48 protein-coding genes (2 of these 48 cut by a window edge) are annotated in these 57671 nt (G+C 57.7%); 24 read left to right on the top strand and 24 right to left on the bottom strand.

The window, feature by feature from the left end:
* Positions 1–460, bottom strand: partial view of an STAS domain-containing protein gene (locus V9K67_RS14810; protein WP_336723719.1) — the 5' portion only. 407 nt of this gene lie to the left of the window's left edge; the window shows 460 of its 867 coding nt (coding positions 1–460); its start codon is at positions 458–460; its stop codon lies beyond the left edge, outside the window.
* Positions 461–780: 320 nt separating this feature from the next.
* Here V9K67_RS14810 and sucD point away from each other — a divergent pair, with 320 nt between their 5' ends.
* A complete protein-coding gene (gene sucD / locus V9K67_RS14815) occupies positions 781–1656 on the top strand; it encodes a succinate--CoA ligase subunit alpha (protein ID WP_336723721.1) in 876 nt (291 codons plus the stop codon).
* Positions 1657–1735: 79 nt separating this feature from the next.
* Here sucD and V9K67_RS14820 read toward each other — a convergent pair whose 3' ends face one another.
* Positions 1736–2626, bottom strand: a complete 891-nt coding sequence (locus V9K67_RS14820; protein WP_336723723.1) for a proline and serine-rich protein 1 family protein — start codon at positions 2624–2626, stop codon at positions 1736–1738.
* Positions 2627–2793: 167 nt separating this feature from the next.
* Between V9K67_RS14820 and V9K67_RS14825 the strand changes: the two genes are divergently transcribed.
* The 10 genes from V9K67_RS14825 to V9K67_RS14870 all read left to right on the top strand — a co-directional run bounded on the left by V9K67_RS14825 (position 2794) and on the right by V9K67_RS14870 (position 16986).
* Positions 2794–8901 (top strand): alpha-2-macroglobulin family protein, encoded by a 6108-nt coding sequence (locus V9K67_RS14825; protein ID WP_336723725.1) that lies wholly within the window; start codon positions 2794–2796, stop codon positions 8899–8901.
* A gap of 111 nt (positions 8902–9012) precedes the next feature.
* The gene (locus V9K67_RS14830) at positions 9013–10092 is read left to right on the top strand and encodes an NAD(P)/FAD-dependent oxidoreductase (RefSeq protein ID WP_336723727.1); all 1080 of its coding nucleotides are present in this window, start codon (positions 9013–9015) and stop codon (positions 10090–10092) included.
* 24 nt (positions 10093–10116) lie between these two features.
* Complete coding sequence (locus V9K67_RS14835) at positions 10117–10527, top strand: hypothetical protein (RefSeq protein WP_336723729.1); 411 nt, start codon at positions 10117–10119, stop codon at positions 10525–10527.
* A 391-nt stretch (positions 10528–10918) separates the two neighbouring features.
* Complete coding sequence (locus tag V9K67_RS14840; protein WP_336723731.1) at positions 10919–11089, top strand: hypothetical protein; 171 nt, start codon at positions 10919–10921, stop codon at positions 11087–11089.
* A 54-nt stretch (positions 11090–11143) separates the two neighbouring features.
* Positions 11144–11758 carry a hypothetical protein gene (locus V9K67_RS14845; RefSeq protein ID WP_336723733.1) on the top strand — a complete coding sequence of 205 codons (615 nt, stop codon included), beginning with the start codon at positions 11144–11146 and terminating at the stop codon, positions 11756–11758.
* A 137-nt stretch (positions 11759–11895) separates the two neighbouring features.
* Positions 11896–12888 carry a hypothetical protein gene (locus V9K67_RS14850; RefSeq protein WP_336723735.1) on the top strand — a complete coding sequence of 331 codons (993 nt, stop codon included), beginning with the start codon at positions 11896–11898 and terminating at the stop codon, positions 12886–12888.
* Between the two features lie 126 nt (positions 12889–13014).
* On the top strand, positions 13015–14781 hold the full coding sequence (locus tag V9K67_RS14855; protein ID WP_336723737.1) for an OmpA family protein: 1767 nt from the start codon (positions 13015–13017) through the stop codon (positions 14779–14781).
* Positions 14782–14858: 77 nt separating this feature from the next.
* Positions 14859–15638, top strand: coding sequence for an ABC transporter permease (locus V9K67_RS14860; RefSeq protein ID WP_336723739.1), 780 nt, complete (start codon positions 14859–14861; stop codon positions 15636–15638).
* Positions 15635–16429 (top strand): ABC transporter ATP-binding protein, encoded by a 795-nt coding sequence (locus V9K67_RS14865; RefSeq protein ID WP_336723741.1) that lies wholly within the window; start codon positions 15635–15637, stop codon positions 16427–16429. The genes V9K67_RS14860 and V9K67_RS14865 overlap by 4 nt, the downstream gene beginning before the upstream one ends.
* 245 nt (positions 16430–16674) lie before the next feature.
* Positions 16675–16986 (top strand): hypothetical protein, encoded by a 312-nt coding sequence (locus tag V9K67_RS14870; RefSeq protein WP_336723742.1) that lies wholly within the window; start codon positions 16675–16677, stop codon positions 16984–16986.
* Positions 16987–17076: 90 nt separating this feature from the next.
* On the opposite strand, the gene V9K67_RS14875 is transcribed toward V9K67_RS14870, so the two are convergent.
* The 4 genes from V9K67_RS14875 to V9K67_RS14890 form a co-directional block, all read right to left on the bottom strand.
* A complete protein-coding gene (locus tag V9K67_RS14875; protein WP_336723744.1) occupies positions 17077–17469 on the bottom strand; it encodes a hypothetical protein in 393 nt (130 codons plus the stop codon).
* 20 nt (positions 17470–17489) lie between these two features.
* The gene (locus V9K67_RS14880) at positions 17490–18506 is read right to left on the bottom strand and encodes a cytochrome d ubiquinol oxidase subunit II (RefSeq protein ID WP_336723746.1); all 1017 of its coding nucleotides are present in this window, start codon (positions 18504–18506) and stop codon (positions 17490–17492) included.
* Between the two features lie 3 nt (positions 18507–18509).
* Complete coding sequence (locus V9K67_RS14885; protein WP_336723748.1) at positions 18510–19838, bottom strand: cytochrome ubiquinol oxidase subunit I; 1329 nt, start codon at positions 19836–19838, stop codon at positions 18510–18512.
* Between the two features lie 66 nt (positions 19839–19904).
* Entirely contained in the window at positions 19905–20321 is a 417-nt protein-coding gene (locus V9K67_RS14890) for a GNAT family N-acetyltransferase (RefSeq protein WP_336723751.1), read from the bottom strand.
* An 80-nt stretch (positions 20322–20401) separates the two neighbouring features.
* On the opposite strand from V9K67_RS14890, the gene gatC reads away from it, so the two are divergent.
* From gatC to V9K67_RS14905, 3 genes are read left to right on the top strand one after another with little or no spacing between them, the layout of a single operon-like run.
* Positions 20402–20692 (top strand): Asp-tRNA(Asn)/Glu-tRNA(Gln) amidotransferase subunit GatC, encoded by a 291-nt coding sequence (gatC, locus tag V9K67_RS14895; RefSeq protein ID WP_336723753.1) that lies wholly within the window; start codon positions 20402–20404, stop codon positions 20690–20692.
* An 18-nt stretch (positions 20693–20710) separates the two neighbouring features.
* The gene (locus V9K67_RS14900; protein ID WP_336723754.1) at positions 20711–21427 is read left to right on the top strand and encodes an ABC transporter ATP-binding protein; all 717 of its coding nucleotides are present in this window, start codon (positions 20711–20713) and stop codon (positions 21425–21427) included.
* A gap of 34 nt (positions 21428–21461) precedes the next feature.
* A complete protein-coding gene (locus V9K67_RS14905; protein ID WP_336723755.1) occupies positions 21462–22022 on the top strand; it encodes a cob(I)yrinic acid a,c-diamide adenosyltransferase in 561 nt (186 codons plus the stop codon).
* Positions 22023–22166: 144 nt separating this feature from the next.
* Here the strand turns inward: V9K67_RS14905 and V9K67_RS14910 are convergent, their stop codons facing one another.
* Complete coding sequence (locus tag V9K67_RS14910) at positions 22167–22781, bottom strand: ABC transporter ATP-binding protein (RefSeq protein ID WP_336723756.1); 615 nt, start codon at positions 22779–22781, stop codon at positions 22167–22169.
* Positions 22782–23011: 230 nt separating this feature from the next.
* Between V9K67_RS14910 and V9K67_RS14915 the strand changes: the two genes are divergently transcribed.
* On the top strand, positions 23012–23233 hold the full coding sequence (locus V9K67_RS14915; RefSeq protein ID WP_073045655.1) for a DUF2795 domain-containing protein: 222 nt from the start codon (positions 23012–23014) through the stop codon (positions 23231–23233).
* A gap of 85 nt (positions 23234–23318) precedes the next feature.
* Here the strand turns inward: V9K67_RS14915 and V9K67_RS14920 are convergent, their stop codons facing one another.
* The 7 genes from V9K67_RS14920 to V9K67_RS14950 all read right to left on the bottom strand — a co-directional run bounded on the left by V9K67_RS14920 (position 23319) and on the right by V9K67_RS14950 (position 31604).
* Positions 23319–24125 (bottom strand): SDR family oxidoreductase, encoded by an 807-nt coding sequence (locus V9K67_RS14920; RefSeq protein ID WP_336723764.1) that lies wholly within the window; start codon positions 24123–24125, stop codon positions 23319–23321.
* Between the two features lie 164 nt (positions 24126–24289).
* Positions 24290–25111 (bottom strand): enoyl-ACP reductase FabI, encoded by an 822-nt coding sequence (locus V9K67_RS14925; RefSeq protein WP_336723766.1) that lies wholly within the window; start codon positions 25109–25111, stop codon positions 24290–24292.
* Between the two features lie 100 nt (positions 25112–25211).
* On the bottom strand, positions 25212–26471 hold the full coding sequence (locus V9K67_RS14930; RefSeq protein ID WP_336723768.1) for a tetratricopeptide repeat protein: 1260 nt from the start codon (positions 26469–26471) through the stop codon (positions 25212–25214).
* A 1-nt stretch (position 26472) separates the two neighbouring features.
* Positions 26473–27786: an AAA family ATPase gene (locus V9K67_RS14935; RefSeq protein WP_336723770.1), complete on the bottom strand. Its 1314-nt coding sequence runs from the start codon at positions 27784–27786 to the stop codon at positions 26473–26475.
* Between the two features lie 71 nt (positions 27787–27857).
* Positions 27858–29510: a DNA repair protein RecN gene (gene recN / locus V9K67_RS14940; RefSeq protein ID WP_336723772.1), complete on the bottom strand. Its 1653-nt coding sequence runs from the start codon at positions 29508–29510 to the stop codon at positions 27858–27860.
* Between the two features lie 147 nt (positions 29511–29657).
* Positions 29658–30413, bottom strand: coding sequence for a zinc ribbon domain-containing protein (locus V9K67_RS14945; RefSeq protein ID WP_336723774.1), 756 nt, complete (start codon positions 30411–30413; stop codon positions 29658–29660).
* A 93-nt stretch (positions 30414–30506) separates the two neighbouring features.
* Positions 30507–31604: a Nif3-like dinuclear metal center hexameric protein gene (locus V9K67_RS14950; RefSeq protein ID WP_336723776.1), complete on the bottom strand. Its 1098-nt coding sequence runs from the start codon at positions 31602–31604 to the stop codon at positions 30507–30509.
* A gap of 43 nt (positions 31605–31647) precedes the next feature.
* Between V9K67_RS14950 and V9K67_RS14955 the strand changes: the two genes are divergently transcribed.
* The 6 genes from V9K67_RS14955 to V9K67_RS14980 all read left to right on the top strand — a co-directional run bounded on the left by V9K67_RS14955 (position 31648) and on the right by V9K67_RS14980 (position 40717).
* The gene (locus tag V9K67_RS14955) at positions 31648–32613 is read left to right on the top strand and encodes a YitT family protein (protein ID WP_336723777.1); all 966 of its coding nucleotides are present in this window, start codon (positions 31648–31650) and stop codon (positions 32611–32613) included.
* Positions 32614–32763: 150 nt separating this feature from the next.
* Positions 32764–34260, top strand: coding sequence for a carboxypeptidase M32 (locus V9K67_RS14960; protein WP_336723779.1), 1497 nt, complete (start codon positions 32764–32766; stop codon positions 34258–34260).
* Between the two features lie 61 nt (positions 34261–34321).
* Positions 34322–34729, top strand: a complete 408-nt coding sequence (locus V9K67_RS14965; RefSeq protein ID WP_336723780.1) for a hypothetical protein — start codon at positions 34322–34324, stop codon at positions 34727–34729.
* A 104-nt stretch (positions 34730–34833) separates the two neighbouring features.
* Positions 34834–39207, top strand: a complete 4374-nt coding sequence (locus tag V9K67_RS14970; protein WP_336723782.1) for a PKD domain-containing protein — start codon at positions 34834–34836, stop codon at positions 39205–39207.
* A 4-nt stretch (positions 39208–39211) separates the two neighbouring features.
* Positions 39212–40234 carry a PorP/SprF family type IX secretion system membrane protein gene (locus V9K67_RS14975; RefSeq protein ID WP_336723784.1) on the top strand — a complete coding sequence of 341 codons (1023 nt, stop codon included), beginning with the start codon at positions 39212–39214 and terminating at the stop codon, positions 40232–40234.
* Positions 40235–40390: 156 nt separating this feature from the next.
* On the top strand, positions 40391–40717 hold the full coding sequence (locus V9K67_RS14980) for a T9SS type A sorting domain-containing protein (RefSeq protein ID WP_336723843.1): 327 nt from the start codon (positions 40391–40393) through the stop codon (positions 40715–40717).
* A gap of 121 nt (positions 40718–40838) precedes the next feature.
* Here the strand turns inward: V9K67_RS14980 and V9K67_RS14985 are convergent, their stop codons facing one another.
* The gene (locus V9K67_RS14985; RefSeq protein WP_336723785.1) at positions 40839–42011 is read right to left on the bottom strand and encodes a class I SAM-dependent rRNA methyltransferase; all 1173 of its coding nucleotides are present in this window, start codon (positions 42009–42011) and stop codon (positions 40839–40841) included.
* Positions 42012–42215: 204 nt separating this feature from the next.
* Between V9K67_RS14985 and V9K67_RS14990 the strand changes: the two genes are divergently transcribed.
* Together V9K67_RS14990 and dnaJ are read left to right on the top strand one after the other, a co-directional pair.
* Complete coding sequence (locus V9K67_RS14990) at positions 42216–42722, top strand: nucleotide exchange factor GrpE (protein WP_336723787.1); 507 nt, start codon at positions 42216–42218, stop codon at positions 42720–42722.
* Positions 42723–42826: 104 nt separating this feature from the next.
* Entirely contained in the window at positions 42827–43990 is a 1164-nt protein-coding gene (dnaJ, locus tag V9K67_RS14995; RefSeq protein ID WP_336723788.1) for a molecular chaperone DnaJ, read from the top strand.
* Between the two features lie 149 nt (positions 43991–44139).
* On the opposite strand, the gene V9K67_RS15000 is transcribed toward dnaJ, so the two are convergent.
* The 5 genes from V9K67_RS15000 to V9K67_RS15020 all read right to left on the bottom strand — a co-directional run bounded on the left by V9K67_RS15000 (position 44140) and on the right by V9K67_RS15020 (position 50209).
* On the bottom strand, positions 44140–45885 hold the full coding sequence (locus V9K67_RS15000) for a vWA domain-containing protein (protein ID WP_336723789.1): 1746 nt from the start codon (positions 45883–45885) through the stop codon (positions 44140–44142).
* 216 nt (positions 45886–46101) lie between these two features.
* Positions 46102–46635 carry a hypoxanthine phosphoribosyltransferase gene (gene hpt / locus V9K67_RS15005; RefSeq protein WP_336723790.1) on the bottom strand — a complete coding sequence of 178 codons (534 nt, stop codon included), beginning with the start codon at positions 46633–46635 and terminating at the stop codon, positions 46102–46104.
* Positions 46635–47969: a glucosaminidase domain-containing protein gene (locus tag V9K67_RS15010; RefSeq protein WP_336723792.1), complete on the bottom strand. Its 1335-nt coding sequence runs from the start codon at positions 47967–47969 to the stop codon at positions 46635–46637. The genes hpt and V9K67_RS15010 overlap by 1 nt, the downstream gene beginning before the upstream one ends.
* A gap of 33 nt (positions 47970–48002) precedes the next feature.
* Positions 48003–48650 (bottom strand): O-methyltransferase, encoded by a 648-nt coding sequence (locus V9K67_RS15015; RefSeq protein ID WP_336723794.1) that lies wholly within the window; start codon positions 48648–48650, stop codon positions 48003–48005.
* 11 nt (positions 48651–48661) lie between these two features.
* On the bottom strand, positions 48662–50209 hold the full coding sequence (locus tag V9K67_RS15020) for a sodium:solute symporter (RefSeq protein WP_336723795.1): 1548 nt from the start codon (positions 50207–50209) through the stop codon (positions 48662–48664).
* A 98-nt stretch (positions 50210–50307) separates the two neighbouring features.
* On the opposite strand from V9K67_RS15020, the gene V9K67_RS15025 reads away from it, so the two are divergent.
* Entirely contained in the window at positions 50308–50853 is a 546-nt protein-coding gene (locus V9K67_RS15025) for an LOG family protein (protein WP_336723796.1), read from the top strand.
* On the opposite strand, the gene V9K67_RS15030 is transcribed toward V9K67_RS15025, so the two are convergent.
* The 4 genes from V9K67_RS15030 to recG all read right to left on the bottom strand — a co-directional run.
* On the bottom strand, positions 50850–51428 hold the full coding sequence (locus tag V9K67_RS15030) for a hypothetical protein (RefSeq protein ID WP_336723798.1): 579 nt from the start codon (positions 51426–51428) through the stop codon (positions 50850–50852). The genes V9K67_RS15025 and V9K67_RS15030 overlap by 4 nt on opposite strands.
* 75 nt (positions 51429–51503) lie before the next feature.
* A complete protein-coding gene (locus tag V9K67_RS15035; RefSeq protein WP_336723799.1) occupies positions 51504–52538 on the bottom strand; it encodes a PorP/SprF family type IX secretion system membrane protein in 1035 nt (344 codons plus the stop codon).
* Between the two features lie 20 nt (positions 52539–52558).
* Positions 52559–56140 carry a DUF7948 domain-containing protein gene (locus V9K67_RS15040; protein ID WP_336723800.1) on the bottom strand — a complete coding sequence of 1194 codons (3582 nt, stop codon included), beginning with the start codon at positions 56138–56140 and terminating at the stop codon, positions 52559–52561.
* A gap of 52 nt (positions 56141–56192) precedes the next feature.
* Positions 56193–57671, bottom strand: partial view of an ATP-dependent DNA helicase RecG gene (recG, locus tag V9K67_RS15045; protein WP_336723801.1) — the 3' portion only. The gene runs 624 nt beyond the window's last position; the window shows 1479 of its 2103 coding nt (coding positions 625–2103); the start codon falls outside the window, past its right edge — the gene reads right to left on this strand; the stop codon is at positions 56193–56195.

A 57671-nucleotide genomic window follows, 5' to 3' on the forward strand; every position in this document is an offset into this window, starting at 1 on the left:
CATCGGTCTGGCGCAGGATCACTTCCTCGCGGCCTTTAATAAAAGTTTCGAAGGTTACCGAACTGAAGCTGTCGACGAGTTTGGTGATCTGCCGGCTGATCTCGTAGAGGCGCTGGGGATCGTTTTGGATCTCGTCCTGCAGCACGTCCAGGAAGGCATCGCGCAGGCTGAAAATATAATGGCCGGTTTCGCGGGGTGAAAAACCCTGGCGTGCCCGGGAGATGGAGATGCCGGATAAAATTTCCAGGACGGGGTCGAAGTCCGAAGACTGCGCCTGGGTCAGGTTATTTTCATTAAGGCTACTTAAAAAGGTATCCAGCAATTCTTCCGACTGGGACCGCAGGTCGTCATTGCTGATCAAATCATCCCGCAGCGATTCACTGGCCAACTGGTTGTTCATCCAGGTTTCCAGCAGCTGATCTCTCTTCCTTTCAAAAAGTTGTACGGTATCTACCTTCATTTCGTTTGATTATGATTATAAGCTCTAAAAATAAAACAAACCCATGTATTCGCAGCTTTTTATTTATTTTCTTTAATATAACATAACGCTGGGCACAAAAGGGTTAAAACGGCATTTTGTATGTGCGTAAGGGAATTTACCTGCGAAAAAAACCGGCCCCGTTACAAAAATGTTATTTTTATAATACAACCATTGCCTACCGTTGTCTTCCCCATAAAGTCCTTTTGGGGCGCAGCTTTGGGGCGAAAACAAAGGATATGGGGTAAAAAACGACCAGCGAATTCCGAAATCCTTACTTTTGCGCAACTTTAAATTTTGTTATGAGTATTCTTGTCAATAAAAACTCTAAAGTCTTAGTACAGGGTTTTACCGGAACCGAAGGCACCTTCCATGCTTCGCAGATGATTGAGTACGGAACCAACGTGGTGGGCGGCGTAACGCCGGGCAAAGGCGGCAGCACCCACCTGGACCGTCGCGTGTTCAACACCGTAGCGGAATGCGTACAGGAAACCGGTGCCAATGTGTCCATCATTTTCGTTCCGCCGGCCTTTGCGGCCGACGCGGTTATGGAAGCTGCCGACGCAGGCGTGGAACTGGTGGTGTGCATTACCGAAGGCATTCCGGTTCAGGACATGGTGAAAGTGAAAAACTTCCTCCAGGGCAAAAACACAAGGCTGATCGGCCCCAACTGCCCGGGCGTCATCACTGCCGACGAATGCAAAGTGGGCATCATGCCGGGTTTTGTATTCAAGAAAGGCCGCGTAGGCATCGTATCCAAATCGGGTACCCTCACCTATGAAGCTGCCGACCAGGTGGCCAAAGCCGGCCTGGGCATCTCCACCGCCGTTGGTATCGGTGGCGACCCCATCATCGGCACCACTACCCGCGAAGCCGTGGAACTGTTCATGAATGACGAGAATACCGACGCCATCGTCATGATCGGCGAGATCGGTGGCGGCATGGAAGCAGAAGCTGCCCGCTGGATCAAGGAAACCGGCAACAAGAAACCCGTTGTGGGCTTCATCGCCGGCCAGACCGCTCCTCCCGGCCGCCGCATGGGTCATGCCGGTGCCATCGTAGGCGGTGCGGAAGATACTGCCGCCGCCAAAATGAAGATCATGGAAGAATGCGGCATCCACGTGGTTTCCAGCCCGGCCGACATTGGCAAGACCATGGCCTCCGTACTCAAAAAATAAGCTCGTACCGGAGTACACATAAATAAGGAACGGCCTCCCGCTTTGGCGGGGAGGCCGTTTTCATTTTAGTACCGGCATTCTACTTCCGGATCCCATTAATATACTGTTCCAGCTCGGTGCGCGACTGCGCCGACAGCAGGCCGTAGATCTGGCTGTAGTTGCGCTGCTCCACGCTCCGGGCATAGGCTCTTTTGGCCAGGTCCAGGCGGTCGGCGTCCGAAGAAAAGAGCTCCAGCACCTGCTGCAGCTGGCGCACGTACAGGTAATTGTTCTCTACCGCGTTGCGGGCCGTGCCTGGTCTATTGAATATCTGCTTGCGGATGCCGGCAAGCAGCTGGCTGAAGTCCGCATCGCTCAGGGCACGGCTGGTATTGTTGCTCTCATACCGGTTGTCGTTGCCATAGCGGTCGTTGTTTCCATAACGGTCATTGCGGCCGTAGCGGTCATTGCGGTCATAACGGTCGCTGTCTTTTCCATCCCGGTCACGGTCCCAATCGCGGTTGCGGTCGTAGCGGTCGTCATCATCGCGGTCACGGTTCTTCCAGTCGCGATTATCGCTGTCCTTCCAATCCCGGTTATCGCGGTCTTTCCAATCCCGGTCATTGCGGTCGTTGCGATCGTTGCGGCGATTGTTATTATTGTCCCGGTCCTCGTCGAAGCGTACGTTGCCGTTGCGGTCCACCAGGATGTTCATGTCGTACTGGGGGCGCAGCACGAAGTTGCTGGAGTACACCGGCCGGTTCTCGCGCTTGTTGTTCTTCTTCAGCCGGTACACTTCAATGGAGTGGCGGCCGGGCCGGACGTCGTTCAGGTAAATGCGGTTATTGGTACCCGGTAGCGACCTGCCGTCGATCACCACGGCGTAGTCGTTGCTGCCCGATAAAGAGATGCGCACATCGCCGGCCAGGCCGGCAGCGAATACGGATGCGTTCATCAGCACACCCGCTAAAACGGTAAAGATGCTTTTCATGATTTTTTAAATCCTCCTTTTTGTCAGAAGGGGACGGAGGAGCCTGGTTTACCGGCAAAAATGTAAACAATCGTTAAAGGCCCCGCAGGGGCCCTTTATGCAATTCCGTTCCCCGGTGCATCCATATTTCCGTACTTCGCATCTCCATCACTAAGCATAATTATAACATGAAACGGATACCACTGCTGTCGCTGACCCTGCTGTGCCTGCTGGGCGCCCTGTACCAATGCTTTGGCCAGGCCCCGAAAAATTACGAGCAGGAATGGAAAAAAGTAGACGACCTGCTGCAACGGAAAAACCTGCCGCAATCGGCCCTGGAAGAAGTGAAAAAGATCTATGCCCGGGCCAAAACGGAAAAGCAGGACGCCCAGGTCATCAAATCACTGGTGTATATGATCGGCCTGCAACAGGCCAACCGCGAAAACAACGAACGGGTTGCCCTGGGCGAGGTGGAGCAGGAGCTCCGCAGCGCAAGCGGGGGGGCAGCCGCTATCCTGCACAGCATGCTGGCCGGCCACTACTGGCAGTACTTCCAGCGACACCGCTGGCAACTCTACAACCGCACCAATACCGCCGGCTTCGACAAGGCCGACCCCGCCACCTGGACCGCCGATGATTTTCACAAAAAGATCAGCGAGCACTACCTCTTATCGCTATCCAACCCTTCGCTGCTGCAGGCCACGAAGCTGGCGCCTTTCGACGCCCTCATCGCCAAAGGAAATACCCGGTCCCTGCGCCCTACCCTGTTCGACCTGCTGGCCCACCGCGCCCTGGAGTATTTTAAAAACGACGAACGCGACCTGTCCAAACCGGCCTATGCCTTCGAGATCAGCCAGCCCGAAGCCTTTGCTCCCGCCGCCCGGTTCGTGCAGCATGCCTTTACCACAAACGACTCCCTGTCCCTGAAGCACAAGGCCCTGCGGATCTACCAGCAGCTGATCGCCTTTCACTTGAATGATCCCAAACCCGACGCCCTGATCGACGTCGACATCGACCGCCTGCTGTTTGTACGGTTCAACGCGGTGCTGGAAAACAAGGTGGAACTGTACGAGGAGGCATTGCAACACCTCTCCCGTACCTATCCCGGCAACCCTTCGGCGGCCCAGGCCGCCTACCTGCTGGCCGACCTGTACCAGACCCGGGCTGCCGGCTACCACCCGCTAAAGGATACCACCTACCGCTTCGAACGCCTGCGGGCCAAAGAAATCCTGGAAAAAGTGGTGCGGGACAGCGCCGTCAAAAGCATAGGCTGGGCCAACGCCTGGAACCTGCTGCAGGAGATCAACCGGCCCTCCTTTGCCTTTGAGGTGGAAAAAGTGAACCTTCCGGGGCAGCCGTTCCGGGCACGGGTGCGCTACCGCAATGCAGCCACCCTCCACTTCCGGCTGCTGAAGCGGGGCGACCTGGCGCCCGAAGGGTTCAACGGCTACGATGAAAAGCTGTGGGACCAGTTGCTGGCCGCCGCTCCCCTCCGCTCGTGGCAGCAAAGCCTTCCCCCCACCGGCGACCTGCAGGAGCATGCCGTGGAAATAAAAGTGGATGCCCTGCCCGCCGGCGAGTACGTGCTGCTGGCATCGATGAACGGCCGGTTCCAAAAGCAGAAAAACACCCTGGGCGCCCAGGGGTTCTTTGTCTCCACCATCAGTTATATACAGCAGGGCAACCGCTTTTTCGTGCTGCACCGCGAAAGCGGGCAGCCGCTGCAGGGCGCCTCAGTAAAGGCTTTTGTCCAGAAATACGATTACCCGGCCCGCAAGAACGTCCTGGCCGAATTCGGTTCCTACACGGCCGACAAAAAGGGCTTTTTCGAGATAGAGAGTAAGAAAGACGAGCGGGCGGCCCCGTATCACCTGGACATCCGCCACAACGGCGACCGGCTGAACCTGAAGGAAGCCTCCTACGATTATATCCCCTACTATGGCCCCCGCGCCCCGCAAAAAAAGGCGGCGCCCTCTATCTTCTTTTTTACCGACCGCTCGCTGTACCGCCCGGGCCAGACCGTGTTCTTCAAGGGCGTTGCCGTAACCCCTTCTAAGGACGGCAACAGCATCGCCGCCGGCTATGCCACCCGCGTCTTCCTGGCCAATGCCAACAACGAAGTGGTGGACTCCCTGAAGGTGACCGCCTCGGAATACGGTTCCTTTTCCGGAAAGTTCACCCTGCCGCAAAACGTATTGAACGGCGAGTTCCGCATTTATGAAACGGAAGGAAGGGAAGCCGCCTGGTTCTCGGTGGAGGAATACAAGCGCCCGAAGTTCTACGTGGACTTCGATACCATGAAGAGCAGCTACAGAGTAGCCGACAGCATCACGGTCAGGGGTACCGCCAAAGCCTATGCCGGCAACCTGGTGGAAGGCGCCAGGGTCACCTACCGCGTAGTACGCCAGCCCCGCTTTATTTACTTCTGGTCGTACCGGATCTGGCCGCCGCCTTCCGAGGAGCTGGAGATCGCCCATGGCGAAACCCTCACCGATGCCCAGGGCCGGTTTACGCTTGCCTTCAACGCCATCCCCGACCGCACGCTCGATAAAAAGCTGGATCCCGTTTTCGATTACCGCATCTATGCCGACGTGACCGACATCAACGGCGAGACCCGCAGCGGGGAACAACTGGTTTCGGCCGGCTACAAATCGCTGGTGCTGCTGGTTCGCCTGGACGAAAGGGTACCGCTGGATTCGCTGAAAGGCCTTGATATCCGCACCCAGAACATGGCCGGCACCTTCCAGCCGGCCCAGGTAACGGTTTCCTTCACGAAACTGCAGCCTGAGAACCGACTCATCCGCGAACGCCTCTGGGAGGAGCCCGACCAGTTTGTGCTGAACAAGGAAGAATTCATCCGGCATTTCCCGCACGACGAGTACCGCAACGAAAAGGATTTCCGAAACTGGCAACGTGGGGAGAAAGTTCTGGTAAAGAGCGACTCCACCCGGAGCAATGGGCAATGGGAAATAGACAACAGGAAATTAGCAGCAGGCTTTTATGCCGTGGAAATCATTACCAAAGACAAAGACGGGCAGGCGATAAAAGACCTGCGTTTCGTGGAGCTGTACGATCCGAAAGCCGGCCGGCTGCCCGCCCCGGCTTACTTCTGGAGCGGCAACGACCGCCTGCCTGTGGAACCTGGGAAAAGCGCCACCGTGCAGCTGGGCACGTCGGCCACCGACGTTTTCCTGCTGCAGCAAAAGGCGAAAAGCAGCTACGACAGCCTGGCTACCCTGGAGGTGCTGCGGCTGGACCGGGAGAAAAAAACCTTTGTGTTCCCCGTGACGGAAGCCGACCGGGGGGGCTTCGGCGTTTCGTTCTTCTTTGTAAAGGACAACCGCTTATACCAGGTGCAGCAGGTGGTGGAGGTTCCCTGGACCAACAAGGAGCTGGCCATCGAATGGAGCAGTTTTCGGGAAAAGACCCTGCCCGGCAGCGCCGAAAAATGGAGCGTGAAGATCAGCGGTCCCAAAGGCGAAAAAGCGGCCGCCGAACTGCTGGCAGGTATGTACGATGCGTCGCTGGACCAGTTCAAACCCCACGGCTGGCAACGGCCCGGCATCTGGCCCACCTTTGCCGGCCCCCGGGCCTGGAACGGCCGGCAGAATTTTATCGCCGTTGCCTCCGAACAAAAGCAAGACGAACAAACCGGCAACAAAGAGTTCCGGAAAGATTATGACATGCTGCAGCTGAACCTGGAAAGACTTGGGAGCGGCTCCTACGACCTTAGAAGGCTCAATGCCAAACCCGAAGCCGCCCTGCAGGGACGCGTGGCCGGCGTAGCGCCTGCTCCTCCTGTGGTCGCCCAGGACGCCATGGCTAATGCAGTAGCGTACGCGGAGATCAGGGATGAAGAAAAGCAATCGGCAGCCGATACCACGGCAACCGCAGCAGGCAGGAAAGAAGGCCCTTCCGCCCCGCCCGCTGTGGCGCCCCGGAAAAACTTCAACGAAACGGCCTTTTTCTTCCCCGACCTGCATACCGACAAGGACGGCAACATCAGCTTTTCCTTTACAATGCCCGAAGCCCTCACCCGCTGGAAACTACAGGCGCTGGCGCATACCAAAGACCTGGCCTTCGGCTTTGCGCAAAAGGATGTGGTTACCCAGAAGGAACTGATGGTGCAGCCCAACACGCCCCGCTTCCTTCGGGAAGGCGACCGCCTGGAACTGAGTGCCAAGATCGTGAACCTGTCCGCGAAGGAACTGACCGGCCAGGCCGCCCTGCAGCTGCTCGACGCCACCACCAACCAGCCCGTGGACGGCTGGTTCCACAACGTGTTTCCCAACCAGTACTTTACCGTGGCTGCCGGCAGCAGCGACGTGGTGACCTTCCCCCTGGAAGTACCCTTCGGCTTCAACAAAGCCCTGGTGTGGCGCATCGTGGCCAAAGCCGGCAACTTCAGCGACGGCGAAGAGGCCGCCCTGCCGGTGCTGACCAATAAAATGCTGGTGACCGAAACCCTACCCCTGCCGGTTAGGGGCAGCGGCACCAAAACCTTCTCCTTCGACAAGCTGAAGGCCTCCGGCAGCAGCGAAACCCTGCAGCACCACGCCCTGTCGGTGGAGTATACTTCCAACCCCGCCTGGTATGCCGTGCAGGCCCTCCCCTACCTGATGGAATATCCCTACGACTGTTCGGAGCAGGTATGGAACCGGTATTACGCCAACGCCCTGGCCGTTAAAATCGCCAACGCCTCGCCCCGCATCCAACAGGTCTTTGAAAAATGGAAGACCGCCGACACGGCGGCCCTGCTGTCGAACCTGCAAAAGAACGAAGAGCTGAAATCGGTGCTGCTGCAGGAAACGCCCTGGGTGCTGCAGGCAAAGACCGAGGAGCAGCAAAAGAAAAACATCGCCCTGCTCTTCGACCTTACCCGCAGCGGCAGCGAACTGGCGGCCAACCTGCAAAAGCTGAAAGCCCTGCAAAGCGAGAACGGCGGCTTTGTATGGTTCCCCGGCGGCCCCGACGACCGCTACATCACCCAGTACATCGTTACCGGCATCGGGCGGCTGAAAAAACTGGGCGGCATCTCCGGCGAACAGGAAGACGCCCTGACCACCATGGCCCAGAAAGGCCTGGCGTACCTCGACCGCCGCATCACCGAGGATTACAACCGCCTCCTGAAATCGAAAGCCGACCGGACAAAGCAACAGGTGGACTACCTGCAGGTGCAGTACCTGTACGGGCGCAGCTTTTTCCCCACCGTGGGGGTACCCCAACAGGCGCAGGTGGCCTATAACTTCTACCGCAAACAGGCGCAGCAGTTCTGGATGAAGGGCAACCCCTTCCAGCAGGGCATGACCGCCCTGGCGCTGCACCGTACCGGCGATGGGCAAACGCCGGCGGCTATCCTGAAGTCGCTGAAGGAAACCTCCGTTACCAGCGAAGAAATGGGCCGCTACTGGAAGGAAAGCGGTTTCGGACGCAGTCCCTTCTGGTGGCAGGCACCCATAGAAACGCAGGCGCTGCTGATCGAAGCCTTCAGCGAAGCGGGCCGCGATACCGCCGCCGTGGACGACCTGCGCACCTGGCTGCTCAAAAACAAGCAGACCACCAACTGGCGCACCACCAAGGCCACGGCCGACGCCTGCTACGCCCTGCTCCTCCGGGGTCAGAACTGGTTCACGGCCGAACCCCGGGTCACCATCCGGCTGGGCAACACCTCGCTCTCCAGCACGGAACAAAAAAGCGAAGCGGGCACCGGCTATTTTAAAAAGCAAATCGAAGGGGCCTTTGTAAAGCCCGAAATGGGCGCCATCTCGGTAACGGTGCAGCAGTCCGCCAATGGGCCCACCTGGGGCGCCGTGTACTGGCAGTATTTTGAAAACCTGGACAAGATCACCTTCGCCGCCACCCCGCTGCAGCTGTCCAAAAAACTGTTCGTGGAAAAGAACACCGACCGCGGTCCCGTGCTGACGCCGGTGGAAGAAGGAAGCAACCTGCAGGTGGGCGACAAGATCAAGGTCCGGATCGAGCTGCGGGCCGACCGCGACTTCGAATACGTGCACATGAAAGACATGCGGGCTTCGGCTCTGGAGCCGGTGAACGTCCTGAGCCACTACAAATGGCAGGGAGGCCTGGGCTATTACGAAACCACTAAGGACGCCAGCACGAACTTTTTCTTTTCGTACCTGCGTAAAGGCACCTATGTGTTCGAATACCCCCTGTTCGTGACCCATTCCGGCGACTTCAGCAACGGCGTTACCTCCATCCAGTGCCTGTACGCCCCGGAATTTTCGGCCCACAGCGAAGGGGTACGGATAAAGGTGGCGCCCCAAAAGAGCGAGTAAGCCCCCGTTACTACCTATATTCCCCAGCACCCAACTTCTCCGAGGTTGGGTGCTTTTTTAGGATAAATGCTCATTTGCCGGCCAGCGGTGCTAACTTGCGCCCTGTTGCCTATGCAAACAGAAATACTCATTATCGGACAGGGCATTAGCGGCACCATGCTGTCGTGGTTCCTGCACAAGGCGGGGAAAAGCTTTTTGGTCATCGACCAGGAAAACCCCGGGTCGCCGACCGGGGTGGCGGCCGGCGTGATGAACCCCGTCACCGGCCGGAAATTCGTCACCACCTGGATGATCGACACCATCCTGCCCTTTGCCGTACAGGCCTATTCCGACATGGAAACCTTCCTGGACCGCAAGTTCCTGTTCCGCAAAGACATCATCGACATCTTCCCGAACGCACAGATGCGCGACGCCTTCGCCACCCGCATCACCGAGAACGATACCTACCTGCACTCCTATCCCGACCAGAACCACTTCAACCGCTACCTGCACCAGGAATACGGCTGCGGCCAGATCAAGCCCGCCTACACCACCGACCTCCATGCCCTTACCGGCAGCTGGCGACAGTACCTCAAAGAAAAGCGCCTGCTGCTGGACGAATCCTTCAGCAACGACCTGCTGGAGGTGCACGCCAATACCATCACCTACAAGGACATCCGGGCCGAAAAGATCATCTTCTGCGACGGCAACGCCTCCATGAACTATCCCTGGTTCCAGAACCTGCCGTTCTCGCCCAGCAAGGGTGAAGCCCTGATCATCGAATCGGAAGACCTGACCAACGAGCACATTTTCAAAAAGAGCATGACCATCGTGCCGCTTTCCCGGCAACACACCTTCTGGGTGGGCTCCTCCTTCCAGTGGAAGTACACCGAGCCCGGTCCCACCCCCGCCTTCCGGGAGGCCACCAAAAATTACCTCGACGGCTGGCTGAAAGTTCCTTACCGTATTGTCGACCACAAAGCCGCGCTGCGTCCCTCCACCCTGGAGCGGCGGCCGTTCGTGGGCTTCCATCCCCGCTGGGGCAACGTGGGCATCCTGAACGGCATGGGTACCAAGGGCACGTCGCTCTCGCCCTTCTTCGCCCACCAGCTGGTGCAGCACCTGCTTTCCGGCGCCGACATCACCAAAGAAGCTTCCATCGACCGCTTTCACCGGATCCTGTCCGACCCGGCGTACATTCGAAAAAAATAAAACCAAAACACTTATATTAACTACATGCAAAACGAAGACGTTTACGCCATTCCGGCCAGCTACCGGAGAATGGAAAACCTGCACATCCTTTTCTGGCTGCTGAAAGATGTCGCCTGGTGCATGATCTGGAAACCCCTGGGGATTGTCATGATCTTCCCCACGCTGATCATCGCCATCCTTATTGCCTGGCGCACCCGCGACATTAAGTCCGAGCTGGCCCACAACCTGGCCATCACCCTGTGGATCAGCGCCAACTCGTACTGGATGCTTTCGGAATTTTTCCATTTCGACGAAGTTCCCGTCTGGCACGGCCTGGAAGGCAAGCACATGGCCCTCGTTCCCTTTGTCGCCGGCCTGCTGATCCTGGCCTGGTACTACCTGGTACAACGCCCGAAAGAACAGAAGGGAGCAGCTGCCGCCGTAGCCACCGCTTAAACGGGTAAGGGGGAGAGGTTTTCCTGCCGGGCTTCACCGTTGAACCGCCCGTTTTTGCCTTTACCCCCTTTTTTTACCGCTCATAAAGGGTCCTTTACCACTTGTGAAAGGAAAAATGCCATTGGTGCCGGATGGCTGCCAACAAAATGTTAACGCCGGCCTATCTTTATGTCTTCAAACCAAACAGGAGTCATCTCCACGTAACATGAACTCATTTCTGGAATTTCGATTTGCCCGCTACCGTCAAAGGGTAAAACCACCGGAAATCATCTCCCGTCGCTAAGTACGCCATAAAAGGCTTCGGCCCCTTTCCTGTTCACGCCCGTAGCGGGTGCTGAACCCTTATTCCCTGTTTCGTATTTTTTTACCCAAGGACCTCAACGTTCGTCACATGACCACACGATCATTGATGGCCGTGGTGACCGCTATTGCCCTCTGGGCAGTGCCGCCGCATTTTGCCCTGCGCAAAAAACCAGGCCCTCAAAAAGTGCAAAAACCCCAGCCCCGGGGACACCAAAAGAAGCAGGACTTCGAGTTGGTTCCCGGCGGCCTGTTCCTCTAATGCGGTAACCACCGGCATAGCAACCCTTTTTTTGTCATCCCTAAAATCAAAACCATGACCAGCATCGGCAAAAAGATCCTTTCGGCTTTCGTGGAAGTAACGGAGCACGACAACCCCGTGCCCCCATCCGAAGAGCCTCCCTCCGCAGGCACCCCTGCCCATTCCCCTTCCGCAGCAGACACCCGGTTCCGGGAGCACTTTGAAAAGCTGCTGCAAGAAGCCAACACGCCCGGGCCGGACTATTTCGAGTTTGCGAAAATGATCGACGCCCTGGGCGCCGTACCCGACGAAAAAGCACGGTACGCCGCCGCCTTCGCCGGCCTGAACGTGCAGGGCCTCAACCGGCAGCAACTGCTCTCCAGCGCGGATGCCTACCTGCAACTGCTCCAGGGCGATGCCGCCACCTTCCAGGCCACGCTGGATACCGCCCAGCAGGAAAAGGTTTTCCAGAAAAAGGCGGAGATCGAGGCCAAAGGCCGCCGCATTGAGCAACTGTCCCAGGAGATTACCGTGCTGCACCAGCAGCTGGCAGCGCTGAACAACGAGATCCGTGAAAGCGAGGAAAAGCTGGCCGCCAGCTCCGCCGCCTATACGGCGGAACTCCACCGCATCCAAAGCCGCATCGAACAAGACCTTCAGAAAATCCGGCAACATATAGCAGGAGAATAGGCAATAAGCAATAGGCAATAGGCAAACACGCAATAGCCGGGGGCGGTCCGCCGCCGGCTATTGACGGAACGCCTCCTGCTGCCCGCAACTTTCTGTTTTTCCCTGTTTAGCGCACCATCTAAAAAAACAAATCAATCATGAACGAGACGATTCATACAACGAAAACCACGGGCTGGTTTTCGGAACCCAAAAACATTGCTACCGCTGTCGTCGGCCTGTCCCTGGCGGCCGGCCTGGCCTATGGCTTTACCATCTATGTGCTGCCCTGGCTGGTCAGCGTTACCTGGACCCTCATCAACCTGGTGATCGGCGGTATCCTTCTCGGCGCCCTGCTGATGATCGTCACCAGCAAAAAGTTCTGGAGGGCCATTAAATACTTTTCCGAATTCCTGGCCAACTATACCATCGGACTGGCCATCGAGCTGAACCCCTTCAACATCCTGCAGGCCCGGATCGACCAGGGCTACGAGGACCGCAATACCCTGTACAAACAGGCCGGCCGCCTGAAGGGCAAGCAAAGCGAGCTGATGGATAAGCTGCAACAAAAGGAAAAAGAGCTGTCCCTGAACATCCAGAAGGTAAAGATCCTGCAGGCGGAAGGCGGCAACGCCCGTCAAAAAGACCTTTATGCCAACAACGTGCTGCGCTGCCGCGAATACATCGACAACGTAACGCCCATCGTCGGCGACCTGAACAAGCTGATCTCCTTTGCCGAAATGGCTTACGAGGAAAGCGGCCTCCTGCTGGAAGACGCCAAAATGGACCTGGAAGCCAAAAAGGACCTGTACTACTCGGTCACCACCGGCCTGTCGGCCGTGAGCAGCGCCATGAAAGCCTTCCGGGGTGATGACGACCTGAACCGCGACGCCGAAAAAGCCCTCGCCCTCCTGAAACAACAGATCGGCGAAAAGGTGGGCCACATCAAATCGGCCATCGACGTCACCTCCCGCTTCCTGGACGACCGCGTCCTGGAAGACCGCGCCCAATCGGCCCAGGCCATGGAACTGATCAACCACTACGACTTCAACCCGCACTACAACTATTCCGACCAGTCGCTGAAAAACAACCAGCACGCCGGCCGGCTGAACGATGTGCGGGTGAATGACCGGCACCGGGGACTGCTCGAGTAAAGTTTACGCGTTTACGGGTTTACGCGTTTACGCGTTCCTTCGGCTACCGCTGTTCCCCCATTCCTAATTAACCAATGAACCAATTAACCAATTCCTTATTCCATAAACAACCTAAAACCACATAAAATGGCTATTAAATTAAAACCTGCGGGTAAATTACTGATCATTGCCGCTGTAGTGACAGCGGGTATAACCGGCGTACGCTGGTACCAGAACCGTCCGAAAGAAGTGGGCGCATCGCTGGAAGTGGGGCGTGTGGCCCTGCCCGATGCACCGGAGGCCTCCCTGAGCGGCAAGGCCGTGCAGCTGGAGCTGCCCGGCTCTTCGCCTGCGGCGAATGGTGGTACGGTCATCACCTGGGAACGCATGGCCTGGAACAGCCAGTTCTCGGGCATGTATGCCAACGGCGGCCGCCGCACCACCCAGGGCTCCCTCTTCGACAAGGCCCGCCTGGACGTGACCTACCTCCGCCAGGACGACTGTAACCAGCAGATGGCCGACCTGGTGAAATTCGCTTCCGATTACAAGAAGAATGGGGCCACCCCGGGCGTGCTCATCACCTTCATGGGCGACGGCATGCCGGCCTTTATGACGGCGCTGGCAAAAGAGCTGGAACCCCTGGGCCCCGAATACCAGCCCATCATCCTGCCCCTGTCCCACGGTAAATCGTACGGCGAAGACCAGGTGATGGCGCCCCCTTCGTGGAAGGCCGACCCTCATCATGCGGTGGGCAAATGCGTGGCCGGCGTGCTGCGCGACGGCGACATCAACATTCTGCTGAAATGGGCCGGCGACAACGGGCTGAAGGTGAACCCCGATGAAACCACGTACGACGCCGAGGCCATCAACCTGGTCGCCGCCAGCGACTTCCTGGACGCCCCCAACAAGTACATTACGGGCTACACGGAAAAAAGAAGGGTGGTGCAGAACGGCCGCACCACCGGCCGCGATACCATCGTGGGCGTGGACGGTGTGGCCACCTGGACGCCCGGCGACGTGAACGTGGCCACCCGTAAGGGCGGACTGGTGACCCTGGCCAGCACCCGCCAGTATGCGGCCCAGATGCCCAACCAGACCATCGCCATCAAAAAGTGGGCGTACGACCACCGCACCGACGTGGAGAACATGATCATCGCCCTGGCCCAGGCCGGCGACCAGGTGCGCTCGTTCAACGAAGCCAAGGCCTTTGCCGCCCAGGTGAGCGCCGAGGTGTACGGCGAGCAAACACCCGAATACTGGCTGAAATACTTTAACGGCGTGGAGGAGACCGACCTCCGCGGCCTGAAAGTCACGCTGGGCGGGTCGGCCGTGTTCAACCTGGCCGACATGGCCAATACCTACGGCCTGGGCGCCGACAAGGTAGACCGCTACAAAGCCGTGTACAACACCTTCGGCAGCCTGATGGTGAAAATGTACCCGGCCCTGATGCCCTCCTTCCTGCCGTATGAAAAAGCGGTGGACAAGTCCTTCCTGTTTTCCGTGCTCTCCAACCACCCCGAGCTGATGGAAGGCAAGGCCCTGGAAGCCACCTATGCCGGGGAGATCCGCTCGAAGGTTTCCTCGAGGTCCTACAGCATCGAGTTCGAAACCGGTTCGGCCGTGATCCGGCCGGCCTCTTATCCCCTGCTGAACGAGATCTTCCAGTCGGCCGTGGTAGCCGAGGGCCTGAAGCTGGGCGTGTACGGCCATACCGACAACCAGGGCTCCGATGACGTGAACCGGCCCCTGTCCCAAAAGCGGGCCGCGGCCGTTGGGGCCTACCTGCAGCAGAAAGGCCTGAAGGAACAACGAATGGAGGTGAAAGGCCTGGGCGCTGCGCAGCCGGTAGCCTCCAATGACTCCGAGGGGGGCCGCCGTAAGAACCGCCGCGTGGAGATCGTGCTGGGTGAGTAACCGGAAGTATGAAAAAGGGAGGGGGAGCCCTTCCCCTCCTGCTTTCTTCCCGGAACCGCAAAAATCCTTTTCAAAAAATGAAGCAAACCTTTCAACCCTTTGGCCGGGTCAGCCGGCAAACTTTCTTGCTGCTGCTGGTGGTACAGGCGGTGCTGGCGCTGCTGTTCTGGCAAACCGCCTCCGATGGCCTGATCCCGCGGCCGGGCAGGGTGGCTGGCGCCTTTTTGCACCTGCTGACCACGCCCCTGCTGTTCGACCATCTGCTCATCAGCCTGGGACTCACCCTGCGGGCCATGGGCTATTCGCTGGTGATCACCCTGGCCTTTGCCTACCTGTCGGTGGTGCCCTTCTTCCGGGGACTGGCCCAGTTCCTGGTCAAATGCCGCTACCTGACCCTTACCGGCCTCATTTTCATTTTTACGCTGCTCACCAAGGACGGCGGCCAGCTGAAGCTGTCGCTGCTGGTGTTCGGCATCGTGCCCTTTTTCCTGACCTCCTTCCTGGCGGTGATCGTACAGGCCGACCGGCAGGAATACGAACTCTGTCAAACGCTGGGGTATAACCGCTGGCAAACCCTCTGCGAAGTGATCGTTGTGGGCAAGGCCGACCAGGTGCTGGAGATCCTGCGCCAGAACTTCGCCATCGCCTGGCTGATGATCACCCTGGTGGAAGGCCTGAGCATGAGCGAAGGCGGCATCGGCACCCTGCTGATCAAGTATAACCGCTACAACGACCTCACCCAGGTGCTGGCCCTCCAGCTGGTGATCTTTTCCACCGGCCTGATCCTCGACTTCCTGCTGGGGACCCTCCGTCACTGGCTGTTCCCGTACACCAAACTGCAAACCTCCAACGCATGACCCCACATACCAAAGCCGAATTGCTGCTGGAGGCCCAAGACGTCAGCCTCCGCTACGGCACCCGCCTCATCTTGCGCGACATCAACCTGCGCCTCCACAACATTACCCGCCCCGGCCTGCAGCAGGGGCAGGTCGTATCGCTCATCGGCCGCTCGGGGGTAGGCAAGACCCAGTTGTTCAAGCTGCTCTCTGGCCTGCAGGCGCCCAGCACCGGCACCATCCGCCTGCAGGACGGCCGCCCCGTAAAAGCCGGCGACATGGGCGTGATCTTTCAGAACTATTACCTCTTTCCCTGGCGCACCCTGCACCAGTCGCTGCTGCTGGCCGCCCGCATGAACCCGCAGCTGAAAGGAACGGAAAAGGAAGCGGTCGAAAAATACGCCGCCGACTTCGGGCTGGCGGCCCACCTGCAGCAGTACCCCCAACAACTGTCGGGCGGGCAGCGCCAGCGGGCCAGCATCATCCAGCAACTGTTGAAAGGGTCGGACTTCCTGCTGCTCGACGAGCCCTTTTCGGGCCTCGACGTCTGTGTGCTGGATAAGGTAACGGACCTGTTGCGGCAAGTGTCGCTCTCCGACGAATGGAAGACGCTGGTGATCGTGTCGCACGACATCGCTACGGCCACCGCCCTCTCGGACACCGTGTTCATCCTGGGGCGGGAAGAGGGCCTTCCGGGCGCTACCATTAAAAAAGAGATCGACCTGGTGGAACGGGGCCTTGCCTGGCAGCGCGACATTAAGACCCAAACAGCGTTCACGAACACCCTGGAAGAAATTAAAAAATATTTGTAAGTACCGGCAGCGTAGATAAATGAAGAAAAGTTGTAATTGGGGACATATTGTTGAGCATATGGTGCTCTTTTTTCCCCTAATTGCCGGAAAGAAATGGGGAATAAGCTGATGAATTTGCCGGCAACTGTCCTCCCCCATCCTGAAATTCAATATTTATTTACCCTCCGCCCAAATACAATTATCCCCCTAAAGGCTTGCTGGCACAGTTGTTTACATACAAAGTATTAATGCTAAATAACCATCTTATGCTGTTTGGAAACTGGACAATAACGGAAGAAGGGATCGCCTGGAAAGGCAAAGGGTTCAGCCGTTTCGAAATTCCCCGCGAGGGCCTGAACAAGATCCGGCAGGATGAAAACGGCGCCAATTGGTACGAATGGATCTTGCTGGCGACCGAGGAGGACTGGCTGACCCAGAACGACCTGTACGACCTGAATTATGCCTTTGTGTATGCCATTGGAAAGTATGGTCTTGACTTCGACTACGATACTTTCGACGACACCCTGGAACTGCAGTTTGAGCAGTTCGAGACGGAGGATGCTGAGGAAGATGATTAGGTGTAATCGAAAAAAACCGGGGCGGAAAGGTCCGCGCCCCGGTTATCCCGCCCGGGTAAGCCCTGCTTGCCCGGGCTTTTTTTATAACTTTTATAACCGGGTCACTTCCAGCTCCTTGCCCGTTAAGGCAAAGAACAGGTTTTGCAACTGGTGCAGGCTGTGCAGCTTCAGGCGCTTGCGCAGCTTGTCGTTCACCAGCCACAGCCCGTCCTCGTCGAGGATCTGCACCGGGTGCAGGTGCCAGAGCGGGCCGATGTATTCGATCTCGTCGCGCTTGAAGCCGCAGCCCTCCAGGTGCGCCTCCGTCAGGTGGATGGGCCGGAAGTCTTTTGACACGTCGGCCGGCGCGTGCTCTTCGGTCTGCACCAGCAGCTTTCCGTCCGCGGCCTGCAGGCCTGCAACCGTTGCGGCCACCGGCTCCGAACCGTCGTGCCGGCAAAGCCACAGCTTGTTTCCTATGCGTAATTCGTTGGCGTGTACCATGGCGTGAAAATAAGGCCTTTTTACGCCTTTTCCTTTTGCCCGTTGTCCGGACGCTGCTTGAACACCTTGAACAGGAAATAAAACGAAGGGATCACCAGCAGCAGGCCCACGAACAGGGCGATGAGCAACTGGTACTGGGTGGCCTCGGGCGCCGCCGTATTGTAGAAGGTCAGGTGGTTGCCGTTCTTCTCGTACACCAGGATGGGAAACTGGATTGCGAACCAGCCCACCATGATCAACACTACCTGCACGCTGATGGCCGCCCGCAGGTAGGCCGTATTGGGGTGGTGAAACAAATAGAAAATGACGGGAATGAACAGCGTTACCAGGCTGAAAGCGGTAATGCTGATGCCCGAGCGGAAAAAGCTTTTGACCAGGTGGTGGTCGCCGACCTCCGCGGCAATGAACACCAGCACGCCCATGGCGAAGGTGAGCGCAAAAAACAGCTTCGACAGCCGCACGTACCGCTGCTGCTCGATGGGATAGGTAGCCTCGCCGACCAGGAATACCGCTGCTATGTAACCAAACAGGAAGGTGGAAAACAGGCCCACGCTGAAGCAAAACGGGTTGAACCAGGGCTGGATGAAGCGCTCGTGGAACGAGCCGGTATTGCTGAGGGTAATGTCGCCATAGATCATGGCGCCGAGGGTGATGCCCAGGAAAACGGGCGTCAGGAAGCTCGATACCTGGAAGAGGGCCGTATAGTATTTGTGCGATTTGTCGTGGGTGACGTCGTAATGGCGGAAGGTAAAGAAGGAGCCCCGGAGCACGATGCCGATCAGCACCACCATCAGCGGGATGTGCAGCGCCACGCTGATGGCGGCATACACCTGCGGAAAGCCGGTGAAGATGATCACGATGGCCAGGATCAGCCAGACGTGGTTGGCCTCCCATACGGGGGCGATGGCTTTGGAAATAAGCTTCTCTCCTTTCCTTCCGGCAAAGGTTTCCACGATGCCGGCGCCGAAGTCGGCGCCGCCCAGCAGGGTGTAGAGGATAAAGGCTACGGCCAGTATGGCGATGATGATAATGAGCATGGTTTAGGAGTTTGTGTTACGGGCCGAAGGGTACAGGGTTTCCACGGTGGCGATCTGGCGGCGCATGAGCCAGAACAAAAACAGGGTCAGCAGCAGGTACACCACGATGATGGTGTAGAGTGAATACTGCAGGCCGGGCATGGACGAAACGGCGTCCTTGGTTTTCATGACGCCGTAGATGATCCAGGGTTGGCGGCCCACCTCGGTAACGGTCCAGCCCGCCTCTACGGCCAGGAAGCCCAGGGGGGTCATCAGGGCAATGAACACCAGCCACCATTTTTTCTCCAGCAGGTGGCGCCAGCGCTGCAGGCTGAAGAGCAGGTACAGCAGGCCGGCCAGCGCCAGCAAAGAGCCGCAGCCCACCATCACCTGGAAGGCCAGGTGGGTGATCAGCACGGGCGGCCGCTCTTCTTTGGGAAATTTATCCAGCCCCGTTACTTCGGCTTTAAAATCGCCATGGGCCAGGAAGCTCAAAAGGCCGGGCAGGTGCACGGCATAATCCACCCGCTGTTCCTTTTCGTTGGGCAGGCCGCCGATCACCAGCGAGGCGGGCCGGCTGGTATGGAACAGGGCTTCGGCCGCCGCCAGCTTGGCCGGCTGCCTTTTGGCGATGTCCTTGGCGGAAAAGTCGCCGCTCAGGGGCTGCAGCAGGGCGGCTACGGCACCAAAGGCCAGGGCGATGCGGGTGGCGGTACGGTGGAATTCGTTTTTGCGGTTTTTGATCAGCAGGAAAGCATGCACGCCGGCCACCGCAAAGGAGGTGGCCACGAAGGCCGCCAGCGTCATGTGCAGGGCCTGCGACAGCCAGGCCTCGTTGAACATGGCCGCTACCGGGTCGATATTCTTTGCCCCGCCGTTCTGCCAGTCAAAGCCGGCGGGGCTGTTCATCCAGGCGTTGGCCGACACCACGAAGATGCCCGACAGCACCCCCGAAAAGCTGACCACGGCGCCCGAGATCCAGTGCACCCATTTGTTCAGGCGGTTCCAGCCGTACAGGAACACGCCCAGGGCGATGGCCTCGACGAAGAAGGCGGTTCCCTCCCACGAAAAAGGCATCCCGATAATGGGGCCGGCATGTTTCATGAACTCGGGGAACAGCAGTCCCAGCTCGAACGACAGCACCGTGCCCGACACGGCGCCCACGGCAAAGAAGATGGCCACGCCCTTCGACCAGGCCTTGGCGACATCGATATACACTTGCTTGTTGGTGCGCAGCCATTTCCATTCGGCAAAGGCCATGAGAATGGGCATGGTCATGCCGATGCAGGAAAAGATGATGTGAAAACCCAGGGACAGGGCCATTTGCGTCCGGGCCGCTATAAGATCCTCCATGTGCGGTGTTTTGGTCAAAGGTCCTTGAAACGGGCAAATTACCGTCATGGACTTTCCCACAAGGGGTTAACGCACCCGCTCCATCATCCGCTCGGGCTGCGAGAGCGGGCGGAAGCCAAACTGTTGGTACAGGCCGTGGGCGTCCAGGGTGCCGAGGCCCCAGCGCTTTACCTCCTGCAGTTCCGGGTGGCTAAAAATTTCCTGCATCAGGAGCTTGCCCAGGCCCTGGCCCCGGTAGTCTTCGAGAATAAAAACGTCCATCAGCCAGGCAAAAACGGCGTAGTCGGTCGCCACCCGGGCAAAGCCCACCTGCCGCTTTTGTTCGTCATAGAGCCCGAAGCAAAGCGAGTTGGCAATGGACCGCTCCACCGTTTCGCGGCTCCGGCCCCTGGCCCAATACGAGCGGTTGCTCAAATAATCCCAGACCAGGTCTATGTCCAGTAAGGTTTTGTCGTTGGAGATCGAGAAGGTTGTTGTTTCCATTTAGCGTAAAATAAAAGTATTTATTTATTGCCTGAAAGCACCCCTCCGCTGAAACCACCTCAAATTCCTACTTTTGCGGCATGTTCGTAGATGACGCACTTATAGAAAAGCTGGCGCAGCTGTCGATGCTGCAGTTCAGCGAAGCCGAAAAAGAGGAAATCAAGGGCGACCTGCAGAAGATGATCGGCTTTATCGACAAGCTGCAGGAGCTGGACACCACCGGCGTGGAGCCGCTGATGCACATGAGCGAGGAGGTGAACGTGCTGCGTGCCGACACCGTGGGCAACATGATCGGCCGTGAAGAGGCCCTGAAAAACGCCCCCCGCCACGATGCCGCCTATTTCCAGGTGCCCAAGGTGATTAAAAAATAAGCAACCAAAGCCGCCTCCATGCAAACGCAGGGCATTATTCATCTGGAAGCTATCCGCAAGAACTACTACCTCGGTAAGCAGGTCATCGAAGTGCTGAAAGGCATTTCCCTGGATATTTTCAAAAACGAATACGTGGCCCTGATGGGACCCTCCGGCTCCGGCAAAAGCACCCTCATGAACATCCTGGGCTGCCTCGACACCCCCACCGACGGCCGTTACGTGCTCAATGGCAGCGACGTCAGCCACATGACGGACAACGAGCTGGCCGATGTGCGCAACCAGGAGATCGGCTTCGTGTTCCAGCAGTTCAACCTGCTGCCGCGGCTGACGGCCCTCGAAAACGTGGCCCTGCCCCTGGTGTATGCCGGCCTTCCCAAAAAGCAGCGGACCGAAAAAGCCCGCTACGTGCTGGACCAGGTAGGCCTGTCGGACCGCAGCCACCACCGCCCCAACGAAATGAGCGGCGGCCAGAACCAGCGCGTGGCCATCGCCCGCGCCCTCGTCAACGACCCTTCCCTCATCCTGGCCGACGAACCTACCGGCAACCTCGACTCGAAAACCTCCTACGAGATCATGGACATCTTCGGGCAGATCCATGCCGGGGGCAATACCGTGGTGCTGGTGACCCACGAAGAAGACATCGCCCACCACGCCCGCCGCATCATCCGCCTGCGCGACGGGGTCATCGAAACCGACAGCGTCCGGGAAGTCCCCCAGCCCGCGCCGGGACGATAGCGCTTTTTCCTCTCTTTTTCTTTACTTTCCCCCCATGGCTACAAAAATCTATACGAAAACGGGCGACAAGGGGGCCACCTCCCTGATCGGGGGTACCAAGGTGCCCAAAAGCGACCTGCGCATCGAAACCTACGGAACGGTGGACGAATTGAATTCGTGGATCGGCATGGTCAACGACCAGCTCCAAAGCCCCGAATTCACCAACGAGCTGCGCGACATCCAGGACCGCCTGTTCACCATCGGCGCGGCGCTGGCCTGCGATGCGGAAAAGGAGCCGAAAATGAAGCTGCCCGACCTGCACGATACCGACATCCGCCTGCTGGAAACAAAGATCGATGAAATGACGGCCCAGCTGCCGCCCATGAAATCCTTCCTGCTGCCCGGCGGCCATGTGACGGTTTCCTCCCTCCATGTATGCCGCTGCGTCTGCCGCCGCGCCGAACGGCTGGCCGTCAACCTCCAGCAGCACGACCTGTTCGTGGAGCCCAAAGTGATCATCTACCTCAACCGCCTGAGCGACTACCTCTTCGTGCTGGCCCGCTACACGGCCCAAAAGCTGGGCGTTGAGGAGATTCCCTGGAAACCACGGGTGTAGGAATTGGTTAATTGGTTAATTGGGATATTAGGGTTTCAGGTCGAAACAGTTTTCCTGCAGGGAAGAGGGTCCCGCACCCTTCCATGCAGCGTGTTCCACCTCCCCGAATTAACCAATTAACCAATTAACCAATACCTTTTCCGTTCAGGAATGCATTCTCCCATCCTTCATGACCAGCATGCGGTCGCTTTGGTGGGCGAGTTCTTCGTTGTGGGTAACGATGAGGAAGGTTTGGTTGAATTTATTGCGCAGGTCGAAGAAAAGCTGGTGCAGGTCGCGGGCGTTGGCCGAGTCGAGGTTACCGGTAGGTTCGTCGGCAAAGACCACGGTGGGGTTGTTGATCAGGGCGCGGGCCACGGCGACGCGCTGCTGCTCGCCGCCGGAAAGGGCGGCCGGCTTGTTTTCAAGGCGGTGGCTGAGGCCCAGCATCGATAGCAGCTCTTCGGCCCGCTCCCGCACCTGGGTGCGGCGGGCCGAGCCGATCCAGCCGGGAATGCACACGTTTTCCAGGGCCGTAAACTCCGGCAGCAGGTGGTGAAACTGGAACACGAAGCCGATATTGCGGTTACGGAAGGCCGCCAGCCGCTTGCCCGACAGGCGGGTAATGTTGTGGTGACTCAATTCCACTTCGCCGGCATCGGGCTTGTCGAGGGTTCCCAGAATGTGGAGCAGGGTGCTTTTGCCTGCCCCGGAAGAACCGACGATGCTGACGATCTCCCCGGGCTGCACGTCTATGTCCACGCCTTTGAGTACTTCCACCTCCCCGTACTTTTTATGAATGTTTCTTGCTGATAATATTGCCATGGGTTCTGCCAAAAATCAAATATCCATAAACAAAACGGTACCGCAATGCCGGGAGCCGCAGAAGGCATTTGGAAAATTGACGAATAACCCTACTTTTGCGGAAATTAGGAGTGTCGTGTCTCTTCCGGCACGAAAATTATAATTGAATTTTTATTAACCCATTACTTAAATAAAATCGACATAAGATGTTCTGGACATTAGAATTAGCCTCCTACCTGGAAGATGCCCCCTGGCCCGCAACCAAGGACGAACTGATCGACTACTCCATCCGTTCTGGCGCCCCTATTGAAGTAGTTGAAAATTTGCAGGAGCTGGAAGACGAAGGCGAAGTGTACGAAAGCATCGAAGACATTTGGCCCGACTATCCCTCGCAGGAAGACTTCCTCTTTAACGAAGACGAATACTAGCAGTTACCCCATTCCGGGAATAAAAAGAATAACCCAAAAAGCCTCCACGCAAGTGAAGGCTTTTTTTATGCAGGGGAAAACGCCCCTACCCGTAAACTTTATAGTGGTTGGCAATCATCTTTTCATAGATCGATTCCGGCAGGAGGCGCTTCAGCAGCACGGATACCTTTTCCAGGGGCTTGCCTACCCGGATGCAGCGGGGCACTTTTTTCATTACCATGATGTTTTCCACCACCGGGCCGAAGGCTTCGGGGGCCATGCCGCCGCTCACGCTGTCGTTGACCAGGCGGTAGCACCGTTCAAAGCTCTCCTTATACACATTGCCCTGGGCCAGGGGGGCGGTAATGCGGTTCTTGTTGATGTCGGTGCGGATGCCGCCCGGCTGCACGTAGCAGGCCTGCACCCCAAAAGGCGCCAGCTCGATGCGCAGGGCCTCGGTGATGCGGTCGAGGGCCGCCTTGCTGGCGCTGTACACGCCGCGGTACGGCAGGCCGGTTTCCGAACCGATGGAGCTGATGTTGATGATCAGTCCGCTGCGCTGCTGCCGCATGGAGGGCAGTACGGCCTGGCTGGTACGGATCACGCCCAGCACGTTGGTGTCGAACACCCGCTGCACGTCGGCGGCGGCCACCGATTCAATGGGACCGGCAATGCCCAGGCCGGCATTGTTGATCAGCACATCGATGCGCCCGTGCCGTTGCACGATGGTTTCCACGGCCCGGCGGATGCTTTCCTCGCTGCCCACATCCATATTCAGGACATTATAAGCGGCCGAGCCCTGCTCGATATGGCGCGAAGTGGCGTAGACGGTATGGCCCTTGCCGGCCAGGTAACCGGCCAGGGTAGCGCCCAGACCCGTGGAAGCGCCGGTAATGAGTATAACTTTCGACATGCGGTACGTTGATTTGAGGTGCAATATTAAACCAGATTCCGTTAAATAGGCGGACACAAAAAAGCCCCGGCAACCGCCGGGGCCCAATAAGTAGAATAAAAGGATATATCCCTGGTTCACAAACGCTTCCCTCCAAATATCCCAATTAACAAATTAACCAATCCCTACTTCACTGCTTCCGCCATTTGCTGTACCAGGGCCTCGCTGACGCCGGTAAAGCTGAAGCCGCCGTCGTGGAAAAGGTTCTGCATCGTAATGTAGCGGGTGAAGTCGGAGAACATCAGCATGCAGAAGTTGGCGCAGTCGTCGGCCGAAGCGTTGCCCAGGGGGCTCATTTTTTCGGCGTAGTCGATGAACATGTCAAAGCCTTTCACGCCGCTGCCGGCAGTGGTGCGGGTGGGCGATTGCGATACGGTGTTCACCCGTACTTTGCGGCGTACGCCGTAGTGGTAGCCGAAGCTGCGGGCCACGCTTTCCAGCAGGGCCTTGGCATCCGCCATCTCGTTGTAGTCGGGAAATACGCGCTGGGCGGCGATGTAGCTCAGGGCCACCACGCTGCCGCCTTCATTCAGGGCGTCCATATCCCAGGCGGTCCGCAGCACGCGGTGCAGGCTCATGGCCGAAATATCCAGGGTCTTCTGGTTCCAGTCGTAGTTCAGGTCGGTATAGTGCTTGCCTTTGCGTACGTTCAGGCTCATGCCGATGGAGTGCAGGATGAAGTCAATGCCGCCGCCGAAATGCTTTTGCGCTTCTTCGAACAGCTTTTTCAGGTCCTCCATGTTCGTTACGTCGGCACCGATGACGGGCGCCTGCACGGCCTCGGCCAGCTTGTTGATCTCTCCCATGCGCAGGGCTACCGGGGCGTTGGTCAGCACCAGCTGGGCTCCTTGCTCGTGGCACTTCAGCGCTGTTTTCCAGGCGATGGACTTTTCATCCAGTGCACCGAAAATGATTCCCTTCTTGCCTTGCAGTATGTTATTGGACATAAATTGTTTTTTTGAAATGGGTAAAAATAATCGTTAATAACCGTTCCTCCCCAGGGCACGGAAAGCCCGGCCCGGGGCAGCAAAGAAAAGCGTTTGTTCCTTAACGGGCAAGTCCCGACCAGTTATAAAGGATAAATAACACGCCGTACAGCACGAACAGGCCATACTGCAGCGGCGCCACCGCGTACACCAGCAGGGTCAGCAGGCCCAGGACGGCCAGGACCACGGTGGCCTTGCCGCGCCAGCCTTTGCCCGCCCAGCGCACGGGATATTCCATTTCGCCGAGGGGCAGCGCCAGCGACACGCTGACCAGGCCGGCAAAGAATAAAGAAGACCCATAGGCTGTACCGGCAGCCAGGTCGGTAAAGGACAGGCCGACAGCCGTAAGGCCCGCCACCAGGGCGGTAACCACGCTCAGGGACGACCAGCGCTCCGAGGCGGTAAGGGCGTGCTTGCCCACGGGGTGGAACAGCAGGAAAAAGTTAGCGATGGAATTGATGCTCCACGAAGTCACTACCAGCAGGATATACACCCCCATCAGCAGCCAGGCCAGGGAATTGGTGTGCTCGTATTTTTCAAACACGTTGATCAGGATGCGAAAGACGATGTACAGGGCGATGGGCAGGAAGGTCTGCATCTTTTTTCCCTTGTCGCTCAGCCAGAAGCTGTATTGCAGCATCCACCGGTAAGGCGGCACTTTCGATTTCAGCGATTCCTTCAGGCCCCGGCGGGAGCTTTCCTGGTTAGGATTGATGCGCAGCGCCTCCAGGAAGTGCTGGTTGGCCAGCTGGTGCTTTCCTTTTTCCAGAAAATTCCAGCCCACGGTGGCATGGGTGATTTCGTTGTCGGGGTCCTGGGCCAGGGCTTCCTGCATGGTTTCGATGGCCGCCTCGGTCCGCCGCAGCTTGTTCAGCGCCCGCGAACGGGCGTTCAGGCAGGTAAGGTTTTCCGGGTCCTGGGCCAGGCCTTCGTCGGCTTTGGCCAGCGCCGGTTCAAAAGCCTTTTCCTCCAGGAGGAAAAAAGCGTACATGCCGTAGTATTCGGCGCAGTAGGGCGCCAGCTGAATGGCGATGTCGCCGGCTTCCTTGGCAGGCCCCAGTTGCCCCTGGTGGTAATGGGCAAACCCCAGCAGGTAATAGAAATAGCTGTTCTCCGGGTCCAGGGCAATGGCCTGCTGCAGCAGCAGGATGCCTTCGTCGTAGCGCTGGGCGCCGAAGCAGCAGCGGGCCAGCAGGCAGAGGGCGTCGCCGTTATTGGGTTCCTGGGCGAGCGCCTGTTTGACGGCCACCTCCGCATCCTTGACGCGGCCCTGCTGGAGCAGCAGTTCGGCCCGCTGCAGGAAAAGCGAAACGTCCACCATACTACTTCTTGATTTTGAGGTACTTTAAAATGTCGTCGTACAGCCCCGACTCGTTGGCGTAGAGGGCGTAGTTGCGGGCGGAGGCAAACCATTCCTGGGTGGTGGGCCGGTGTTGCTTGGCCGCCTTTTGCAGGTCCTTGGTGCCGATCGGCTGGATCTTTCCCTTGGCCATGGATTCTTTCAGCTTGTCTTCCACGGCGATGTCGATCACGGCATTCAGGTCGGCGCCGGAATAGCCCTCGGTGGCGGCAGCCACCTTGGCGGCGTCCACGTCCTCGGCGGGTTTTCCCTGCAGCAATGATTTCAGGATCTCTTCGCGGGCTTCGCGGTCGGGCGGCTCCACAAACAGGATGCGGTCGAAGCGGCCGGGCCGGCGGAAGGCCGGGTCCACGCTCCAGGGCGCATTGGTGGCGGCCAGGATCAGCACCCCTTCGTTGTCGGAGGCGACGCCGTCGAGCTCGGACAGGAACTGGTTGATCACGTGGCGCATGCCCGACTGGCGCAGGTCGCTGCGGCTGGCGCCCATAGCGTCCACCTCGTCGAAAAACAGCACGCAGGGGGCGTTCTGGCGGGCCAGCTCGAAAATGTCGTGCAGGTTCTTTTCGCTGTTGCCCATCCACATGTCGAGGATATCGTGCAGGCCGATGTTGATGAATTTGGCGTTGATCTCGCCGGCGGTGGCGCGGGCAATAAAGGTTTTGCCGCAGCCCGGGGGGCCGTACAGCAGGATGCCGCCGCCGATCTTTTTGCCAAAAGCCTTGTACAGGTCGGGGTTCTGGAGGGGCTGGATGATTTTGAGGGAAATTTCTTCCTTCACGCGCTGCATGCCGCCCACGTCGGCAAAGCGGGTATCGGGCTTTTGCAGGAAAAAGCCGCCCAGGCCGTCCGCGTCCTCGCCTTCGGGCATCCAGGCGGGTGCCGAGGGCAGCCGCAGGTGGCCGTCGATCTCCTCGTCGGTGAAGCCGGGGTTCAGGGCCACCAGCTCCTGGTACAGGTGCAGGGCCTGCTGCAACGCTCCTTCCTTAATCAGGCATTTGATATAGCGGACCTGGTCGTCGAGCGGCAGGTTGCCGGCCAGTTGTTCGTATATGATCAGGGCGGTAGAGAATTTCGACTGGTGGAAATAGCTCTCGGCCAGTCCCAGTTGCGCCCGGGTATTGCCATAGCTTTTTTCCAGGACGGTCTGGTACTGCTCGGCGGCTTCCTCGTACTTGCCCTGCTGCAGCAGCAGCGAGGCCAGGTGCAGCCGCAGGGGTACGTTTTCCGGGGACAAAGCCAGCGCTTCCAGCAGGCTTTCGATATAGTCATTCTTCATAGCTAAGAGAATAAAGAGAGAAAAGAGAAAAAGAGAGAACGAGATGGGGGAATGGAGAAGGGGGCTCCCCGTCAGTCCATGACCATTTCGCGGGCGTTTTCCAGGGCGGCCGGCGTCGGCTTTTCGCCGCTGAGCATCTGGGCGATGGCCAGGATGCGCTCGTCGGTATTGAGCACGCGTACGCCGGTGGTCACCACGTCGTTTTTCACGGACTTGTGCACAAAGAAGTGGGTGTCGGCCTTGCCGGCGATCTGGGGCTGGTGGGTGATGCAGATCACCTGGCGGGCCCGGGCCAGCTCCTTCATGATGATGCCGACCTGCTTAGCCGCCTCACCCGAGATACCGGTATCGATCTCGTCGAAGATCATGGTGGGCAGGTTGATGGACTGGGCCACCAGCGACTTGATGCACAGCATCAGGCGGCTCAGCTCACCGCCGCTGGCTACCTTGCGCAGGGGCTGGAACTGGTTGCTCTTGTTGGCGTCGAAGAGGAATTCCACCTCGTCGCAGCCGGTAGCGTTCAGGGCCACCTGGCGCACCTGCACCTTGATGCGGGCGTTGGGCATGCCCACCTGCCGCAGCATGGTGTTCACCTTTTCCTGCAGGGGCTCGATGACGGTCTTGCGGGCGGCGGACAGCCGGACGGCGATCGCTTCGGCGGCGGCCACGCCTTCGGCATACTGGCGCTCGGCAGTGGCGATTTCTTCGTCGATATTGAGCACGGCTTCCAGCTTCTCGGCCAGGGCGTTGCGGATCTGCAGCAGCTCGGCGGTGGTTTTGACGCCGTGCTTTTTCAGCAGGCGGTAGCCCAGCGACAGGCGCTCGTTCATCCGCTCGATAGTGGCGGGGTCGTAGCTGATATGGCCGTGGATGCGGTCGAGCTCTTCGGCAATGTCCTGCATTTCGATATAGGCCGACTCCAGGCGCTGCACCACTTCGGGCAGCTCGGGATGCAGGGAGGCATACTGCTGCAGGGGGCTGAGCAGCGACTTGAGGTGGCGCACGATGGGCTCCTCGCTTTCCTGCAGGTCATAATAGGCTTTGGCCAGGGCGTTCCTGATGCCCTCGGCATTGGTCAGCAGCTTCAGCTCGGTATCGGTTTCCTCCAGTTCGTTTTCCTTAAAGCCGGCTTCGTCCAGCTCGTTGAACTGGAACTGGTGGTAGTCGAACTCCTTGTCGAACTGGGCCTTGCGGGTTTTGAGGTCCTCCAGGCGGCGCCTGGCCCCCTGGGCTTTATCGAAGAGGCCGCGGTATTGTTTCAGCAGGGGAAAGTTGGCGGCCAAGGCGTCGAGCACTTCGCGCTGGAAGTCGCTGTCGCCCAGCTCGATGGTGTCGAACTGCTGGTGCAGGTCCACCAGCAGGCTGGTGATCTGCTGCAGCTGTCCCAGGTTGACGGGGGTATCGTTCACAAAGGCCCGCGACTTGCCGCTGGGAGCGATCTCGCGGCGCACCACCAGGTCGTCCAGCACGTCCAGCTCGTTGGCTTTCAGGAAGTTGAGGACCTGCTCGTCGCTGTTTTTGAAAACGCCTTCGATGACGCACTTGCGCTCACGGTTGAGCAGGTAAGCGGTATCGGCACGCTGGCCCAGGATCAGGCCCAGCGCTCCCAGGATAATCGATTTCCCGGCGCCGGTTTCCCCGGTCAGTATATTTAAATGAGAGGAAAAGCCGATCTCCAGCTCATTGATGATGGCATAATTCTGAATGGATAACTTGCTCAACATAATTCGGGCAACAAAGTAAAACAATTCCCCGTTCCGGCAGGAAAAAGAAGCCGGTTTTAACGGATTTATCGGGCCGTCCGAGCGGGCAAAAAAAAGCCCCGGTCCTGCCTGATGCGGACGGGGGCTCATCTGATATTTACAAAAAACTTATTTCACTTCGATGGAGTCGGTCAGGTCCGCGTCTACCAGGATGCGGCCGCAGTTTTCGCACACCATGATCTTTTTGCGTTGCTTGATCTCGCTTTGCTTCTGGGGCGGAATGGAGTAGAAGCAGCCGCCGCAGGCATCCCGCTCTACCGGCACCACGGCCAGGCCGTTGCGGAAGTTGTTGCGGATCTTGTCGTAGCTGGCCAGCAGGCGGGGGTCCACGCCTTCGCGGGCTTCGGCAGCCAGCTCATGAAAATGGGTTTCCTCTTTTTCGGTAGCGGCGATGATCTTTTCCAGTTCGCCCTTCTTGCTGTTCAGAACGCCTTCCTTGGTGGCAATGGCTTTTTTGGCCTTTTCCAGGAACACGCTTTTTTCGCCGATCTCTTCGTTGGCGTCCTTGATATGTTTTTCGCACAGCTTTACTTCCAGCTGCTGCATTTCGATTTCCTTGTTGATGGCTTCAAACTCCCGGTTGTTCTTCACGTTCTCGCTCTGCTTCTCGTACTTCTTCACCAGGGCCTGGGCTTCCTTGATGGCCTCGCGCTTTTGCTCGATGAACTCGTTAATGCCGTTGATCTCCTCCTCAATCCGTTGCTGGCGGGCATGCAGGCCCTGGATCTCGTCTTCCAGGTCGGCCACTTCAATCGGTAATTCGCCTTTCAGCACCTTGATTTCATCCAGCTTCGATTCGATCTTTTGCAGGGTGACCAGGCCGGTCAGCTTTTCTTCCACCGAAAATTCTTTAACGTTCGCCATATGATGTTTCTAGTTTGTATTTTTTTTGATAGAAAGTTCCAGAGTTCCTGAGTTCCAGCGTTCCTGGAACTTCGGCCCCTCCCGTTTCTCAATTTAGGTAAAATAATGAATGGGATTCGTGTTCACCCCGGATTTTAGGACGGCAAAGGTAGGAAATTTTTGCAGCAAAAGGTCCCGGAGCAGGTCTACGGTAAATTGCTCGCTTTCGTAATGGCCGATGTCGGCGATCACCATCCGGCCCTCGGCGTCGAAGAACTCGTGGTACTTGACGTCGGCGGTCACGAATACATCCGCTCCCTGCTGCAGCGCCCGCCTGATCAGGAAGGAGCCGGCCCCGCCGCAGACGGCCACCCGTTCGACCGGCCGTCCCCGCAGGGGCGTGTGCCGGATGGCGCCCACCCGGAAGGTATCTTTCAAAAATCGCAAAAAATCCTTTTCTTCCAGGGGCTGCTCCAGGCGGCCGATCACACCGGCGCCAATGCCCATGTGCACGTTCTCCATGGCAAAAACGTCGTAGGCCACCTCCTCGTAGGGATGGTGCTCCACCAGGGCCTTCACCACCTGCGCCTCCAGGTAAGCGGGGAATACGATCTCGATTTTGGTTTCCTTTTCCTGGTGCTGTTGGCCCACCTCGCCCACGTAGGGGTCGGCACCCGCTTCGGCTTTGAAGGTGCCGGTACCCTCGGTATTGAAGCTGCACTCGGAGTACTGGCCGATATGCCCCGCCCCGGCGGCAAACACCGCCCGGCGCACTTCTTCGGCCTTGTCCACCGGTGCAAAGGTGATGAGCCGGCGCAGCACCTTGGCCTTGGGCTGCAGGATGGTAATGTCCTGTAACTTCAACTGGGAGGCGATCTTCCCGTTGACGCCCAGGATCACGTTATCGAGGTTGGTGTGGGCGGCGTAGATGGCAATATCGTTTTTGATGGCGGCGATCACAACCTGCTCTACGTAATTACGGCCGTTGAGCCGCTTCAGGCCCCGGAAAACGATGGGGTGGTGCGCCAGGATGAGGTTGCAACCCCGGTCCACCGCTTCCTGTACCACTTCCGGGGTCACGTCCAGGGTGCAGAGCACGCCGGTACAGCTCCAACTGCCGTTTCCGGTGATCAGGCCGGCATTATCGTATTCTTCCTGCAGTTCGGGGGCGGCAAAAGCCTCGATAGCTGCCAGTAATTCGTTAATTTTCATGGTTGTAAATTTATATATTGTACCCGCTAAACCAGCCATGCTTTTGAAACCGATCAATACCATTATCAGCGACATCGTACAGAACGCCAATACCGAACGGATCCGGGACATTGAAGAGATCCAGCGCCTGCGGGCGGCCAAGCAACTGCGCCACCGGATCCGCAACGAAGTGCAGGACCTGATGATGACGCTGCTGGGGGTGCTGTCGGCGGGTTTCGGTCTCAAAGGTTTTTTAATGCCCAACGGCTTTATCGACGGGGGCGTCACCGGTATCTCGCTGCTGGTCAACCACGAAACCACTATTCCCCTGTCGCTGCTGATCGTCACCCTCAACCTGCCGTTCGTGCTGCTGGGCTATAAACAGATCGGCCGGATATTCGCCCTGAAAAGTATCGGGGCCATCCTGCTGCTGGCCGTGGCGGTCCTCGTCCTCCCCTACCCCATTGTAACCGATGACAAGCTGCTGGTATCGGTCTTCGGCGGCTTTTTCCTGGGAGCGGGCATCGGCCTGGCTATCCGGGGCGGTGCGGTGATCGACGGCACCGAGATCCTGGCCATCTTCATCAACCGCCGCAGCAGCCTGACGGTAGGCGATATTATCCTGATCCTCAACATCATCATCTTTTCGGTGGCCGCCTCTCTGCTGAGCATGGAAGTAGCCATGTATTCGGTACTTACCTACCTGTCGGCTTCCAAAACGGTGGACTTTATCCTGGAAGGTATCGAGGAATTTACCGGCGTGACCATCATTTCCAACCGCAGCAAGCAGGTCAGCGACATGATCCAGAACCAGATGGGCCGGGGCCTGACCATTTACTCGGGCAAAAAAGGCTTTGGCAAACGGGGCGAGGCCCATGCCACCGACATCATCTTTACCGTCATCACCCGCCTGGAGATCAACCGGCTGACCACCGAAGTGGAACGCATCGACCCCCACGCCTTCATCGTCATGCAAAGCATCAAGGACACCCGCGGGGGCATGGTGAAGAAGTTGCCGCTTAAGAAATAAGGAATTGGTTAATTGGGATATTAGGAATGGGGGAAGTCCCTGATTATAGAATAATATATGTACTTGCCAGTGGAGGGCCCCAATTAACGAATTAACCAATTAACTAATTTCCCAATTAACTAATTCCCCGGCGAAGCCTAGATTTGCGGCATGAAAAACACCCGGGAATTATATGCAAGCTACCAGTTGCGCCTGCAGCGCATTGCCGACCTGCGCAATGCCAACGCCGTGCTGCAATGGGACCAGGAAACCTACCTGCCACCCAAGGGAGCGGCCCTCCGCGGCCAGCAGATCAGCACCCTGTCCGAACTGGCCCACCAGTTGTTCACCGAGGACAGCCTCGGCGACCTGCTGCAGGAACTGGCCCACCGGGACGACGTTTCGTTTCCCGAAAAACGAAACGTCGAGCTGACGCTGGAAGACTACAACCGGAATAAAAAATATTCCTCGGCCTTTGTGCGCCAAATGAGCGAACAGGTCAACAAAACCTACCATGCCTGGATCGAAGCCCGCCGCGGCAACAGCTTCGCCCTGTTTGAAAAAGACCTTACCGCCCTGGTGGAGCTGAAAAAGCAGGAAACCGACATCCTCGGCTACGAGCACCACCCCTACAACGCCCTGCTGAACGAATACGAAAAGGGCTGCACCGTGGAACTGCTCGACCGCACCTTCGGCCATATCCTTCCCGACCTGAAGGAGCTGACCGGCCGCATTGCCGCCAAGCCCCAGGTAGACGACACCTTCCTGTTCCAGCACTTCCCGCGGCAGCAGCAATGGGACTGGGGCATGCACCTGATCAAAGAGCTGAACTTCAACCTCGACGCCGGCCGGCAGGACGTGAGCGAACACCCCTTCAGTACCTCCTTTAACCCCGGCGACGTCCGCATCACCACCCGCATCGACGAGAACGACCTGGGCAACATGACCTGGAGCTGCATCCACGAAGTGGGCCACGGCCTGTACGAACAGGGACTGCCCGAAGACCAGTACGGCCTGCCCCTGGGCGAAGCCTGCTCGTACAGCATCCACGAGTCGCAATCGCGGCTCTGGGAAAATAACGTGGGCCGCAGCCGCACCTTCTGGCAGCACTACCTGCCCCAGCTGAAACAATACTTCCCCGGCCAGCTGGCCCAGGTGGACCTGGAACAGTTTTACCGCGGCATCAACCGGGTGCAGCCCTCCCTGATCCGCACGGAAGCCGACGAGATCACCTACCACTTCCATGTGTACATCCGCTACCAGCTGGAAAAAAGCCTGATCGAAGGCACCCTGGCGGCCAAAGACCTCCCGGCCTTCTGGAACGAACAGTACAAAAAGCTGCTGGACGTGCAGGTGCCCGACGACAAGCGGGGCTGCCTGCAGGACGTGCACTGGAGCCACGGCAGCTTCGGCTACTTCCCCACCTACAGCCTGGGAAGCTTTTACGCCGCCCAGCTGTATGCAGCGGCCCAAAAAAGCCTCCCGAACCTCGAACAGGAAATCGCAACCGGCAATTCCCGGTCCCTGCTCCAGTGGCTGCGCAGCGGCGTTCATGCCAAGGGCCGCATCCGGAACAGCGAGGAGCTTTGCCGCGAAGTGACCGGGGAAACACTGAACAGCGCCTATTTTCTCCAGTACCTGCTGGACAAATATGCCGGGATTTACTAACTTGTAGAAGAGCGTGCGGAAAACCGGGCGCTCCTTTACCAACCTGCAAACCCGAATGCTTATGCGGTACCTGCCGGCAATAGTGCTCCTGCTTTCCCTGACCTGCTGTAAAAAGATAAAGGAAAACATCCAGGAAGAAGCCGTACTGGATGTAGTCACTTCCGGCCAATGGAAGATCAGCAGGTTTCAGAAGGGCGATTCCACCCTCACCCGGGAATTTTCCGCCTACCGGTTCCGCTTCCAGGGAAACCTTAAGGTGGAAGCCCTCAAAGATGGAACCCCGGAAGCAGAGGGCACCTGGACCGGCGACCAGGCAACGCAAACCATCACCTCCCGGTTCACCACCACGCAACGGCCGCTGGTGCTGCTGAACGGAGCCTGGAAGATCAACCGCGGCAGCGAGTCTTTTGTCGAGGCTTCCCAGGCTCATAGCGAATCTACTTGCCATATAAGGCTGGAAAAGCTTTAGCTTTGCTAGTCAGGAACTTAGTCGCCGGCAGACCGCCGGCGGGCAGGGGTAGGCGTATACCCCAACGAAATATAGTACCTGTTATACCCAAAATTTAAATTGCTGTGAGATCTTTTACGTTATTCGTGACCCTATTGTCCGTTGTTCTGTGCAGTTTCACGTCCGCCCTGGCGCAAGCCCCGGTCGCCAACTTCACGGCTAATGTCACCAGCGGCTGTTCTCCCGTCGTCGTTACCTTTCAAAACCAATCGTCCAACAGTACTTCCTGGACCTGGGATTTCGGCAACGGCGCCACCTCCACCCGCCAAAGCCCTTCGGCCACTTACTTTAACCCCGGCACCTATACCGTGCGCCTGACCGCCACCAATGCCAACGGCAGCAACTCCGTTACCAAACAGGCGTTCGTGACCGTTTACGATGTGCCCAAGGTGCAGTTCGCGGTGGACAAGGCCTCCGGCTGCGCGCCGGTACAGGTGCAGTTTACCGACCAGTCCACGGCCGCTGCCGGCACCAGCAATACCAAATGGCTCTGGGCCTTTGGTGACGGCACCGAATCGGACCTGCAACATCCTTCCGTTACGTACCGCAACCCGGACAGCTATGCCGTTTCGCTGACGGTCACCAACGACAAAGGCTGTTCCCAGACCGCCGTACGGTCAGGCCTGGTTACGGTAGGCACGCCTCCCGCTTCCGCCTTTACGGCTTCCAGCCCTTCGGCCTGTAAAGCCCCCGCTTCCGTTAGCTTCGCCAACAGTTCCACCGGCAGCGGCACCCTCACCTATACCTGGTACTTTGGCGACGGGGAAAAATCCAACGAAATCGCACCCGCCCACATCTACAAGGCAAACGGGACCTATACGGTTTCCCTGGTCACCCGGAACAACCTGGGATGTATCGATTCCATCAGCAAACAAACTTTTATCACCATCGGCGGCATCACCACCGACTTCACGGTGCCCACCCTTTGCGAACGCAACAACGGGCAACTGCTCAACAACTCCTCCCCTGCCCCCCTCAGCTCGGTCTGGAGATTCAGCAATGGCACCACCGCTGCCACCCGTGACGCCGCACCTTATTTCGCCAACCCGGGCACCTATACGGTCAAACTGGTCAATACGTACAGCTATTGCGCCGACAGCATCACCAAAACCGTTACGGTCCTGCCCCGGCCCCAGCTGAACTTTGAAACGCCCCAGCTCATTAACTGTAAAGTGCCCTTCACCGCCGCTTTCCGCAATACGTCTGCCGGTTTGCCCGATAATGCCTTTTCGTGGTCGTTCGGCAATGGCACCACCTCCACCGAAAAGAACCCGCAGGTTACTTATACCCGGGAGGGTTCCTTCACGGTTATCCTTACCGGCACCAGCACTGCCGGCTGCGCCGACACCCTTACGAAGACCAATTACATCCGCATCGCCCGCCCCATTCTTTCCGCCCGGGAAATTCCCGCGAAAGGCTGTGTACCTTTCAGCTTTTCTCCTAAGCCCGAAATCACCGCCTTGGACAGCGTGGAAACTTACCGTTGGGACTTTGGCGACGGCGCCAGCAGCACCGATTCGCTGCCCGTACACGTCTACCAGCAGCAGGGAACCTATGAAGTGCGGCTGACCATTACCAGCAGCACCGGTTGTACCGTAACCAAAACCTTTAATGATGCGGTAAAAACGGGAACCGTTCCTACCGCCGATTTTTCCGCCTCGGAGACGGAAGTGTGTGCGGAAAAGTCGGTGACTTTTAAGAACCTGTCGTCCCAACCTACGGACAGCTACTTATGGGAGTTTGGCGACGGGCAAACGTCCACGGAAACAGACCCGGTGCATAAATTCACCAATGTCGGGCCGATGAAGGTCAGCCTGACCGCCATCAATAATGGTTGCTCGACCACGGTAAAAAGAGATAATGTCGTCACCATCAAAGCCCCGATTGCCCGGTTCACCGCCACGCCCTCGACGGCTTGCATCGTCACCAATGGAAAGCGGCTCACCTATACCTTCAACAATAGTTCGCTGGTGCTCGGATCGCAAGCGGAATGGAGCTTTAGTGACGGCAGCCCGGTAGAAACCACCTGGCTCCCGCGCCCCCACACCTTTCCCAATTACGGTACCTGGAAAGTGACGCTCAAGCTGACCAACGGGACCTGTTCGTATACCACCAGCCAGGATATTACCATCGTGGATCCGAAACTCGACTTTACAGCCACCGAACGGGAAGGCTGCAGAAGCTTTAAAACTACCTTCCAGGCTTCCAGCCAGGGACAGGTCAAAACGTACACCTGGTATTTCGGAGATGGAAAGATCCAACCGACGAACGCCGCCCAATACAGCCATACCTATACAGCGGCCAAGGTATACGATGTCATGCTGATTACCACGGACAACTCCAACTGTAAGGATACGGTTACCAAATCGAAATTCATCCAGGTCAACGGCCCCACAGCCGCCTTCACTGCTGCCGATTTCCAGGGCTGTAAAGGATTGACCGCCAAGTTTACCGACAATTCGCCCTCTTCGAACCCCGGCGCTCCGGTTTCCTGGACCTGGGACTTCGGTGACGGCACCTCCGAAGTGCATTCCAACGCGCAACCTGTTCAGCACCGCTACGATACGACCGGCGTGTTTAACGTGAAGCTGGTCGTGCGGGACGGCGCCGGCTGCAAGGACAGCACCACTTTCCGAAGCGTACGGGCATCGGTGGTACGGGCCAACTGGAATGTGACCCGCGAAACCTGCCCGGGCACCGAGCTGGCCTTCAGTAATACGTCCAGCTCCAACCTCGGTGCGTATACCAGTACCTGGACCTTCGGTGATGGCCGCACCTCCGACCTGCAGCGCCCGACTTATGCCTATACCGACACCGGCTTCTTCACCGTCAAACTGAAAGTGCGCGACATCCAGGGCTGCGAAGCCGAACTGGAGCGGCCGGCCTATGTGTACGTGGGAAAACCGGTAGCCGATTTTTCCGTCAACAGCGAGGTTTCTTATTGCCCCAGCTTTACGGCCCGGTTCACCGACAAGTCCACCTACGCCAACAAATGGGCCTGGGACCTGGACACCATCACTACCCAGCAAAGAAACCCGGTCATTACCTACCGGTCGCGGCGTACCTACAATGTAAAGCTGACGGTAACCAGCCCGGGCGGGTGTACGGCCGATACCACCCGGCAAGTGACCCTGCGCGACCCCGAGGGTTCCTTCACCTATAACTACCTGAGCGCCTGTAACCCGGTGCCGGTAACGTTCCAGGCCCTGGACGGCATGAAGGCCCGGCTGACCTGGGACTTCGGCAACGGCGACATCCTGGCCGATACGGCCGCCAACCGGATCTCCTATACCTATACGGATTTCGGCAGCTTCACGCCCGCCGTCATCCTTACCGACCGGGCCTGCCCCCTGTATCTTACCGGGAAAGACCCGATCGAGGTGCTGGGCATCAAAACCCAATTTGAAATTGACCGGCAGCTGCTGTGCGACAGCGGTCGGGTGCGCCTGACCGCCCAAACGGAAACCTCCGGTAAGCTTGCCGGTTATTTCTGGGACTTTGGTGACGGCCAGACCCTGCCTACCGACCAGAGCAGCCTGGAACATTTCTATGCAGCCCCCGGCCGCTATTCCGTATCCTTGATTGCCCGGACGGAAGCCGGCTGCGCCGACACCCTGCTGAACCAGGGCCCCATCAGCGTGGTGCAACGCCCCGTCGTAGAAATCCATGGCGATTCCGCCGTTTGCCAAAACGGCAGGATACAGTATACCGGCAACCTGTTGCGTCCCGACACCTCCGCCGTTCGCTGGAGCTGGGTGTTCCCCAACGGCAATGCCGCCACGGTACAGAATCCCGCCGGGCAACAGTTCGTCCGGGCAGGCCAGTTTACCGTGCGGGCGGTGGTCACCAACAGCAGCGGCTGCAGCACGGAAGCCACCAGGGCGCTGACCATTCATTCCCTGCCGGTCATTACGCTGCCGGCCAACCTCACCATGCGCGTCGGCTTCCCCACCGTGATCCCTGCCACCTATTCGTCCCGCATGGCCACCTATTCGTGGCTGCCGGCGAACAGTACGTTAAGTTGTACCGATTGTCCCCAGCCCACCGTTGGCAATATCGGCAACGATACCAAGTACTCGGTAGCGGTTACGGACAGCAATGGCTGTAAAAACACCGGCGAAGTGCAGGTACATCTGTTTTGCCAGAACGCCAACGTTTTTGTGCCCAATACCTTCTCGCCCAATGGCGACGGCAGCAACGATGTGTTCCGGGTACTGGGCCGCGGCGTGGACCGGGTGAAGTCGTTCCGGGTATTCAACCGCTGGGGCGAAATGGTGTTTGAGAAAAGGGAGTACGCCCTCTCCGACGCTTCTGCCGGCTGGGACGGCCGCTATAAGGGCCGTGCACCGGTAGCGGACGTGTACGTTTACCAACTGGAAGCTTATTGCGATAACGGACAAATCATTCAATTCTCGGGCAACGTTGCTTTAATTCAATAATCACATGAACAACATATTCCAACCAAACTACCTGAAATACCTGGGCCTGGTGGTCCTGGGCTTCCTGGCCAGCGCTTCCGTACGGGCGCAGGACCTGCACTTTTCACAGTTTTTCGAAACGCCCCTGCTGCGCAACCCCTCGCTGGCCGGCCTTTATACCGGCGACGTGCGGGCCCGCCTGCTCTATCGCAACCAGTGGAACTCGGCCACGGCCGCCTATAAAACCTTTGCGGCCAGCGGCGAATACAAAACCTCCGTGGGCCAGAGCGACGACTTCCTTACCCTGGGCCTGCAACTGCTGCACGACCAGGCGGGAACCGTGGCCTGGACCTCCTCGCACGTGCTGCCGGCCCTGAACTACCATAAATCGCTCAGCTCCGAAACCAACCGCTACCTGTCGTTGGGCTTTATGGGCGGACCGGTGCAGCGCCGCCTGGACCTGTCGAAAGTGACCACGGAAAGCCAATACTACGGGCGCGGCCTGGGAGAAAATACGCTGACGCCGCAATACACTTATTTTGACGGAACCGTGGGCATGAGCTACAGCGGCCAGCTGGACGAAAACCCCGACAACAACCTGGTGGTGGGCCTGGCCTACCACCACTTTACCAAGCCGAAAAACTCCTTTCTCCGCGATAAAAAGGTGGCCCTGGATCCCAAATGGGTGGGCTCTGTGGGGGTAAAGCTCGCCGTACAGGAAACGGGCTACCTGAACCTGCAGGCCGACTACTCCGTCCAGGGCGGCTCACGGCAGGCAGTAATGGGAGCGCTTTACGGGATTAAGCTGAACCAGGAGGTGGATAATCCGCAGTACGTGCTGCATGGCGGCGCCTTCCTGCGCTGGAACGATGCCTTTATCCCGGTGGTCAAACTGGATTACCGCCCGGTTTCCTTCTCGTTCAGCTACGATGTCAACATTTCCCGGCTCAAGACCGCTACCCGCGGAAGGGGCGGATTTGAAGCCGGCATCACTTATACCGGCTTTATCCGGGAGGCCAACTACTACTCCAACTACCCCCGTTTTTAACGGAGTTAGGGCGCCGTTAAAACTGTTTTGGCCCGGGCCGGTTTTTCGGCAAAAACTTTGTTATAGTAGAAAAAACAAACTATCTTACTAATAATAAAAAAGACATCCAAAGCGTTGAAGAAACTTTTACCTATATTATTTTTTAGTTTTTTCCTGATGGTGAACGATGGGGTAAACGCCCAGGTTCAGGCTCCGGCTCAAGCCCAGCCTGCTTCGGCTCCGCCTTCCAAGGTTTCCCTGCTCCGGTTCTTTCCCAACCCGGCTGTATCCAGAATCACCTTCAGCTTTCAAAAGGACCATGAAACGGGCCATTCGATCCGCATTTATAACTTTCTGGGGAAATTAATGTATAAAGCGGATGATATTGGGGAGCAGACCATCGTAGACCTGGGCACTTTTAACAAGGGCCTCTACATTTATCAATTGTTTGACAAAAAGAAAAATCTGCTGGAATCCGGCAAGTTCCAGGTATCGCGCTACTAACGTGCTATTTCATTTGTTGTATATAAAAACGGGTCATTAAAAAAAGCGGTCATTGGCAAGCTTCAGCTCCAATGACCGCTTTTCTTTTGGCCCCATCTAATATGGATTGGTCCCTTCCCTCCTACTGTACTTGCACAATCAGGAACTTGAGGTAATGGGTATTTTCCATGCCCCAGATGATGGGGTGGTCGGCCGACTGGGTCTGGAAGGTCACCTGCCGGATAGTACGGCGGGCATCCTTGGCCGCCATTTCAATGATCTGCAGGAACAGGTCGGGCTGCACCAGGTTGGTACAGGAAGAGGTCACCAGGAAGCCGCCGGGACGCACCAGCTTCATGCCCCTTAAATTGATCTCCTTATAGCCGGTAATGGCTTTCTGGATGTTTGCCCGGCTTTTGGTAAAAGCCGGCGGGTCCAGCATCACCACGTCGTACTGGCGGCCGTCCTTACCCCATTGCTTCAGCACGTCAAAGGCATTGGCGGTTTCGAAGCGGCAGATCTTTTCGAGGCCGTTCAGCTCGGCGTTGCGGTTGGCCTGCTGCACGGCATTCTCCGAGATGTCGAGGCCCAATACCGACTTGGCGCCGTAAAAGCCCGCATGCAGCTCGAAGGTACCGGTATAGGTAAAGGCTCCCAGTACCTCGGCGCCCTTTACAATGTTGCGGATGGCCGTGCGGTTGTCCTGCTGGTCCAGGAAGTAGCCGGTTTTCTGGCCGTTCTCGATATCGACGTGAAACTTCAGGCCGTTTTCGTTGATGACAATCCTGGTATCGAAGGGTTCGGATAAAAAGCCCTTTTGCAGCGGCAGGCCTTCCAGCTCGCGTACCGGCACGTCGTTGCGCTCGTAGATGCCTTTAGGCTGGAAAACCGTTTGCAGTGCCCGGACGATCTCGGGCTTCCAGCGGTCGATGCCCAGCGCCAGGGTCTGCAGCACGAAATAGTCGTTGAACTTGTCGATGATCAGCTGGGGCAGGCCGTCGGCTTCGCCGAATACAAGGCGGCAGTTTTCTGTATAGCCCAGTTGCTGGCGGTAGGTCCAGCAATCCTTTATTTTCTGTAAAAAGAAATCGGCGTCGACTACGGTCTTTTTATCCCGGGTCAGCAGGCGCACCATGATCTGCGACTGGGCGTTGAAATATCCTTTGCCCACGAATTTTCCGTCGTGGAAATAGACCTCCACCACACTGCCGGGTTCGGGTTGGCCTTCCACCTTGTCTACCTCGTTGGCAAAGATCCAGGGATGGCCGCCCGCTATACGGTTGGCGATCTTCTTTTTTAAATGAACTTTTTGCATAATAAGGCTGCAAACTTATTAAAATATGACAAGGCTTTGCCGCTTCTGGCCTATTTAACAGCCGTATAAGACATTTTGTCCTTTAGCGGTGCCGTGGCAATATTATTGAGCGCTACCTTTGCATTCAATTTTTTGTTTGATATGAAGACACAGGACCTACACGAAAACCAACCAAACGGGCCGGAAAACGGAAGCGCCCAAGGTGTGAACAGCGAAGAAACCAGCAGCGGCAGCCAAAACCTCAACGAAGTCCTGGAGGAAGATGCCCAGGTAGCCGGGCTGAAAGCCAAAGTGGATGAACTGAACGATAAATACCTGCGCCAGGCAGCCGAATTCGATAACTTCCGCCGCCGAAACGCCAAGGAGCGGATCGAGCTGGTACAAACCGCCGGCAAAGAGGTGATCACCGACCTGCTGGATGTGCTGGACGACTGCGACCGGGCCCAGAAACAACTGGAAGCCGCCGACGATATCCAACAGGTGAAGGAAGGCGTGCAACTGGTATTTTCCAAGCTGCGCAATGTACTGACGGGCAAGGGCCTGAAGCCTATTGACGCCAAAGGCAAAGAATTTAACGTCGACCAGCACGAGGCCATTACCGAGATCGAGGCCGGCCCGGACTGGAAAGGAAAAGTGATCGACGAAGTGCAGAAAGGCTATTACCTCAACGACAAGATCATCCGTTACGCCAAAGTGGTGGTGGGTAAATAAATTTCCCTGCCCTGCAATCTATAATGTAAATCATAAACCTGGTGCTCCCTGCCTGAGGCGGGGAGTTCCGCAGGCCCTCCTCACCGGAAGGCCGTAAAGCAAGTATGACAAAGAGAGATTACTACGAAATTTTGGGTGTTTCCAAAGGCGCTGCGGCCGACGAGATCAAAAAGGCTTACCGCAAGGTGGCCATGCAGTTCCACCCCGACCGCAACCCGGGCGATAAAGCTGCCGAAGAAAAATTCAAGGAGGCAGCCGAAGCCTATGAAATCCTGAGCGACACCGATAAGCGGGCCCAGTACGACCGTTTCGGTCATGCCGGCGTCAGCGGCAACGGCCGCGGACCGCAGGGCGGCCCTAACATGGAAGATATCTTCAGCCAGTTTGGTGACATTTTCGGCGACGATATCTTCGGCAGCTTTTTCGGCGGCGGCGGCCAGCGCGGCCGTGGCGGCCAGGGAGGCCGGAGCCGGGGTACCCGCGGCAGCAACCTCCGCATCAAACTGAAGCTTACCTACGAGGAGATCGCCAAAGGTGTGACCAAGAACATCAAGGTGAAAAAATACGTGTCCTGCACCACCTGCAGCGGCAGCGGCGCCAAGGACAAAAGCAGCATCCAGACCTGCGGTACCTGCGGCGGCAGCGGCCAGGTGCGCAAGGTCACCAGCACCTTCCTGGGCCAGATGCAGACCGTGACCACCTGTCCGACTTGTAACGGCGAAGGATCGACCGTAACGGCCAAGTGCGGCTCCTGCAAGGGCGAAGGAAGGGTGTACGGCGAAGAAACCGTGACCATCGACATCCCCGCAGGCGTACAGGAAGGCATGCAGCTGAACATCAGCGGCCGGGGCAATGCCGGCGAACGCGGCGGTATGCCGGGCGACCTGGTGATCCTGATCGAAGAAGAACCGCACAAGGAACTCCAGCGCGAAGGCCTGAACGTGGTGTACGACCTGCACATTTCGTTCCCCGAAGCGGCCTTCGGCACCAACGTGGAAGTACCCACCATCGACGGCCGCGCCAAGATCAAGATCCCGGCAGGCACGCAAAGCGGAAAAATCTTCCGCCTGAAAGGCAAGGGCTTCCCCGCGGTGAACAGCTACGAAAAAGGCGACCAGCTGGTACATATCAACGTATGGACCCCGCAGCACCTGAATGCCGACGAAAAGGCCATGCTCGAAAAGCTGAGCAACTCGTCCAACTTCAAGCCCAACCCCGATAAAAATCAAAAGAACTTCTTCGACAAAATGCGCGAGATGTTCTCTTGAGGTCAATAGGCAATAACCAATTGACAATAGGCAAATAGAAAACGGCTGGCAATTTATCTCCCGATAAACTGCCAGCCGTTTTCGCATTAATGTATCGATCGGTTATCAGCCGGCCACTCCCAATTCCCAATGAACCAATTCCTAATTGCCTATTGCTTATTGCCAATTCCCAGCGGCCAGTCTTTCTTTTTCTTCTTTTTCGTATAAATGGCTTTCGCCTGTTGCACCAGGGAGAGGAATTCTTTCTGCAGCGGCTCGGACGGATTTACGGTTCGTTCGGCCCAGTCCTCGATCGCATTCCAGTTCAGGCCGCTTACCATTCGCGACTCGCGCAACTGCAGGCCGAACTGAATCAGGGCGGTGGCAAACCGGTACGAAGGCGCCAGTTGCTCCAGGGGCACCACGCCCAGCGAGGGCTGCACCTTTTCCTCCCACACTTTCGACTGGCCCGGCAGGCGGTATTTCAGCGCATACAGCACCGGCTGCTTTGGGGCGGCAGCGCCGGGTGTAGCCGCGGCCGGCTCGATCTCAAAGGCCAGCAGCATGGAGTAAGCCGACCCGATCACTCCTCCTTCCACCACGGACAGCGTATCCTTTATAGCGCCCATTTTATTGTCAAAACCAATCAGGCGGTACTTGCGCACGCTGGCGGGATTGAACTGAACGTTCAGGTAGGCGTCCTCCGCTACGGTATAAAAGGTTTGCAGGAACTCTTTCATCAGCACTTTTTCCGCCTCGGCATAGCTGTCCAGGTAGGCAAAGTTGCCGTTGCCCTTTTGCGCCAGCGCCTGGATCTTCGAATCCTTGTAATTGCCCATACCCACGCCCAGGCAGGTAAGGTATACCCCGGTGCGGCTCTGCTCCTTGATGAGTGCTTCCAGTTCGGTCTCCTTCTGGAGGCCCACGTTAAAGTCGCCATCGGTAGCCAGGATCACCCGGTTGTTGCCGCCCCGGATAAAATGTTCGCGGGCCAGTTTATAGGCCATCTTAATGCCCGATTCGCCCGGGGTGAACCCTCCGGGCAGGATGCCGTTGATAGCGGTAAAGATCTTTTCCTTTTCCGCTCCGCCGGTGGCGGGCAGCACCACCTCCACCGACCCGCCGTACACTACGATGGAAACGGAATCCTTGTCGCGCAGGTTATTGACCAGGCCGCGGAAGCCGGCTTTCAGCAGCGGCAGGCGGTTGGGCATGTCCATCGAACCCGACACGTCGATGAGGAACACCAGGTGGGTGGGCGGCAGGCTGTCCAGGGCGATCTTCCGGGAGCGGATGTTGACCAGCAGCAATTCGTTCAGGGCGTTCCAGGGGCAGTGGGTAAGGGTGGAAGTGATCTCGAAGGCTTTGCCGCCTGCAGGCTCGGTATAATTCAGGTTGAAATAGTTCAGCATTTCCTCAATCCGCACGGCATCCGGCGGCACCGGCGACTGGGTGTTCAAAAAGCGCCGGATGTTGCTGTAGGCCGCCCGGTCCACGTTCAGGGTGACCATGGTGGAGGGGTTACCGGCCGCCTCGATAAATTGATTCTCCACGATGCTGGCATAGGTCTCGTCGCCGTTGAACCATTGCTGCTGGAAATTACGGGCCAGGTCCTGGGTCAGGGAGGACAGCTTGTAGCTCGATGTGCGGGCCGAGCGGTTATCTTTCTTTAGAATCACACTGAGGTTGGCCGTAGCATCGGCCACCACTTTTTGCACGAAATAATCTTTGAGGGAAAAAGTAAGGGTGTCTATTTTTTTGCGGCTATTGAGGCCAAAGGTGCCCTCCATGCCGGAACGGAACAGGTAACCGGTACTGTGCTGCAGGATGGTGACGTTGGGCAGGGGGTTGCCGGCTTCATCCTTCACTTCGCCCCTCACATAATACTGCTGGGCCCTTACAAGGGCGGGCAGCAAAAGAAGCAGTACTATATAAAGCGTTTTCCGGGGCAAAATGGTAGGCCTTAAAGTAAGGGTTTACTTGCAGAAACTAAAGATACTACCGATTTTCAGAAAAAGGAAACCCCCTCAGCGGGGGAATTGGGATATTGGTTAATTGGTTAATTGGGCCTTGAATACCGGAGGCTCCCTCCTAATTCCTAATTAACCAATATCCCAATTAACTAATTCCCATTACACCAATTGGTAAATCTCTTTCAAATTCCTTCCCAGTCCATCATAGTCAAGGCCATAGCCCACGACGAATTTGTCGGGGATGGAAAAGCCCGTGTAGTCGATGGTAAGCGGGAATTTGGTGGCCTCGGGCTTATGCAGCAGGGCCACGATCTTCAGGGAAGCGGGGTTCTGGTGCTCCAGCTGCGGCAGGAACTGGTTCAGGGTTTTGCCCGTATCCACGATATCCTCGATGATGATCACGTCGCGGCCATACAGGTCATGGTCCAGGCCAATAGCGGTGATCACCTGGCCGGTAGAGCGGGTGCCCTTGTAGGAGGCCAGCTTGATAAAGCAGACCTCTGCCGGGATGTTCAGGTGCTTGAACAGGTCGGAGGCAAACATGAAGGAACCATTCAGGATGGCGATGAACAGGACCCGCTTGCCCTCGTAATCGCGGTTGATTTCGGCGGCAAGCTCCTGTATCCGTTGCTGAAGGGCTTCTTCGGCTAAAAAGGTCTGGAACGTTTTATCGTGTACTGTTATTTGTGCCATCACATTCTTTTGATACGCAATTGCTGACCGGCCTTCAGGGTAGCGCTGCCGTGCAGCCCGTTCCAACGCAACACATCGTCCACCCTTACGGCATACTTCCGGGAAATAGAGTAAACGGTTTCTTTGGCCTGTACCACGTGCACCAGGTAACCGCCGGTAGCACCGGACAGGGCCGTATTGTCGGTACCGGCATTGGGCCCGGCCACCACTTCCCTAGGCTTATTGATGACGGGAGCCGCCATCGCCATGGCGTCGGCAGGAACCACCTCCGCCGTACGGGGAGCCTGGGCCACCAGGGCGCCGGCAGGCACCAGGCGGGGCATGGATTCGGCTTTCCGGTGCAGGGAAAGCACTTCGCCGACCTGGGGCTTCATCCCGTTCTTTAAATGGTTGTATGACTGCAGGGTCTCCAGGCGGATCCCTTCCATTTGGGCAATCTGGTACAGGTCTTCGCCGGTAGCCACGGTATGGAACTCATGGGCGCCGGTCTTGCGCTTGCGTTGCAGGTACACCAGGCGGTCTTCGGCAGCGAACTCCTCGTCGGCCATGTCGTTGAAGTCGAACAGGCGCGACAGCCGCACCCGGTATTGCTGGGCGATGGAGAGGTAGGAAGTGCCTTTGGGTACAAACACCACGTCGGTTTCGTTGACCTGGAAAACGCCTTCGGGGTAAACGGGGCGCATCGGTTCGATCACCGGCACGGCAGCCGCGGCGGCGGGCGTGGTGGTCGCCACGGCCGGGGGCGGCGCGGGGGCATCCTGGGCCAGGGCTACCTTGGCCAGCACTTCCCTGGATTCGGGCTGGCGTCCCAGGGCGATGAGGGTGTAATCCTGCAGGTTGTATTCGCGGATGTATTTAATGAGGATCTGGGGATATTTGGGGTTGGTGGCATAGCCGGCCTTCTTCAGGCCGTGGCACCAGGATTCGTAATCGGCCGGGTCGTAATTGAACAGGAAGGCGTAGCGGGCGCCGGAGCGCAGGAAGTCCGAATGGTCGCGGTAGGAATCTTCGGGCGAAGGATACTTGCGAAAACACTCGCCGCGGGCGTCGTCGTCGTGCGATACCCACTCCCCTTTCCAGGTGCTTTTACACTTGATGCCGAAATGGTTATTGGAGTTGGTGACCAGCCAACTGGTGCCGGCCTCGGTTTCGAGGATGCCCTGGGCCAGGGTGATGGCCGCGGGTACGCCGGTACGCTTCATTTCGGCAATGGCCAGGTCTTTGTACCGTTCAATGTAAGGGCCGATGTTCTGTTTGAGCGCAGGAGACTGGGCAAGAGCAATCTTACCGGCAAAAAACAGAAATAAGGCGAGTGCAGTGTGCAGGAGCTTCATAAGATGTCGTTTCAATAAAATCAGCAAATACATTTATACCTTTCGGATCAGGAACAATCCATCGCGTAACGGCACCATTACCTTTTCCACGTCGTGGCGTGTCAGCAGGTAATCGTTAAAAGCCTGTATGGCTTTTGCGTTCTTGCCCTTAACCTCTTTGTCCAGGACCTGACCGTGAAAGAGCACATTATCCGCTAAAATAAAACCGTTTTGCCGCACCTTCGGAAAAACAAGGTTAAAATAATTTATATAATTTACTTTGTCGGCGTCAATAAAAACCACGTCCCACTCTTCCTCCATTTCACCGATTATTTCTAACGCATCACCGATATGTAATATTATTTGCTCCGAAAAAACCGATTTATCAAAGAAGCCTTTAGCGGTCCGGGCGTCCTCATCCCGCACTTCGATAGTGTGCAGGCGGCCGTCCGGGGCCAGTCCCTTGGCGAGGCACAGGGCGCTGTAGCCGGTAAAGGTTCCGATTTCGAGAATGCGCCGGGGCCGCAGCATACAACTGATCATCTCCAGCACCTTTCCCTGTAGATGCCCGCTAATCATATGCCATTTCGGGTGATGCTGCTGTGTATAGCGTGCCACCTCCGCCAGCAGCCCGTCTTCGGGCGAGGTATATTTTTCCAGGTACACCGCCAGCTCGGGGTGCAGCATTTCCTTCAGGTCCATGCGCAAAAGTATCAATTGGAAGCCGGAGCCACGGGGGAAATTGCCGCATCGGTCTTGCGGGAGATGAGCAGCAGGCCCAAAAAGGTGAGCAGGCCGTTGTAGATCAGCAGCTCGTAGCCGATCTTGAAGGCGCCGAAAAACGAGGTGGAAAAGCTGCGCACCCCGCTGGTCCAGCCCTCGTCCAGCTTCAGCTGTTTTTGCCACCAGTCGATGTTGTTCAGGAAATCGATACCCAGGATCAGCAGGGGCGCCAGCAGGCAAACGTACAGGGCCAGCCGGTCGTTGATCACCCGTTTGGTAAGGATGCCGAAGGCGAAAAGCCCCAGCAGCGGTCCGTAGGTAAAGCCGGCCACCTTCAGGATGATGTCGATAATGGACTTGTTGTCCATCAGCTTGAAGCCCATGACCATCAGGAAAAAGATAAAGGCAAAGGAGAAGTGAACGGTCAGGCGGATTTTGCGTTTGGCCGCTTCCGTCAGGTCGGGCCGGCGTTTGAGGCCCAGCAGGTCGATGCAGAACGAAGAGGTCAGGGCGGTCAGCGCCCCGTCGGCGCTAGGGAACAGCGCCGAGATCAGCCCGATGATGAAGATGATGGAAATGGCGGCGGGCATGTAGTTCAGCGCGATGGTGGGGAACAGGTCGTCGCCGGGTACCGTAATGTTCCTGGCTTTTGCATACAGGAATAAAATGCCGCCCAGGAACAGGAACAGGAAGTTCACCAGCACCATGATCACGCTGAAGGTCATCATGTTCTTTTGCGAGTCCTTCAGCGTTTTCACGCTGATGTTCTTCTGCATCATTTCCTGGTCGAGGCCCGTCATGCCGATGGTGATGAACATGCCGCCGATGATGTTTTTGAGGAAAAAGCCCGGGGCGTTGCTATCGGTATTGAAGATGCGGGTCAGGTTGTTCTGCCCCAGCTCCTGCAGCACCGAACCCGTCGAGTGCCCCATGTTATTCATGATGTAGCCGATGCACACCACCAGTCCCAGCAGCATGAAGGAGGTTTGCAGGGTGTCGGTATACACAATGGTCTTTACGCCTCCTTCGAAGGTGTATAACAGGATCAGCAGCAGGATAACGAAGGTGGCCAGGCCGAAGGAGATATGGAGGTCTTTTAAAATAAACAGTTGCAGGACGTTGATCACCAGGTACAGGCGGGCGGTGGCGCCCAGGGTGCGGGAGATGATGAAGAACAGCGCCCCGGTCTTATACGACACCATGCCGAAGCGGTGCTGCAGGTAGTTGTAAATGGAGGTCAGGTTGAGGCGGTAGTAGAGCGGCAGCAGCACGAAGGCCACCACGAAATATCCGAGCAGGTAGCCGATGACCACCTGGAAGTACGAAAAGGCCGCCGATCCCACGGTGCCGGGTACCGACACGAAGGTGACGCCGCTCAAAGAGGTGCCGATCATGCCGAAGGCCACCAGCATCCAGTTGGACTTTTTGTTCCCGATGAAAAACGAATCGTTATTCGAATTGCGGGAAGTGAAATAAGCCACTACCAGCAGCAGCACAAAGTACCCGATCACAAAAGAAAGCAACAGCGCACCTGACATAGATTATTTTTTGATGAATCCTTTGGGGCAAAGAACTCCATTTTTTTGAAGATAAAACAATTTGTTTTCCTTTGCCGCACACCAACCCGCTTAACAAAATGGCGACAATACAGTCTTTGGCGATCTTCTGCGGCTCTAAATTCGGCAAACATGAAGTGTACTGCCAACACGCGAGGGAACTGGGCCGGCTGCTGGCGGAAAAGGGCGTGACCCTGATCTTCGGCGGCGGCAAGAACGGCCTCATGGGCTGCGCCGCCAACAGCAGCATGGAAAGTGGCGGCACGGTCCGGGGCGTGATCCCCGCCTTGCTGCAGGAGCGGGAGCACCAGCACGATGCCATCACCGAACTGCTGGTGGTGGAAGACATGCACCAGCGCAAACGGAAGCTGTACGAGTTCTGTGACGCCGCCATCATCCTGCCCGGCGGCTTCGGCACCCTGGACGAACTGTTCGAGATCCTTACATGGAACGGGCTGGCCATCCACGACAAGAAAGTGTTCCTGCTCAATAGCGGGGGGTTCTACCGCCACCTGCTGGAGCACCTGCAGTTCCTGGAAGACGAGGGCTTTTTGTATGGTCGCCTGCACGAGCAGCTGACCGTGTTGCAGGAGCCGGCAGACCTGCTGCCCTTTTTACAGGATTAAAGGCCGGCGTTGAAGGTAAAGTTGAAGATCGGCTTGTTGAAATAGGGCGAGTTGGGCCGCTGCAGCACGTCGTAAAATACCGATACGATCATGGCGCCCCTGCCCGAAGGCAGCACCAGCCCGCCCCCGGCCAGCAGGCTGGGAACGATCTTCGAAAATTTGTACTCCTGCCGCGGGTCGGTATAATAAAGAACGTCCTTTCCAAACACGTAGTTGGCTTCGGGCTGGACCTGGAACATGAACTGCCGGATGGGGTATACCCGGCCGAACACGTTGAGGCCGGCCACGCCCTGCGAGGTTTTGCTGACCGTACGGCCGTTTCCATCTTCTTCCTTCAGCCCGGCATACTGGAAGTTGACCCCGGCGCCGGCGGCAAAATGGTCCGTGAAATGATAGCCCACCTGCGGCGACACATTGATGAAGGTATAGCTGCCGAAACTCAGCCCGAAGTTGCCGCCGACAAACAGCCGGTTGCGCTGGAACCCTTTCCCGTCTTCTTCCCGGTCTTCCCGGTCCTGGGCAAAGGATGCCACGGAGGCCAGCAGCAGTGTAAAGGCGATCGCTAATTTTTTCATACAATAGAACAGAAGAATGTTTTTAATGAGGGAAAATGGCGGTGCCAAAGATAAGGGCGCGGCCACGCTCCTACCCTACAGGCTCTTAAAGGACGGGCAGATCGTTTCGCGGCGGTTGCCGTTGTAGTGATCGAATACGCCCTGCTTGATCAGCGAGAACTCGAAAGCGCCCCGGGTATTGTTGTAATTCCGCAGCGAGGACATCGTAGCGTCGTAGGTGAAGGTAAAGGTGTAGTCCTTGTACCCGAAGCCTACCTGAGGAATCACGGCGTCCTTATGGCGGTAATACAAGCCCGCGATCAGCTCGTACTGGCCGTCGCCCGACAGGTTGTAATGGGCATTGGCGCCGGCTACCAGCTCGGAGGCTTTGGCCTGCATGCTGAAATAAGCGTTCGGGTTCACGATCCACTGGTCGTTGAGCATGAAGCTGCCGTTGAGAAAGCCGATATAGCGCACCGGCACCCGGTTATCGGCCAGCGTGGAGCTGAAAAACGATTCCCGCGGCCGGTTGAAGTGGTGGGCTGAAAAGCCGGCATTGAGGTACACCTTATCGTTGGGGAAGTAGGCATAGTTCGCCCCCATCTGCAGGTCGAGGTAGCCGATGTTGTTGCGCTGCAGCACCACGCTGGTGGGCAGCTTGTTGTCAAAAAAGTGGCCGTCGAACTGGTCGGGGAACTTGAGGTTGGCCACGTTGATCTGTTTATTGGCATAGCCTACGTTAAAGCCCAGGCTCACCAGGCTGCCGAACGCCAGCATCTGGTGGTAAGCCACCGAGCCGTACACCTTCGTGGAGGTGAGGTTGCCGCTGCCCGCCACATCCCGCAGCACCAGGGCGCCGGTACCCAGCCAGCCGGTGCGGTCGCGGTCCTTCATCAGCTGCACGTCGCCGAAGGCGCTCATGGTCTTATACGGAACCGTCATGATCGAGGACCACTGGTCGCGGTAGTTGATCCCGAGGCGGTAGTCGCCGTCGGGAATAAAGCCCGTGTTGGCGGGGTTGGTGGACAAAGGAGAATTGAAGAACTGCGAAAAGTGCAGGTCCTGGGCCTTCAGGCCCGTGGCCGCCAGCAGACTGCCGGCAGCGATCAGGTAGTTGATTATTTTGTGCATAGCGATCGTCCTCCTCTCCTTTATCTGATTAAAGTTATGTCGCCTTTACGGGTAGTTTTCTTACCGTCGATAAATTCCACTTCCAACGTGTACGCATAAACGTCCATGGGCTGCAACGCTCCCTTAAAGGTACCATCCCAACCCGATTGTTTCGTATTGGTTTCAAATACTTTCTGGCCCAGGCGGTTCCAGATGGCAAAGTGCATCTTCGCAATCCCGAATCCCCGCACAAAAACCTTGCTGTTCACATCACCGCTCAGCGGGGTGAAGGCGGTAGGCACGTCCACGGCCGGATCCACCAGCGCTTCCACAGGATGACAGGTGGTGTCGGGACAACCCGCCGAATTGTAGGCGATCAGGCAGGCGTTGTACCGGCCGGTAGCTTCATACTCGTGCGAAACGGGCTGCAGGGTATTGACCCTCAGGCTGTCACCATCGCCGAACGACCATACGAACCGAACGGCATCGGAAGACGACTGGTTGGTAAACACAATTGCCGTATTCACCACCGGGGGCTGCGGGGCCGCGCTGAACTCGGCCGTCGGCCCGGTTGAAAGTACAATGGTATTCCGCGTAGAATCCACCAGGTTACAGGTGGTGGGATCCTCTACCCGCAGGCGGATGGTATAAGCGCCCGGGTTGCGGTAGGTATGGGTCGGGTATTCCTCGGTGGAGGTGGTGCCGTCGCCAAAATCCCAGAAGAACTTCTGGCCCGCCAGCGAGGTGTTGTTGAGGGTAAGGGTCAGGGGCACGCAGCCGGTAGGCGGCAGTTCGAACTGGGCCTTCACGTTCACCGCGATGCGCAGGCTTTTCTGCACTGTCTGGGGCGCGTTGCAATAAGACGTATCCACCAGGATCAGCTGCACGTTGTAGGTGCCGGCCGACAGGTAGGTATGCTCGATGCTCTGGTTGCCGGCCGGCTGCCGGGGCGAGCCGTCGCCGAAGTCCCATTCAAAGGAAGCAGCCGTAAACGGCCGGGTGGGGGGCGCTACCGACAGGTTGTCGAAACGGTAGCGGAAAACGCTTTCCGAGCACTGGCTGATCTTGGTGGAAGCAAAATCAACAGCGGCCCTCAGGTTGCCCGCCCGAATGTTCAGGTAAGCCGTGTCGCGGATGTTGCAGGTGGTGGAATCGATGGCAATGAGCCGCACCCGGTACACCCCTACGTTATTATAGGTATGGGAAATAGACGTGTTGGGATAATTGACGGTCTGGGCCGGCGAGCCGTCGCCGAAGTCCCATTCATACTGGAGGGCGTTGCGCACCGTATCACTGAACGTCACCGTCAGCGGAACACAGCCCGCCGTATCGCGGGGCACGCCCTCGATGGCCGATTGCGGGCCTGCCCGCACCCCGGAAAAGTCCATGGCGATTTTCACCATGCCCAGGTTACAGCCCGAGGAAGGGTTGGTTTCCTTCCAGGCGCCGGGAGTGGTGGGGAACTGGGAAGGGCCGAATTGCTTACAGTTGGCACAGATGGCCTGGTAGATAACGCCGTTGCGGTCGAACCGGCTGGTGCCCCCGTCCACGTGGTCGGTAGCCGCCCCGCTCTGGCCGAAGAAGCTGCCGTACAACTGGGCCGTCGCATCTTTTTTCAGTACAAAAAAGTAAAAGTCGTTGCCGTCGGTGGTGCCCTTGATGGCGTCGGGGGTTACCGGCAGGCCCGTGGTGCCGGCAGAGGGATAAACCGGGTTGGAAGAGACGCTGCCGCCCCAGCCCGAAACGTACACGTTCTCGCAACGGTCGACCAGGAAGGCTACCGGCGAAATATTGGGATTGTTGCCCCCGGAGCCGAAGGCGGTGGAATAGACATAAGCCGACAGGTCGGGGCGGAGCTTGGCGATGAACTGCTTGCCGCCGGGCTGGCTCCAGGTGGCATTCTGGATCGGCCAGTTGCCCGTGGTCTGCCCCATCACGTAGGGAAAGCCGTACTTGTCGAACTGTACGCCGTACACCTGGTCCATGCCGCCGGTTCCGATATAGGTGGTCTTCTGCATTGATCCGGCGTTGCTGAGGATCGACACAAAGCCGTCGATGCCGCCCTGGTTGGTGCCTGCCAGGGCGCCGGAAGTGGCCGGCAGGTTGTTGCTTTCGGTGCCGCCGCCGATATAAATATTATTATTGAAGGGATGAAGGGCCAGCACATAGCTGGCGTCGTTGCCGTTGCCCCCGATGTGCAGGCCATAGGTCAGCGACGACAGGTTCGGAGTCAGTTTCAACAGCAGCCCGTCCTGGGTGCCGCCGGCAAAGGAATTCAGGAAACCATGTTCGGCCTTCAGGTCTTTCGACTGGGTGCAGGAGGCGACGTAAACGTTCCCGGCGCCGTCGAGGATCACCTCGCTGCGCCCGTCGTCGCCGTAGTTGCGCTGCAGCGAGTTGGCGCCGCTGCGCGAGTTGTTGATGTTCACGCCGTCATTGCCCGAGCCGCCGATGCGCCGCGACCCGATCAGTGCCGTACCCGAGGCGTTCAGCTTGGTCACCACGATATCGTACCCGCCGCCGGGGCCGATAACCCCGGCGCCGTTGGTGGGATAATTAGTCGAGTTGGTGCGGCCCGCGATCACCAGGTTGCCCTGGCCGTCCACCACCAGGCTGTGGGGCTGCTCGGCCCCGGCGCCGCCGATATAGGTGGCATAGATCCGGCGCGAGCCGTCGGGCGATAATTTGATGATGCCGATGTCGATATTGGCATCGTTGCCGCCCCCGCCGCCGAAATTGGTCTGGAACGCCCCCGGCGATACCGGGAAGCCGGAACCGAAAACGATGCCGCCGCCGAAGAACGAGCCGTCGGGGCCGTAGGTGGCCGTGAAGCCCCAGTTATCCACCGTGCTGCCGCTGAACGAGCAGAAGATCAGCGTAGGATCGATGACTAAGGTGGAGGAGCGGATATAATTTTTTATATCGAAGCGAACGGTATTACCCGAAACCTTGTACTGGCAGCCCACCTGTTGGCGGCCCTGCGGCCCCTGCTGGTAGGAGTACGGGTAGAGTTCCTTCAGGAGGCCTACCGAGGTGGGGATCTGGAGCTGTCCTTTTTTCACGTGCAGGTTTTCCACCCCCTTGTAGCGCAGGGCGATGCGGGAGGGATCGGCCCCGGGCTTCACGATCAGGTCGTACTTGATCCGCCCCGATTGGGAATAATAGCGCAGGTCCACCCCGGGATAGAGTTCTTTAACGGTAATGCCCTGGAACAGCTGGCAGTCGGAGGCCCATTTGGAGGGGTCGTCGCCGATAAAATAGTTGTTGTGGCTGTAAACGGGTTTGTCGGCAACCATGACCGGGTTGGCGGCCGCGTCCACGAAGCTCACCTCGTAGGCGTGCGACTTTACGATCATCCGGCCGGGCAGTACCGGCTGGGAGGTGCCGCTGTGGCCCTGGGCGATGTCCCACACCCGCTGCCAGTCTTCGGGATCATGCTGGACAATGGTAAAGCCGGTCTGGTGGATGTAGACGGCGCCGGCGGGCACTTCGGCCGCGTAGCGAACGCGGCTGTCCCACTGGCCTTTATTTTCAATGAATTGTAAATTGCTGTAATCCTGAGCGTGCCCGACGGTAAACACCATGCAGGCAAGGAGGGTAAGTATGTGGCGGATGGTTTTCAAACTGTTTACAATTTAACGCTTGAAATAACAAAAGTGTTGTTAAAGAGAAGTGTTAAGATATCTTACTCCACACGGTCTTACCCTTCAGCGAGATCAGGTAATTTTTCAGGGGCAAATTTTCGGCCGTTTCCAGCCCGGGGTCAGCATCCACCAGTTGCTCCGCATAGGTGCGGGCCGCTTCCAGAATGGGTTTGTCTTTGACAATATCGGACAGGCGAAAGTTTAATACGCCGCTTTGTTTTGTTCCTTCGATATCACCGGGTCCGCGGAGTTGCAGGTCCTTTTCGGCTATTTCAAAACCGTTGCTGGTGGCCACCATCGTTTTGATGCGTTCCCGCCCGTCGTTACTCAGTTTGGGCGAGGTCAGCAGGATACAATAGCTTTTCTCCGCTCCCCGGCCGACGCGTCCCCGCAACTGGTGCAACTGGGAAAGTCCAAACTTTTCCGCATTTTCAATGACCATGACCGAAGCGTTCGGGACATTTACCCCCACCTCGATCACCGTGGTGGATACCATGATCTGCGTATCGCCGGTCACGAAGCGCTGCATGTTGTTTTCCTTGACCTCGGGGGCCTGGCGCCCGTGCACCATGCTGATCCAGTACTTCGGCTCGGGGAAGAAGGCCTTGACGTTTTCGTACCCCCGCATGAGGCTTTCGTAGTCCAGCTTGTCGCTTTCCTCGATCAGCGGGAAGATGATATAGGCCTGCCTCCCCTTTTCGATCTCCGATTTGATGAAGTCCATCACGGCGGTGCGCTGTACGTCGAAGCGGTGCACCGTGGTGATGGGTTGCCGGCCCGGAGGCAGCTCGTCCATGACGCTATAGTCCAGGTCGCCGTAAGCGGTCATGGCCAGCGTGCGGGGAATGGGCGTGGCGGTCATCACCAGCACGTGCGGGGGAACGGCCGCCTTTTTCCAGAGGCTGGCCCGCTGGGCCACGCCAAAGCGGTGCTGCTCGTCGATGACGGCCAGCCCCAGGTTTTTGAACTGCACCACCTCCTCGATCAGGGCATGGGTGCCCACCACCATGCCGAGGCTGCCGTCGGCCAGGCCGGCCAGGATGGGCTTGCGGTCCGCCGCCCGGGTAGAGCCGGTCAGCAGCCGTACGTCCACGGGCAGGTCCCGGAGCAGGCTGCTGAGCGACTGGAAGTGCTGCTGGGCCAGGATCTCGGTCGGCGCCATCAGGCAGCACTGGTAGCCGTTGTCGATGGCCAGCAGCATCGACAGCAGGGCCACGATGGTCTTGCCGCTGCCCACGTCGCCCTGCAGCAGGCGGTTCATCTGGTGGCCGGTGGCGGTGTCGGCCCGGATTTCCCGGACCACCCTTTTTTGCGCCCCGGTCAGTTCAAAGGGCAGGGCCTGGTGGTAGAAGGTCAGGAACAAGTCGCCCACCCGGTTAAAGACCACCCCTTTGGAAGAGCGGTGGCGCTGGGCCTTGACAAAGGCCAGGCGCAGCTGGGCAATGAACAGCTCCTCGAATTTCAGGCGGCGCACCGCCTGGTTGTATTGTTCGGCATCCTGCGGGAAATG

This window comes from Huijunlia imazamoxiresistens (genome assembly GCF_037132455.1).
GTDB lineage: Bacteria > Bacteroidota > Bacteroidia > Chitinophagales > Chitinophagaceae > Flavisolibacter > Flavisolibacter imazamoxiresistens.

Bases quoted from the DNA above. Each gene is read 5' to 3' on its own strand.
- sucD (WP_336723721.1), top strand. From the start codon at position 781: ATGAGTATTCTTGTCAATAAAAACTCTAAAGTCTTAGTACAGGGTTTT.
- V9K67_RS14820 (WP_336723723.1), bottom strand. From the start codon at position 2,626: ATGAAAAGCATCTTTACCGTTTTAGCGGGTGTGCTGATGAACGCATCC.
- V9K67_RS14825 (WP_336723725.1), top strand. From the start codon at position 2,794: ATGAAACGGATACCACTGCTGTCGCTGACCCTGCTGTGCCTGCTGGGC.
- V9K67_RS14830 (WP_336723727.1), top strand. From the start codon at position 9,013: ATGCAAACAGAAATACTCATTATCGGACAGGGCATTAGCGGCACCATG.
- V9K67_RS14835 (WP_336723729.1), top strand. From the start codon at position 10,117: ATGCAAAACGAAGACGTTTACGCCATTCCGGCCAGCTACCGGAGAATG.
- V9K67_RS14840 (WP_336723731.1), top strand. From the start codon at position 10,919: ATGACCACACGATCATTGATGGCCGTGGTGACCGCTATTGCCCTCTGG.
- V9K67_RS14845 (WP_336723733.1), top strand. From the start codon at position 11,144: ATGACCAGCATCGGCAAAAAGATCCTTTCGGCTTTCGTGGAAGTAACG.
- V9K67_RS14850 (WP_336723735.1), top strand. From the start codon at position 11,896: ATGAACGAGACGATTCATACAACGAAAACCACGGGCTGGTTTTCGGAA.
- V9K67_RS14855 (WP_336723737.1), top strand. From the start codon at position 13,015: ATGGCTATTAAATTAAAACCTGCGGGTAAATTACTGATCATTGCCGCT.
- V9K67_RS14860 (WP_336723739.1), top strand. From the start codon at position 14,859: ATGAAGCAAACCTTTCAACCCTTTGGCCGGGTCAGCCGGCAAACTTTC.
- V9K67_RS14865 (WP_336723741.1), top strand. From the start codon at position 15,635: ATGACCCCACATACCAAAGCCGAATTGCTGCTGGAGGCCCAAGACGTC.
- V9K67_RS14870 (WP_336723742.1), top strand. From the start codon at position 16,675: ATGCTGTTTGGAAACTGGACAATAACGGAAGAAGGGATCGCCTGGAAA.
- V9K67_RS14875 (WP_336723744.1), bottom strand. From the start codon at position 17,469: ATGGTACACGCCAACGAATTACGCATAGGAAACAAGCTGTGGCTTTGC.
- V9K67_RS14880 (WP_336723746.1), bottom strand. From the start codon at position 18,506: ATGCTCATTATCATCATCGCCATACTGGCCGTAGCCTTTATCCTCTAC.
- V9K67_RS14885 (WP_336723748.1), bottom strand. From the start codon at position 19,838: ATGGAGGATCTTATAGCGGCCCGGACGCAAATGGCCCTGTCCCTGGGT.
- V9K67_RS14890 (WP_336723751.1), bottom strand. From the start codon at position 20,321: ATGGAAACAACAACCTTCTCGATCTCCAACGACAAAACCTTACTGGAC.
- gatC (WP_336723753.1), top strand. From the start codon at position 20,402: ATGTTCGTAGATGACGCACTTATAGAAAAGCTGGCGCAGCTGTCGATG.
- V9K67_RS14900 (WP_336723754.1), top strand. From the start codon at position 20,711: ATGCAAACGCAGGGCATTATTCATCTGGAAGCTATCCGCAAGAACTAC.
- V9K67_RS14905 (WP_336723755.1), top strand. From the start codon at position 21,462: ATGGCTACAAAAATCTATACGAAAACGGGCGACAAGGGGGCCACCTCC.
- V9K67_RS14915 (WP_073045655.1), top strand. From the start codon at position 23,012: ATGTTCTGGACATTAGAATTAGCCTCCTACCTGGAAGATGCCCCCTGG.
- V9K67_RS14920 (WP_336723764.1), bottom strand. From the start codon at position 24,125: ATGTCGAAAGTTATACTCATTACCGGCGCTTCCACGGGTCTGGGCGCT.
- V9K67_RS14925 (WP_336723766.1), bottom strand. From the start codon at position 25,111: ATGTCCAATAACATACTGCAAGGCAAGAAGGGAATCATTTTCGGTGCA.
- V9K67_RS14930 (WP_336723768.1), bottom strand. From the start codon at position 26,471: ATGGTGGACGTTTCGCTTTTCCTGCAGCGGGCCGAACTGCTGCTCCAG.
- V9K67_RS14935 (WP_336723770.1), bottom strand. From the start codon at position 27,786: ATGAAGAATGACTATATCGAAAGCCTGCTGGAAGCGCTGGCTTTGTCC.
- recN (WP_336723772.1), bottom strand. From the start codon at position 29,510: ATGTTGAGCAAGTTATCCATTCAGAATTATGCCATCATCAATGAGCTG.
- V9K67_RS14945 (WP_336723774.1), bottom strand. From the start codon at position 30,413: ATGGCGAACGTTAAAGAATTTTCGGTGGAAGAAAAGCTGACCGGCCTG.
- V9K67_RS14950 (WP_336723776.1), bottom strand. From the start codon at position 31,604: ATGAAAATTAACGAATTACTGGCAGCTATCGAGGCTTTTGCCGCCCCC.
- V9K67_RS14960 (WP_336723779.1), top strand. From the start codon at position 32,764: ATGAAAAACACCCGGGAATTATATGCAAGCTACCAGTTGCGCCTGCAG.
- V9K67_RS14965 (WP_336723780.1), top strand. From the start codon at position 34,322: ATGCGGTACCTGCCGGCAATAGTGCTCCTGCTTTCCCTGACCTGCTGT.
- V9K67_RS14975 (WP_336723784.1), top strand. From the start codon at position 39,212: ATGAACAACATATTCCAACCAAACTACCTGAAATACCTGGGCCTGGTG.
- V9K67_RS14980 (WP_336723843.1), top strand. From the start codon at position 40,391: ATGGTGAACGATGGGGTAAACGCCCAGGTTCAGGCTCCGGCTCAAGCC.
- V9K67_RS14985 (WP_336723785.1), bottom strand. From the start codon at position 42,011: ATGCAAAAAGTTCATTTAAAAAAGAAGATCGCCAACCGTATAGCGGGC.
- dnaJ (WP_336723788.1), top strand. From the start codon at position 42,827: ATGACAAAGAGAGATTACTACGAAATTTTGGGTGTTTCCAAAGGCGCT.
- hpt (WP_336723790.1), bottom strand. From the start codon at position 46,635: ATGGCACAAATAACAGTACACGATAAAACGTTCCAGACCTTTTTAGCC.
- V9K67_RS15010 (WP_336723792.1), bottom strand. From the start codon at position 47,969: ATGAAGCTCCTGCACACTGCACTCGCCTTATTTCTGTTTTTTGCCGGT.
- V9K67_RS15015 (WP_336723794.1), bottom strand. From the start codon at position 48,650: ATGGACCTGAAGGAAATGCTGCACCCCGAGCTGGCGGTGTACCTGGAA.
- V9K67_RS15020 (WP_336723795.1), bottom strand. From the start codon at position 50,209: ATGTCAGGTGCGCTGTTGCTTTCTTTTGTGATCGGGTACTTTGTGCTG.
- V9K67_RS15025 (WP_336723796.1), top strand. From the start codon at position 50,308: ATGGCGACAATACAGTCTTTGGCGATCTTCTGCGGCTCTAAATTCGGC.
- V9K67_RS15030 (WP_336723798.1), bottom strand. From the start codon at position 51,428: ATGAAAAAATTAGCGATCGCCTTTACACTGCTGCTGGCCTCCGTGGCA.
- V9K67_RS15035 (WP_336723799.1), bottom strand. From the start codon at position 52,538: ATGCACAAAATAATCAACTACCTGATCGCTGCCGGCAGTCTGCTGGCG.